Annotated in this window: 53 protein-coding genes (1 of these 53 cut by a window edge); 21 read left to right on the top strand and 32 right to left on the bottom strand. The window is 71.5% G+C overall.

What is annotated here, in order from left to right:
* The 3 genes in view from rsmH to mraZ are tightly spaced (at most 47 nt apart) and all read right to left on the bottom strand, a layout consistent with a single transcriptional unit that may run on beyond the window.
* Nucleotides 1–711, bottom strand: the 5' portion of a protein-coding gene (gene rsmH, locus U8525_RS13520; protein ID WP_374265529.1) for a 16S rRNA (cytosine(1402)-N(4))-methyltransferase RsmH. The gene continues 258 nt to the left of window position 1, outside the view; the window shows 711 of its 969 coding nt (coding positions 1–711); its start codon is at nt 709–711; its stop codon lies beyond the left edge, outside the window.
* Nucleotides 668–1,051 (bottom strand): STAS domain-containing protein, encoded by a 384-nt coding sequence (locus tag U8525_RS13515; protein WP_374265527.1) that lies wholly within the window; start codon nt 1,049–1,051, stop codon nt 668–670. The genes rsmH and U8525_RS13515 overlap by 44 nt, the downstream gene beginning before the upstream one ends.
* Nucleotides 1,052–1,098: 47 nt before the next feature.
* Nucleotides 1,099–1,551, bottom strand: coding sequence for a division/cell wall cluster transcriptional repressor MraZ (gene mraZ, locus U8525_RS13510; protein ID WP_374265525.1), 453 nt, complete (start codon nt 1,549–1,551; stop codon nt 1,099–1,101).
* Between the two features lie 239 nt (nt 1,552–1,790).
* On the opposite strand from mraZ, the gene U8525_RS13505 reads away from it, so the two are divergent.
* Complete coding sequence (locus U8525_RS13505) at nt 1,791–2,501, top strand: PilZ domain-containing protein (protein ID WP_374265523.1); 711 nt, start codon at nt 1,791–1,793, stop codon at nt 2,499–2,501.
* A gap of 35 nt (nt 2,502–2,536) precedes the next feature.
* On the opposite strand, the gene U8525_RS13500 is transcribed toward U8525_RS13505, so the two are convergent.
* Both U8525_RS13500 and U8525_RS13495 read right to left on the bottom strand, forming a co-directional pair.
* A complete protein-coding gene (locus U8525_RS13500; RefSeq protein WP_374265521.1) occupies nt 2,537–4,345 on the bottom strand; it encodes an acyl-CoA dehydrogenase family protein in 1,809 nt (602 codons plus the stop codon).
* 179 nt (nt 4,346–4,524) lie between these two features.
* Nucleotides 4,525–5,235, bottom strand: a complete 711-nt coding sequence (locus U8525_RS13495; protein WP_374265519.1) for a hypothetical protein — start codon at nt 5,233–5,235, stop codon at nt 4,525–4,527.
* A 232-nt stretch (nt 5,236–5,467) separates the two neighbouring features.
* Between U8525_RS13495 and U8525_RS13490 the strand changes: the two genes are divergently transcribed.
* From U8525_RS13490 to U8525_RS13460, 7 genes are all read left to right on the top strand, one after another.
* A complete protein-coding gene (locus U8525_RS13490) occupies nt 5,468–7,687 on the top strand; it encodes a protein kinase (RefSeq protein WP_374265517.1) in 2,220 nt (739 codons plus the stop codon).
* A 109-nt stretch (nt 7,688–7,796) separates the two neighbouring features.
* Nucleotides 7,797–8,012, top strand: a complete 216-nt coding sequence (locus U8525_RS13485; RefSeq protein ID WP_374265515.1) for a hypothetical protein — start codon at nt 7,797–7,799, stop codon at nt 8,010–8,012.
* 78 nt (nt 8,013–8,090) lie between these two features.
* The gene (locus tag U8525_RS13480; RefSeq protein ID WP_374265513.1) at nt 8,091–9,047 is read left to right on the top strand and encodes a CarD family transcriptional regulator; all 957 of its coding nucleotides are present in this window, start codon (nt 8,091–8,093) and stop codon (nt 9,045–9,047) included.
* Nucleotides 9,048–9,138: 91 nt separating this feature from the next.
* Nucleotides 9,139–9,651 (top strand): hypothetical protein, encoded by a 513-nt coding sequence (locus tag U8525_RS13475; RefSeq protein WP_374265511.1) that lies wholly within the window; start codon nt 9,139–9,141, stop codon nt 9,649–9,651.
* Nucleotides 9,638–10,588, top strand: a complete 951-nt coding sequence (locus U8525_RS13470; RefSeq protein ID WP_374265509.1) for a hypothetical protein — start codon at nt 9,638–9,640, stop codon at nt 10,586–10,588. The genes U8525_RS13475 and U8525_RS13470 overlap by 14 nt, the downstream gene beginning before the upstream one ends.
* 8 nt (nt 10,589–10,596) lie before the next feature.
* Nucleotides 10,597–12,435, top strand: a complete 1,839-nt coding sequence (locus tag U8525_RS13465) for an ArnT family glycosyltransferase (RefSeq protein ID WP_374265787.1) — start codon at nt 10,597–10,599, stop codon at nt 12,433–12,435.
* A gap of 147 nt (nt 12,436–12,582) precedes the next feature.
* Nucleotides 12,583–13,149 carry a hypothetical protein gene (locus U8525_RS13460; RefSeq protein ID WP_374265507.1) on the top strand — a complete coding sequence of 189 codons (567 nt, stop codon included), beginning with the start codon at nt 12,583–12,585 and terminating at the stop codon, nt 13,147–13,149.
* A 79-nt stretch (nt 13,150–13,228) separates the two neighbouring features.
* Here the strand turns inward: U8525_RS13460 and U8525_RS13455 are convergent, their stop codons facing one another.
* The gene (locus U8525_RS13455) at nt 13,229–13,591 is read right to left on the bottom strand and encodes an ATP-dependent DNA helicase (protein ID WP_374265505.1); all 363 of its coding nucleotides are present in this window, start codon (nt 13,589–13,591) and stop codon (nt 13,229–13,231) included.
* Nucleotides 13,592–13,897: 306 nt separating this feature from the next.
* Between U8525_RS13455 and U8525_RS13450 the strand changes: the two genes are divergently transcribed.
* Nucleotides 13,898–14,443, top strand: coding sequence for a hypothetical protein (locus U8525_RS13450; RefSeq protein ID WP_374265503.1), 546 nt, complete (start codon nt 13,898–13,900; stop codon nt 14,441–14,443).
* A gap of 80 nt (nt 14,444–14,523) precedes the next feature.
* Here the strand turns inward: U8525_RS13450 and U8525_RS13445 are convergent, their stop codons facing one another.
* The 4 genes from U8525_RS13445 to U8525_RS13430 form a co-directional block, all read right to left on the bottom strand.
* The gene (locus U8525_RS13445) at nt 14,524–14,940 is read right to left on the bottom strand and encodes an ATP-dependent DNA helicase (RefSeq protein ID WP_374265501.1); all 417 of its coding nucleotides are present in this window, start codon (nt 14,938–14,940) and stop codon (nt 14,524–14,526) included.
* Between the two features lie 160 nt (nt 14,941–15,100).
* Nucleotides 15,101–16,285, bottom strand: coding sequence for an iron-containing alcohol dehydrogenase (locus U8525_RS13440; protein WP_374265499.1), 1,185 nt, complete (start codon nt 16,283–16,285; stop codon nt 15,101–15,103).
* Between the two features lie 13 nt (nt 16,286–16,298).
* Nucleotides 16,299–17,762, bottom strand: a complete 1,464-nt coding sequence (locus U8525_RS13435) for a glutamine synthetase family protein (RefSeq protein WP_374265497.1) — start codon at nt 17,760–17,762, stop codon at nt 16,299–16,301.
* Nucleotides 17,763–17,829: 67 nt separating this feature from the next.
* Nucleotides 17,830–19,317 carry an aldehyde dehydrogenase family protein gene (locus U8525_RS13430; protein WP_374265495.1) on the bottom strand — a complete coding sequence of 496 codons (1,488 nt, stop codon included), beginning with the start codon at nt 19,315–19,317 and terminating at the stop codon, nt 17,830–17,832.
* Nucleotides 19,318–19,405: 88 nt separating this feature from the next.
* Here U8525_RS13430 and U8525_RS13425 point away from each other — a divergent pair, with 88 nt between their 5' ends.
* The 5 genes from U8525_RS13425 to U8525_RS13405 all read left to right on the top strand — a co-directional run bounded on the left by U8525_RS13425 (nt 19,406) and on the right by U8525_RS13405 (nt 25,678).
* Nucleotides 19,406–20,164: a glutamine amidotransferase gene (locus U8525_RS13425; protein ID WP_374265494.1), complete on the top strand. Its 759-nt coding sequence runs from the start codon at nt 19,406–19,408 to the stop codon at nt 20,162–20,164.
* A gap of 149 nt (nt 20,165–20,313) precedes the next feature.
* Nucleotides 20,314–21,147, top strand: coding sequence for an esterase/lipase family protein (locus tag U8525_RS13420; protein ID WP_374265492.1), 834 nt, complete (start codon nt 20,314–20,316; stop codon nt 21,145–21,147).
* A 3-nt stretch (nt 21,148–21,150) separates the two neighbouring features.
* Complete coding sequence (locus U8525_RS13415) at nt 21,151–21,612, top strand: hypothetical protein (protein WP_374265491.1); 462 nt, start codon at nt 21,151–21,153, stop codon at nt 21,610–21,612.
* A gap of 140 nt (nt 21,613–21,752) precedes the next feature.
* The gene (locus tag U8525_RS13410) at nt 21,753–22,970 is read left to right on the top strand and encodes an AI-2E family transporter (RefSeq protein WP_374265489.1); all 1,218 of its coding nucleotides are present in this window, start codon (nt 21,753–21,755) and stop codon (nt 22,968–22,970) included.
* A 143-nt stretch (nt 22,971–23,113) separates the two neighbouring features.
* On the top strand, nt 23,114–25,678 hold the full coding sequence (locus U8525_RS13405) for an ATP-binding protein (RefSeq protein WP_374265487.1): 2,565 nt from the start codon (nt 23,114–23,116) through the stop codon (nt 25,676–25,678).
* Nucleotides 25,679–25,699: 21 nt separating this feature from the next.
* On the opposite strand, the gene U8525_RS13400 is transcribed toward U8525_RS13405, so the two are convergent.
* On the bottom strand, nt 25,700–26,020 hold the full coding sequence (locus tag U8525_RS13400) for a hypothetical protein (RefSeq protein ID WP_374265485.1): 321 nt from the start codon (nt 26,018–26,020) through the stop codon (nt 25,700–25,702).
* Nucleotides 26,021–26,047: 27 nt separating this feature from the next.
* Nucleotides 26,048–27,661, bottom strand: a complete 1,614-nt coding sequence (rho, locus tag U8525_RS13395; RefSeq protein WP_374265483.1) for a transcription termination factor Rho — start codon at nt 27,659–27,661, stop codon at nt 26,048–26,050.
* A gap of 494 nt (nt 27,662–28,155) precedes the next feature.
* Between rho and ligA the strand changes: the two genes are divergently transcribed.
* The 6 genes from ligA to U8525_RS13365 all read left to right on the top strand — a co-directional run bounded on the left by ligA (nt 28,156) and on the right by U8525_RS13365 (nt 37,149).
* Nucleotides 28,156–30,180, top strand: coding sequence for an NAD-dependent DNA ligase LigA (gene ligA, locus U8525_RS13390; RefSeq protein ID WP_374265481.1), 2,025 nt, complete (start codon nt 28,156–28,158; stop codon nt 30,178–30,180).
* Nucleotides 30,181–30,190: 10 nt separating this feature from the next.
* Entirely contained in the window at nt 30,191–30,478 is a 288-nt protein-coding gene (locus U8525_RS13385) for an acylphosphatase (RefSeq protein WP_374265479.1), read from the top strand.
* The gene (locus tag U8525_RS13380) at nt 30,475–30,918 is read left to right on the top strand and encodes a DUF3052 domain-containing protein (protein WP_374265476.1); all 444 of its coding nucleotides are present in this window, start codon (nt 30,475–30,477) and stop codon (nt 30,916–30,918) included. Before U8525_RS13385 ends, U8525_RS13380 begins: the two co-directional genes overlap by 4 nt.
* 574 nt (nt 30,919–31,492) lie before the next feature.
* Complete coding sequence (locus U8525_RS13375; RefSeq protein WP_374265474.1) at nt 31,493–34,201, top strand: Rne/Rng family ribonuclease; 2,709 nt, start codon at nt 31,493–31,495, stop codon at nt 34,199–34,201.
* 1,071 nt (nt 34,202–35,272) lie between these two features.
* Complete coding sequence (locus tag U8525_RS13370) at nt 35,273–36,673, top strand: YhjD/YihY/BrkB family envelope integrity protein (protein WP_374265472.1); 1,401 nt, start codon at nt 35,273–35,275, stop codon at nt 36,671–36,673.
* Nucleotides 36,674–36,798: 125 nt separating this feature from the next.
* The gene (locus tag U8525_RS13365; RefSeq protein ID WP_043321998.1) at nt 36,799–37,149 is read left to right on the top strand and encodes an HU family DNA-binding protein; all 351 of its coding nucleotides are present in this window, start codon (nt 36,799–36,801) and stop codon (nt 37,147–37,149) included.
* Between the two features lie 3 nt (nt 37,150–37,152).
* On the opposite strand, the gene U8525_RS13360 is transcribed toward U8525_RS13365, so the two are convergent.
* The 11 genes from U8525_RS13360 to U8525_RS13310 form a co-directional block, all read right to left on the bottom strand.
* Nucleotides 37,153–39,228: a flagellar biosynthesis protein FlhA gene (locus tag U8525_RS13360; RefSeq protein ID WP_374265785.1), complete on the bottom strand. Its 2,076-nt coding sequence runs from the start codon at nt 39,226–39,228 to the stop codon at nt 37,153–37,155.
* Nucleotides 39,228–40,274, bottom strand: a complete 1,047-nt coding sequence (locus U8525_RS13355) for an EscU/YscU/HrcU family type III secretion system export apparatus switch protein (RefSeq protein WP_374265469.1) — start codon at nt 40,272–40,274, stop codon at nt 39,228–39,230. The genes U8525_RS13360 and U8525_RS13355 overlap by 1 nt, the downstream gene beginning before the upstream one ends.
* Complete coding sequence (locus U8525_RS13350; protein ID WP_374265467.1) at nt 40,271–41,065, bottom strand: EscT/YscT/HrcT family type III secretion system export apparatus protein; 795 nt, start codon at nt 41,063–41,065, stop codon at nt 40,271–40,273. The genes U8525_RS13355 and U8525_RS13350 overlap by 4 nt, the downstream gene beginning before the upstream one ends.
* Nucleotides 41,062–41,331 carry a flagellar biosynthetic protein FliQ gene (locus U8525_RS13345; RefSeq protein WP_374265464.1) on the bottom strand — a complete coding sequence of 90 codons (270 nt, stop codon included), beginning with the start codon at nt 41,329–41,331 and terminating at the stop codon, nt 41,062–41,064. The genes U8525_RS13350 and U8525_RS13345 overlap by 4 nt, the downstream gene beginning before the upstream one ends.
* A gap of 4 nt (nt 41,332–41,335) precedes the next feature.
* Nucleotides 41,336–42,034 carry a type III secretion system export apparatus subunit SctR gene (sctR, locus tag U8525_RS13340; RefSeq protein WP_374265462.1) on the bottom strand — a complete coding sequence of 233 codons (699 nt, stop codon included), beginning with the start codon at nt 42,032–42,034 and terminating at the stop codon, nt 41,336–41,338.
* A 23-nt stretch (nt 42,035–42,057) separates the two neighbouring features.
* The gene (locus U8525_RS13335) at nt 42,058–42,432 is read right to left on the bottom strand and encodes a flagellar biosynthetic protein FliO (protein ID WP_374265460.1); all 375 of its coding nucleotides are present in this window, start codon (nt 42,430–42,432) and stop codon (nt 42,058–42,060) included.
* 113 nt (nt 42,433–42,545) lie between these two features.
* Nucleotides 42,546–43,697: a FliM/FliN family flagellar motor switch protein gene (locus tag U8525_RS13330; RefSeq protein WP_374265458.1), complete on the bottom strand. Its 1,152-nt coding sequence runs from the start codon at nt 43,695–43,697 to the stop codon at nt 42,546–42,548.
* A 151-nt stretch (nt 43,698–43,848) separates the two neighbouring features.
* Nucleotides 43,849–44,328 (bottom strand): hypothetical protein, encoded by a 480-nt coding sequence (locus tag U8525_RS13325; protein WP_374265456.1) that lies wholly within the window; start codon nt 44,326–44,328, stop codon nt 43,849–43,851.
* A 7-nt stretch (nt 44,329–44,335) separates the two neighbouring features.
* Complete coding sequence (locus U8525_RS13320; RefSeq protein WP_374265454.1) at nt 44,336–45,151, bottom strand: flagellar M-ring protein FliF; 816 nt, start codon at nt 45,149–45,151, stop codon at nt 44,336–44,338.
* 15 nt (nt 45,152–45,166) lie between these two features.
* Nucleotides 45,167–45,655: an ATP-dependent helicase HrpB gene (locus U8525_RS13315; protein WP_374265452.1), complete on the bottom strand. Its 489-nt coding sequence runs from the start codon at nt 45,653–45,655 to the stop codon at nt 45,167–45,169.
* A gap of 12 nt (nt 45,656–45,667) precedes the next feature.
* Nucleotides 45,668–46,159: a hypothetical protein gene (locus U8525_RS13310; RefSeq protein ID WP_374265450.1), complete on the bottom strand. Its 492-nt coding sequence runs from the start codon at nt 46,157–46,159 to the stop codon at nt 45,668–45,670.
* A 227-nt stretch (nt 46,160–46,386) separates the two neighbouring features.
* On the opposite strand from U8525_RS13310, the gene U8525_RS13305 reads away from it, so the two are divergent.
* Complete coding sequence (locus U8525_RS13305; RefSeq protein WP_374265448.1) at nt 46,387–46,719, top strand: PilZ domain-containing protein; 333 nt, start codon at nt 46,387–46,389, stop codon at nt 46,717–46,719.
* A gap of 18 nt (nt 46,720–46,737) precedes the next feature.
* Here U8525_RS13305 and U8525_RS13300 read toward each other — a convergent pair whose 3' ends face one another.
* From U8525_RS13300 to U8525_RS13260, 9 genes are all read right to left on the bottom strand, one after another.
* Nucleotides 46,738–47,139: a response regulator gene (locus U8525_RS13300; RefSeq protein WP_374265446.1), complete on the bottom strand. Its 402-nt coding sequence runs from the start codon at nt 47,137–47,139 to the stop codon at nt 46,738–46,740.
* Between the two features lie 128 nt (nt 47,140–47,267).
* Entirely contained in the window at nt 47,268–47,993 is a 726-nt protein-coding gene (locus U8525_RS13295) for an SH3 domain-containing protein (protein WP_374265444.1), read from the bottom strand.
* Entirely contained in the window at nt 47,993–49,870 is a 1,878-nt protein-coding gene (locus U8525_RS13290; RefSeq protein WP_374265442.1) for a BatD family protein, read from the bottom strand. The genes U8525_RS13295 and U8525_RS13290 overlap by 1 nt, the downstream gene beginning before the upstream one ends.
* Nucleotides 49,854–50,891, bottom strand: coding sequence for a tetratricopeptide repeat protein (locus U8525_RS13285; protein WP_374265440.1), 1,038 nt, complete (start codon nt 50,889–50,891; stop codon nt 49,854–49,856). The genes U8525_RS13290 and U8525_RS13285 overlap by 17 nt, the downstream gene beginning before the upstream one ends.
* Nucleotides 50,888–51,943: a VWA domain-containing protein gene (locus tag U8525_RS13280; RefSeq protein ID WP_374265783.1), complete on the bottom strand. Its 1,056-nt coding sequence runs from the start codon at nt 51,941–51,943 to the stop codon at nt 50,888–50,890. Before U8525_RS13280 ends, U8525_RS13285 begins: the two co-directional genes overlap by 4 nt.
* Nucleotides 51,943–52,956 (bottom strand): VWA domain-containing protein, encoded by a 1,014-nt coding sequence (locus U8525_RS13275; protein WP_374265438.1) that lies wholly within the window; start codon nt 52,954–52,956, stop codon nt 51,943–51,945. The genes U8525_RS13280 and U8525_RS13275 overlap by 1 nt, the downstream gene beginning before the upstream one ends.
* Nucleotides 52,928–53,920: a hypothetical protein gene (locus U8525_RS13270; protein WP_374265436.1), complete on the bottom strand. Its 993-nt coding sequence runs from the start codon at nt 53,918–53,920 to the stop codon at nt 52,928–52,930. The genes U8525_RS13275 and U8525_RS13270 overlap by 29 nt, the downstream gene beginning before the upstream one ends.
* A complete protein-coding gene (locus tag U8525_RS13265; RefSeq protein WP_374265434.1) occupies nt 53,917–54,798 on the bottom strand; it encodes a DUF58 domain-containing protein in 882 nt (293 codons plus the stop codon). The genes U8525_RS13270 and U8525_RS13265 overlap by 4 nt, the downstream gene beginning before the upstream one ends.
* A gap of 24 nt (nt 54,799–54,822) precedes the next feature.
* Nucleotides 54,823–55,812: an AAA family ATPase gene (locus U8525_RS13260; protein ID WP_374265432.1), complete on the bottom strand. Its 990-nt coding sequence runs from the start codon at nt 55,810–55,812 to the stop codon at nt 54,823–54,825.
* Nucleotides 55,813–55,933 lie beyond the last annotated feature (121 nt).

Raw genomic sequence — 55,933 nt, 5'->3', positions numbered from 1 at the left:
CGCGGCGAGCAGCGCGTCCAGCGCCTCCAGCTCCCCGTTCACCGCCATGCGCAGCGCCTGGAAGGTGCGGGTGGCCACGTGGATGCGGTCCGGCCACGCCTTGCGCGGCACCGCCCGCTTCACCACCTCCGCCGCCTCCAGCGTGCGCTGGGGCAGCGCCTTCTTGAGCTCCCGCGCGATGGGCCTCGCGAAGGGCTCCTCCCCATAGTCCTTGAGCAGCCTCGCCAGGTCGCGCTCGTCCGTCTCGGCGATGAGCTCCGCGGCGGTGATGCCGCCGTCGCCCATGCGCATGTCCAGCGGGCCGTCCTTCATGAAGGAGAAGCCGCGCTCGGCCACGTCCAGTTGGGGCGAGGACACGCCCAGGTCCACCAGCACGCCGTCCACGGGGAGCAGGTCCCGCGCCACGGAGGGCAGCTCCGCGAAGTTGCCCTGCCGGGCCTGGAAGCGGGCGTTGCCGCCCATGCGGGCGGTGGCCGCCGCGAGCGCCACGGGGTCCCGGTCCACGCCCACCACCGTGGCGCCCCGGGCGAGCAGCGCCTCCGTGTGGCCTCCGCCGCCGAGCGTCCCGTCGAGGATGACCTTGCCCTCCGCGGGGTTCAGCAGCTCCACCGTCTCGTGGAGCAGGACGGTCTGGTGCTGGAAGTCCACGGAAGGCCCCGGTGCGGTGTCAGACGAAGGGAGCGCGCGCGAGCAGGAAGGCGGCCCGGGCATCGTTCATGTGTGGGTACAGCTCGAAGGCGTCATGGGCGCCGGCCGCGCGGAAGATGGCGGCCAGGTACGGCGACAGGCCGGACAGCTTCACGTCCCCGCCGGCGCGGCGGAACGCGTCCGCGCGGGCCATCAGCGGGCGCACGCCGCGGTAGTTCAGGTGCGACACGTCCGCGAAGTCGAGGACGACCTGGCGCGTGCCCCGGTGCAGCCGGTGCATCAGGTCCTCGCACAGCTTGAGCAGGTCCGCCTCCTCCAGCTCGCCCTCGAGCATGAGCATCTCCACGCGCTCGGACGCCAGCACCGCCCTGCTCCGACGAACCTCCTGCTGCACCTGGTCCATGCGCCTGCCACCCTTCCCTTGCGAACTCGAGGCTGTCGACTTCCTGGCTACGGCTGGCGCAACTCGCCCAGCACCCGCAACACGTCCAGGGAGGTGGCTTCCTGGCGCGCGTCCTCCTGCGCCTTCGCCCAGCCTTCCTGGCTCCAAAGCTCAATCACCTTCACCATCCCCGCCCACACCACGTCCTTCTCCAGCTTCGCGTACGCCCTGAGCGACGGCGGGATGAGCAGCCGGCCCAGCTTGTCCAGCGGGCACTCCTGCGCGCTGGCCACGTACAGCCGCATCAACGTCTTGACCCCCGGCTCCATGGGGTTGCGCCGGGCGAGCGCGGTCTCCAGCGCCTCCCACTCCCGCACCGGGTAGGCGTGGAGGCAGGGGTCCAGGGCCGTGGTGACGATGAGCCGCTCGTCGTAGGCGCCCACCAGCGTCTCCCGCAGCTTGGCCGGGAGGCTGGTGCGCCCCTTCGCGTCGATCTGGTGCTCATAGACGCCTCGGAACACGTGGGACGATCCACCTTTTCAGCCCGGCACGGGACGGACCACCACTCCTTCCCACTTCTTACCCCTCTAACGGCCGGCATACATACGCGCCCCCCCCAGGGGGGTCAAGAAACCGCGCAACAGGCTGGAACACGGCGCGCCCGGCGGCGGACATCCCCCAGGGCACATGCCGGACGGCCTACCTCGGGGGGTGGGGTAAACTTGAGTTCTCCCGCGCCCAGGCCGAGACTCGGGGGTGCGTGAGCACGAACGTTCGACTGAAGGTGGCCTACAAGACGCCGCAGTCGCTGGTCGGTGAGTACACCCGCAGCGTGGGTCAGGGCGGCGTCACCCTGGAGACGCGCAGGGCCCTGCCGCTGGGCACCCGGTTCACCTTCGAGCTGCACGCGAGCGGCATGCCGCGTCCGGTGGAGGTGCTGGGCGAGGTCGTCAAGGTGGAGCCGCGCCCCGGCGAGCGCTACCTGCTCACCGTGCGCTACGACGGCGCGGAGGATCGCAGCGCGCTGGACACGGTGCTCCAGTTCATCTTCGCCCAGGAGGAGCAGAACGGCCTGCGCCGCTTCCCGCGCCTGCCGCTGCACCTGCGCGCGCGGGAGAGCAATCCCCGGGCGCCGTTCTTCTACGTCCGCGACATCTCCCGCGGCGGGGTGGGCCTGGAGGTGGATGCCCCCGCCCTGCCCCGCGAGGTGCTGGTGGGCACGCCCTTCTTCATGGAGATGGACATGAAGGAGGGGCCGCTGCTGCTCCACGGCGAGGTGGCGTGGACGTCGACGGTGCCGCGCAAGGGCGTGGCGCAGGCGGTGACGCCGGGCTTCGGCGCGACGTTCGGCCGGCTGCGGCCGGACATGGTCCAGCGGCTGGAGGACCTGATGGCGCTGGAGCACCTGCCGCCCGCGCCCTGGCGGGCCCGGGTCAGCTTCGGCATGGATGCCGTGTCGCGGATGCCCTGACGCGCGGCCAGGGCACCCGCGGCGGCGGGGGCCGGTTACAGCGGGTTATACGGGTAGCCGCCGGCCTCCTCCAGGCCCGCGACGAGCGTCTCGCGCAGCTCCGCTGGATCATACGGGGTGAAGGCGTCCAGCGAGGACAGGCGCTTCAGCTCCAGCGTGAGCGCGTCGCCCTGGAGCGTGGCGCAGAGCGCCCGGCGGGTGCGCTCGAAGGCGCGCGCGGTGGACTCCATCGCATACAGCCGCACCAGCGCCACGCGCACCGGGTCCAGCACACCGCCAGTGGCCGCCTGACGGGTGCGCGTCACCATGGAGTCCAGCGCGTACGCGTCCATCACCACGTCCGCCAGCGCGGCCATGACCTCCTGGTGCTTGTCCAACTCCGCGCCAAAGGTCTCCGCGGCCAGGCGCATGCCGTGGATGGCCAGGTGCTTGGCGCACTCCGCGGCGATCTCCTCGTGGGCCAGCGCGTCCTCGCGGCCCGCGCGGGGGCGCTCGCCGCGGCCCAGGCCCTCCGCCACGGCGCGCGCCTGCGCGAACAGCGGCAGGTCGCCCTTCACGGCGCGCTTGAGGAGCATGCCGGTGATGAGCATCCGGTTGATCTCGTTGGTGCCTTCGAAGATGCGGTTGATGCGCGCGTCGCGGTAGGCGCGCTCCACCGGGTACTCCTCGATGTAGCCGGCACCGCCGTGCACCTGCACCGCGTCGTCCACCAGGAAGCCGATGGCCTCCGAGCCGAAGACCTTCATGATGGAGGCCTCGGTGGCGAACTCCTCCATCGCGGCGATGACGTGCGCGTCGTAGTCCGCGTCCGAGCGCCCCTTCGACGCGAGCCGCCCGTCCACCAGGCCCGCCGTGCGGTAGGTCATGCTCTCCACCGCGTAGACGAGCGTGGCCATGCGCGCGAGCTTCTCGCGGATGAGCGGGAACGTGGCGATGGGCGCCTTGAACTGCTTGCGCTCCTGCGCGAACTTGAGCGCGTTCTGGAGCTGGAGCTTCATGCTCCCGATGACGCCCGCGCCGAGCTTCAGGCGGCCGTAGTTGAGGATGTTGAAGGCGATGCGGTGGCCCTTGCCCAGCTCGCCCAGCAGGTTCTCCACCGGCACCTGCGCGTCCTCGAAGTAGAGCGGGCACGTGGACGAGCCGCGGATGCCCATCTTGTGCTCCTCCGGGCCCACGGTGAGGCCCGGGGTGTCCTTCTCCACGATGAAGCCGGTGAACTTGTCGCCGTCCACCTGCGCGAAGACGACGAACACGTCCGCGAAGGCCGCGTTGGTGATGTAGAGCTTGGAGCCGTTGAGCACGTAGTGCTTGCCGTCGGCGGACTTCACCGCCTTCGTCTTCGCCCCGCGCGCGTCGCTGCCGCTGCCCTGCTCCGTCAGCGCGTACGCGGCCACCCACTCGCCCGTGGCGAGCCTGGGCAGGTACTTCGCCTTCTGCGCCTCATTGCCGAACCACACGATGGGCAGCGACCCGATGCCCGTGTGCGCGCTGGACGTCACCGACCAGGAGCCCAGCAGGCTCATGGCCTCCGCGAGCAGCAGCGACGTCGTCTTGTCCAGGCCCGTGCCGCCATACACCTCCGCGATGTCCACGCTCAACAGGCCCAGCTCGCCCGCGCGGCGCAGCAGGTCGCGCAGGAGCGCGTTGTCCTTGCCCTCGATGCGCTCGGCCTGGGGCAGCACCTGCTCGCGGCAGAACTGGAGCGCCGTCTTGAAGAAGAGCCGCTGCTCCTCGGAGAAGCCCTCGGGCGTGAGGATGCGGGCGGAGCCCACCTCCTGGAAGAGGAAGGCGCCCCCGGAGAGGACATCCTGGGGACGGGCTGTGGGCTCGGTTGCGGCGACCATCGACGACCTCCGGGGAGGGACGGTTGCCCTCCGAAGCCTTCAGGGAAAAGGCGCGCGGCACATTAGGGCGCGCGGCCCGCTGGGGGTAGTAGCGACGCGGCGTCCACGCTTCCACGCGACGAAGGCTCCACGCGGAGTGCGTGCCCGGGCGCCAGGCGCGCGGGGCGCTCCGCGCCCGGCTACGGGAGCCCTGCGTCCGTCGCCGGCCGGGGCGTGGGGTACACGAGGCAGAGCGTGTCGAAGAGCCCCTCCTCCGGCGCGACATACGTGCCGCCGAGCGCCCGGACCGCCTGGACCACCTCCGTGCCGAACGAAGGGACGAGGCACAGGTCATCCGACGTGGTGAAGCGCGTCTTCAGCCGGGCCAGCTCCCGCCGCAGCGTCGCGAGGTCCTGGCGCCCGCCGCGCACCGGCACGGACGGGCCGTTGCGGTCCGGCCCCGGCAGCTTGCCCACGCTGGTCGTCAGCTCGAAGCCGTCCGCGCGCTGGATGATGCGCAGCTTGCCGGGCGCCACCTCCTCCAGCCATGCGCGAAAGCCCTGCTCGTCGCGCAGCACCACCCGGTAGGCCACCGGCGCGTCCGGGTGCTGGAGCCACACCTCCGCCGCCTGCGTGCGCAAGACCGCCAGCGCGTCGGACGCCTGCGCGAGGAACGTGTCCGCGTCCGCCACGGCGACGAGCACGTCCCGTCCCCGCACCCGCTCCGCGAGCCGGCCCGCGTCCTGTTCCCGGGCCGGGGTGAAGCGCTCCGCCCCCAGGCGCACCTGATCCCCCGACAGCTCCAGCCGGAGGACGTCGTCCGGAACGGGCTCGCCATAGACGGGCGCGGACACCGGCGCGAAGGTCGCGTCCGCCCAGGTGCCGGCGTCCCCGGGAGCGGGTGCTGGCACCCCGCCCTTCCCCCCAGGTGAGGCCGGGGAGGTCGCGCGCGCCGGTTCGGCGGGCGTGGACTCCCGACAGCCACCCCAGGTGAGGCCGCCCAACACGAGGAGGAAGAATGCAGAGTTAGAGGAACAGGCTGGCGAGCGTAGCGGAATATTCCACCCGGAGCGTCTGAATGGCCTCATGATAGCTTCTCGCGGTTTTCGCGAAGGACTCCCCTCGCCAGGAGCCGATTCGAACGTGCCGCAGCCTTCCGCCGGCCTCCAGTTCGGCAAGTACAAGCTGCTCGAGCGCATCGCGACGGGCGGCATGGCGGAGATCTACCGCGCCCGGATGACGGCGGTGGCGGGCGTCACGAAGCCGGTGGTCATCAAGAAGATCCTCCCCGGCTACGCGGACGACCGCGCGTTCGTGTCCATGTTCATCAACGAGGCGCGCATCGCGCTGGGGCTGTCACACGGCAACATCGCGCAGATCTTCGACTTCGGCGAGGTGGAGGGCGAGTACTTCCTCGCGATGGAGTGGGTGGACGGCCATCCGCTCTCGCACGTGCTGCGCCGGGCGAAGGAGAAGGGGCTGACCGCGCTGCCGCCGCCCCTGGCGGTGCTGGTGGCCATCGACATGCTGCGGGGGCTGGCGTACGCGCACACGCGGCTGGACGACAATGGCCGCCCGCTGCACATCGTCCACCGGGACGTGAGCCCCCAGAACGTGCTCCTCTCCTTCGAGGGGCAGGTGAAGCTGGTGGACTTCGGCATCGCGCGGGCGCGGCTCGCCGGGCGCGCCGACACGAAGGTGGACCCCGCGAAGGGCAAGTACGTCTACTTCGCGCCGGAGCAGGCGCGCGGCGAGGCGCTGGACTCGCGCACGGACGTGTTCGCCGCGGGCACGGTCCTCTACGAGATGCTCTGCGGGCGGCGCCCCTTCGAGGGCTCGCTCCAGGACGTGCTGAGGAAGATCTCGCAGGGCGACTTCCCCCGCCCGCGCGAGTGGCTGCCGGGCATCCCGGCCGCGCTGGAGCGCATCCTGCTCACCGCGATGGCCACGAGCCCGGAGCAGCGCTACCCCACCGCGCAGGCCTTCGCGGAGGCGCTGGCGCGGCAGCTCCACGTCACCGCGCCGGACGTGTCCGCCAGCGACCTGGGCCACTTCATGGGCTACCTCTTCGAGGCGGAGCTCGTGGAGGCCGGCCGGCCGGTGCAGCTGCCGCGCGAGTTCATCGCGCGGGTGGGCCGCTGGAGCGGCGTCGCGGAGCCGCCGCCCATCGCCACGCCGCCGGAGGTGCCCCACTCCGCCGCCGAAGCCTGGAACGAGCCTCGCGGCGAGCCCCGGGGCGACTTGACGACGCAGCCGCTGCCCCCGCAGGCGATGCCTCCCGAGCCGCAGCCCGCGTGGCACCGCACGCTGCGCGGCTGGGCGGTGCGCGGCGCGCCGGTGGCGGTGGCCGCGCTCGTGGCCACGTGGCTGGGCATGGTGATGGGGGGGGCCAACTCGTTCGCGGTGGAGCTCAGCTCCTCGCCCGCGGGCGCCACCATCCGCGTGGACGGCCGGGCGCTCGCGGAGACGACGCCCACGCTCATCACCCAGCTTCCGTCGGACCGCGAGCACGTGCTGGAGGTGCTGCTGCCGGGCAGGGTGCCCTTCAGCCAGCGCGTGCGCGCCGAGCGCGGCACCACGCTGGCGGTCCACGCGAGGCTCATGCCGAAGTCCGCGTCCGCGGCCGTGGCGCGCGCCCTGCCCCGCCTAGCCTCGGACGACGCGCCCCCCTTCGCGCGCTACTCCTCCGGCGGCCCGTTCGCGCTCAGCGCGGTCGCGCACGCCCTGCGCGTGCCCCCGTCCCAGGCGGCGCGCATGCGGTTGGATCCGTCCCGCACCTACGGCCTGCGCGTGGAGGGCCGCGTGTCGGTGGGCGGCCCGCTGCCGGTGTCCCAGGCCGTGTACTTCCTGGAGGGCGGCACGGCGCTCACCGCGCGCGACAGCTTCGGCATGGTGGGCACGGATGAGGTGCTGGTGCGCGACGCCTCCGTCCTCTACGTGTTCCTCTGGGACGACCGGCCCGACGACAACCGCGGCGCCCTCCAGGTGCACGTGCGCGAACAGGCGAGCGGCGCCATCACCACCCTGCTGCTGGACGCGCGCCGGCACGCCGTCTCGCTGTCCCCGCACGACGGCTTCACGCTGCGCGAGCTGGACCCGGCCACCACCTACCGCGTCGTCGTGCGCTCGGCAGGAGAGCCGGCGCGCACGCGGGGCTTCGGCGGCGGCGAGGTGGGCGGCGTGCTCGCGCTGCACGGCGCGGGCGCGTCCCCGCTCACGGCCCCGGGCACGCTGGAGGTGCTGGAGGTCAACCAGCCCACGGTGATGCGCGGCGCCGCCTGGCTGCGGCTCGCGTTCCCGGACGACGACGTCAACGACAACTCCGGCGGCCTCACGCTGGAGGTGACGCCGCTGCACCCGTAGCCGCCACCGCCGCCGCGCGACGGGCCGCTACAGGGCACCGCCAGCCTGTAGCCGAAAAATTGATCATCCGGGCGTCGCCCCTACCCTGGGCCGCCACGGAGGACGCTCAATGAAGAAGCTGCTGGCGGTGATGGCCCTGGGGATCGCGGTGCTGGCCACGGTGGGCCTTTCCACCCGGGTGGACGCGCGGCCCGGAGGCACGGCGGGCGAGGGGCCGACCGACGCCCAGATCGACGCCGTCCTGGACGCGCAGGCGCACGAGGTCATGGCCCGGCTGCTGGAGGCGCAGCGCAATGCCCACCGGATGACAATGCTTCCCCGGTAATCTCGTGGCATCCGGCGGGGCACGGTGCTACGACCGGCGCTCGCTTCGGTGCTCATCCCACCCGCCCACGAGGGGGCCATGCCAGAAGGGTCCGCTGCACTCCAGCTTCAGGTTGGAGACCGGGTCGTCTACCCCAACCAGGGGGTCTGCCGCGTCGCCTCCATCGACGTGAAGGAGGTGGCGGGCCAGAGCCTCACCTTCGTCACCATGCGCCGGGAGGAAGACGGCGCCGTCGTGATGGTGCCGCAGGGAAAGATCGTCTCCATCGGCGTCCGCAAGGTGGCCAGTCCCGCGGACGTGCAGGAGATCTACGCGTTCCTCCGCTCGGACAGTGACAAGGCGGACCTGGACTGGAAGCAGCGCGCGCGCACCAACCTGGACCGCATGACCCAGGGCGGCATCCTGGGGCTGGCGGAGGTCGTCAAGGGCCTCCAGGTCCTGAGCGAGCTGCGGCCGCTGCCCACCAAGGAGCGCGAGCTCTACGACAACGCCCGGCACCTCCTGGTCTCGGAGGTCGCCGCCGCGCTGGGCACCGCCGAGGCCAACGCCGAGGACTCCATCGACATCGTCCTCTTCCCGCCCGGGAAGGAGCGTCCCAAGCGCACCGCCGCGGAGTTCGCGCGGCCCGGTGGCGACGAGGACGACATGGACCTGGACGGCGACCTCATCGGGCTGGAGGGCGGCGAGCTGGACCTGCCCTCGGACGAGGAGCCGCAGGCGGAGTCCGATGAGGAGCCGTCCGAGGAGGGCGGCGACGAGGAGGGTGGCGAGGAGGCGGCCGCGGACGCCCCCAAGAAGCGCGGCCGTCCGCCCAAGGCCAAGCCGGCCGAAGGCGCGGAGCCCGCCGCCCCCAAGAAGCGCGGCCGCCCGCCCAAGCCGAAGCCCGAGGCGCTGGCGGGCGCCGAGCCCCCCGCGCCGAAGAAGCGCGGCCGTCCGCCCAAGGCCAAGCCGCCCGAGGGCGCCGCGCCCGCGGAGCCCGCCGCGCCGAAGAAGCGTGGCCGTCCCCCCAAGGCGAAGCCGCCCGAGGACGAGTGAACCGCAGGACTCCACGGCCCTCCCGGCCGCCCGCGTCGCGCCCGAGCGCGCGCCCGGCACCGCGAGGGCCCTCCCGCCGAGGTGACGCCCCGTGATTCGCGTCGTGACGCTGGACCCCTTCGACGACAAGCAGCTCGCCAAGTTCAACCGCACGCTCTACACGGCCTTCGGCGTGGGCAGCGAGCACAGCGGCTCCGCGGAGATCCCCGCGGGCATGTCCGAGCCCCTGGACGCGGAGAAGCTGCTCGACGAGGTGAAGGGCATCCGGGCCTACAAGGACGACAAGGTGCTGCTGCTCACCTCGCGCAAGCTGAAGGACCGCGACCTGCCCAGCGGCAAGGCGCCCACGTCGGGCTTCGCGAAGTTCGGCAAGGACCGGGCGATCCTCTCCATCGCGCCATTCAAGGACCTGGAGTCCGGCTACAAGGCCATCGCGCGGCACGCGCTGCACCAGCTGGGCACGCTCTGGGAGCTGCACCACTGCCTGGATCCGCGCTGCTCGATGTACCCGCCCTGGACGCCGTCCTTCAACCAGGGCGACCACATCTTCTGCACCTTCTGCCGCGAAAAGAGCGAGCAGAAGATCCGTCTTGCCAAGTCCTAAGGCCCTGCGCGCGTTGCCCCTGGTGGAGCTGGGGGCCCTGCTGCTCGTCGCCCTGCTGTGCATCGCCTTCCAGCTGCGGCTTCCGGGCCGGCTGCCCACGGACGCGGACGAGCGCGCCGTGGCGGACGTGCTGGCCCGCGACGCGCGCCCCGGGGACGCGGTGCTGCTGTTCCCCTGGTGGACGGAGCGCGCCCGCCTCTTCGTGCCGCCGTCGGTGCCCGTGTACGGGTGGCTGGAGTCGGACCGCGCGGACCTGAGCGCGCACCCGCGCATCTGGGTGCTGGGCCAGCCGGACCTGCCCCGCTCCGACCCCGCGGCGTTCGACGCGGCCTTCCTCCCCGACCGCAAGGCGCTGGGCCCCGAGGCGCGCCTGGGCACGCTGTCGCTGCGCCTCTACGAAAACGGCCGCTATCGCCCGCGCCACTGGGTAGCGAGCGAGTCCGCGAGCGCGGCGCGCGTGTACCTGGAGCAGCCGGACGGCTCGCGCCAGGACTGCCCCTTCGACGGACGCGTGCACCGCTGCCCCGGCCCGCCGCACCTGTACGTGGCGCCGGAGTGGCACGAGCTCTTCTACGAGCCCCGGCACTGCCTGTGGATGCACGCGCCCGGTGGCGCGCAGCGGCTGGTGGCGGAGTTCGCCAACGTGCCTTCTGGCCTGGGCCTGCGGCTGGAGGGCGGCATCATCTTCGAGTTCGCGCACCCCAAGGACCCGCGCCTCTCCACCTCCCACCTGGGCGTGGATGACGCCGCCACGGGCCAGCGGCTGCTGGACGTGACCATTCCCCCGGGACGCGAGGGCGTGCAGAAGGCGGAGGTGCTGCTGCCGCCCGGACCGCCCCGCACACTGAAGGTCTGGACGCAGGCGGACAACGCGGAGTCGCGGCAGATCTGCCTGGACGTGATGGCGCTGGAGCCCGCGGTGGGGGTGAGGCCGTGACGCTCCAGATGACCGGGCGCCCCGCGACGCGCGAGGAGAAGCTCACGGCGCTGGCGCTGTGGGTGCTGGCGTTCGTGGCGCTGTGGAGCACGGAAGCCGCGGTGGGCTTCACGCGCGACGAGAGCGTCTACTTCGCCGCGGCGGAGGGCTACTCGCAGTGGTTCCGGCTGCTCCTCCACTCGCCCGCGCAGGCGTTCACGGACAGCGCCATCGTGCGCGCGTGGGACTACAACCACGAGCACCCGGCGCTGATGAAGACGCTGTTCGGGTTGAGCCACCTGCTCTTCCACGACGCGCTGGGCGTCATGCGCGACGCGACGGCCTACCGGCTGCCCGCGTTCGCGATGGCGGCGCTGGTGCCCGCGCTGTGCTTCCTGCTGGGCAGCGCGCTGTATGGCCGCACCGCGGGGTGGTTCGCCGCCCTCTCCTTCCTGCTGGTGCCCCGCCAGTACTTCAACGCGGAGCTGGCGTGCTTCGACATGCCGGTGGCCGCGATGTGGCTGCTGGTCGTGTACTGCTTCTGGCGCGCGCTGGAGAGCACCCGCTGGGGCATCGCGTGCGGCGTGGCGTTCGGCCTGGCCATCGCCACGAAGCACAACGCCCTCTTCATGCCGTTCGTGCTGTCGCCGTTCGCGCTGTGGCGCGCGTGGCAGGCGAGCGAAGGCAACGCAGCGGCCCGCGTGCGGCTGGGCCGCTTCGTGGGCCTGTTCGCGGCGGTGGCCGTGCTGTACGGCCTGCTGGTGGTGTTCCTGGGCGGCGCCGCCGGGTTCCAGAAGAAGTTCCTGCTGTTGAGCCCGCACACGCTGTTCTTCCTGGGCCTGGCGGTGGGCAGCGAGCTGCTGCTGCGGGACCTGGAGCGGGTGAGCCTGCCGGTGACGCGGGCGCTGGTGCCGCTGGCGGCGATGGCGGTGCTGGGCCCCGTCATCTTCTACCTGCACTGGCCCTACCTCTGGCACGCGCCGGTGGACCGCACCGCGTGGTACCTGGCCTTCCACGCGACGCACAACCACTACGCCTGGTTCTACCTGGGCACGCTGATGCGCGGGCCGCCCTTCCCGCTCACCTACGTGGTGGTGAAGACGGCGCTGACGGTGCCCACCAGCCTCTTCGCGCCCATGGTGACGGGCTTCGTCGCGCTCGTGGGCCGCGCCCTGCTGAGCCTGAGCGCCCGCACGCGCGAGTGGGTGCGGATGCCCACCGCGTCGGAGGCGCTGGTGGGCGTGAACGCGGTGACGTCCATCCTCATCATCAGCCACCCGCAGGTGCCGCACTTCGGCGGCGTGAAGCACTGGTTCCCGTCCATGCCCTTCCTGGGCATCCTCGCGGGCGCCGCGGTGGCGCGCGGCTGCTTCGCGCTGTGGGAGGTGCTGAAGGCGCGGCGGCCCTCGCTGTCACCGCTGGCGGTGACGGTGCCGGTGTTCGCGCTGCTCCTGGTGCCCGCGCTGATGGCGCTGGTGCGGGTGTTCCCCTACGGCACGGCGGCGTACTCGGAGCTCGCGGGCGGGCTGCCGGGCGCGGCGACGTTGGGCATGCAGCGGCAGTTCTGGTCCAGCCACGTCACCGGCGTGCTGCCGTGGATCAACGAACACGCGAAGCCGGGCGCGCGCATCTACCTGCACGAGGTGAACGGCTTCTCGTTCCGCGACTACCAGCGCAACGGCATGCTGCGCGCGGACGTGCGGCCGGTGAACAGCCCGTTCGACGCGGACATCGTCGCGTACCAGTACCACCAGGAGTTCCGCGAGCACGAGTTCCTCACGTGGCAGGCCTTCGGCACGCGCACGCCCGCCACCGGGCTGTACCTGGACGAGACGCCGCAGATCATCGTCTACCAGCGCCCGGAGTAGCTCGGGCCGGATGACGCAGGAAGACATGTGCACGACCGTGCACTCGGTGGCCTGGCAGGCCACCACGACAAGCGGAGAAGACGGGGGGGCATGAGGCCGGGGTAGGCTTCCACTGTCGGCGATTCCACCTTCCCAGGAGAGAGACACATGACGCGCTGGAAGGGTTTGTTCACGGTGATGGCGGTGAGCGTGGGCCTCGCGGGCTGTCCCGATGCGAAGCCACCCGCGAAGGTGGTGCGCGCGCAGGTGAAGCGGACGGGCCCCGCGACCATGGAGATCATCCCCGCCGAGGGGCAGCTCCCCTACTGCATGCTCTTCACCATGTCGGAGAAGGGCGTCATCCGGCAGCTCACGCTGACGCGGGAGAACCGCTCCATCCGCTGCGACGCCAACCGGCCCGTCGCGAACACCAGCTTCCGCGTGCCGGTGCAGGAGGGGATGGTGCGCGTCTACGTCTTCTTCTCCGACGAGCGCGTGCCGGCGGGCTCCGTGGCGCAGCAGCTCTACGACCTGCGGGACCGCGAGCGCGTCACCGCCATGGACCTGCGGCTGCCAGGGCGCGTCTTCGTGGAGACGCTGGAGTTCACGCCGGAGGTGGGCGAGCCGGAACAGACAGGCGAGATCGTGGGCGCGGGCGGCGTGGTGACGTCCGATGGCGGCACCGCCCCGGATGCCGGCACCCGCACGCTGACCATGGAGCCCCTGGCCAACTGACCGCCAGACGCGAAGAGGCCCGAGGGTGGATGTCCGCCCCCGGGCCTCGCGCTGCTTCGAGCTGTGACGCCGTGGCCGCTCAGTTCACCCAGCCGCCGCTGTACCGCGAGTCGCGCCGCGCCAGCCGCTCGCGCTCCTGACGCTCGCGCTCCAGCCGGGCCTGCCGCTCACGCTCCTGCCGTTCCCGCTCCAGCCACACCTGACGCTCGCGCTCCTGACGCTCGCGCTCCAGCCGGGCCTGCCGCTCGCGCTCCTGACGCTCGCGTTCCTGCCGTTCCCGCTCCAGCCGCGCCTGCCGCTCACGCTCCTGACGCTCGCGCTCCATGCGGCCCTGGTCCTGGCGGCTCACGAGGGGGGTGGCGGCGTGGAAGTCGGCCGCCATCACCGGGGAGCTCGCCACGAGCGCCACAGCCACCACCATCTTCTTGAGCATCGCCTTCATGACCGCCTCCGTTGAGCCGCGTTGTCGCTGCGTTCTGAACCTTCTGACGGTGGTGGCCCCGGCTGATTCAACCCTTCCAGGCTACGCGCCCCCTCCTGTTTTCCTCGGGAGAGGTCCCCTGAAACACTCTGAAATCGAGCCCGGATGAAGCCACTTCGCACAGGCAGGGAGCCCGGGCGGTGTCGAGCCTCCCGGATGTCGACGGAACCGGGAAAGGGCTGAAGCGAGCCCTCCTCCAGTGCACGTCCCTCCTGTTGCGTCGAGTAGGCTCGCGCGCCGGTACTCCACCTTCCCTGGGAAGAACACGTGACGCGCTGGACGGGCTTGTTGACGGTGATGGCGCTGGGCGCTGGCGCCGTGGGCTGCCCTGATGCCACGCCGCCCGCGAAGGTGGCGCGCGCACAGGTGAAGCGGACGGGCCCCGCGACCATGGAGGTCATCCCCGCCGAGGGGCAGCTCCCCTACTGCATGCTCTTCACCATGTCGGAGAAGGGCGTCATGCGACAGCTCACGCTGACGCGAGAGAACCGCGCCATCCGCTGCTCCGCGAACCAGCCCGTCGCCAACACCCACTTCCGCGTGCCGGTGCAGGAGGGGAAGGTGCGCGTCTACGTCTTCTTCTCCGACGAGCGCGTGCTGGCGAACTCCGTGGCGCGGCAGCTCTACGACCTGCGGGACCGCGAGCGCGTCACCGCCATGGACCTGCGGCTGCCGGGCCGCATCTACATGGAGACGCTGGAGTTCACGCCGGAGACAGGCGAGCCAACGCGGACAGGAGGGGGCATGGACGCGGGCGACGCGGCACGGGATGCGGGCCCCCGCGCGGCGCCCGTGGAGTCCTCCGCCCACTGACCGCCAGACGCGAAGAGGCCCGAGGGTGGATGTCCGCCCCCGGGCCTCCGTACTGCTTCAGGCTGTGACGCCATGGCCGCTCAGTTCACCCAGCCACCGCTGTACCGCGAGTCGCGCCGCGCCAGCCGCTCGCGCTCCTGACGCTGGCGCTCCAGCCGCGCCAGCCGCTCGCGCTCCTGCCGTTCCCGCTCCAGCCGCGCCAGGCGCTCCCGTTCCAGCCGCGCCCGCTCCAGCTTCGCCAGCCGCTCGCGCTCCTTGCGCGCCCGCTCCTGACGCTCGCGCTCCAGCCGCGCCTGACGCTCACGCTCCTGACGCGCCCGTTCCATCCGCTCGCGCTCCAGCCGCGCCTGACGCTCACGCTCCTGACGCTCGCGCTCCATGCGGGCCTGGTCCTGACGGCTCACGAGGGGGCTGGCGGCGTGGAAGTCCGCCGCCATCACCGGGGTGCTCGCGACGAGCGCCACAGCCACCACCATCTTCTTGAGCATCGCCTTCATGACCTGCATCCGTTGAGCCGCGTTGTCGCTGCGTTCTGAACCTTCTGACGGGGGCGGCCCGGGTTGATTCAACCGCGCCAAAGGCGCGGGGCCCCTCCCGTTTCCCTCGGAAGAGGCCCCGCTGAAACACGCTGAAATCAAGTCGGCGTGAAGCCGCTTCTCAGTACGCCGCGCGGGCCATGGCCAGCAGGTCCGCCTCCGTCACGGAGCGGGGGTTCCCCTGGTGCGACGCGTCCTGGAAGGCCTTCTGCGCGATGTGCTCCAGGTCCTGCTCCTTCACGCCCGCCTCGCGCAGCCGCGCGGGAATCCCCACGGCCGCCGCCAGCTTGCGCACGCGGTCGATGGCGTTGGCGGCGAGCACCTCCTCGCGCGCGTTGGACGTGTCCCCCAGCGCCGTGGCGATGCGCGCCAGCCGCGCCGTGCAGGACGCGCGGTTGAACTCCATCACCGCGGGCAGGACGATGGCGTTGGCCAGGCCGTGCGGCACGTGGGAGATGGGCGTCAGCGCGTGCGCCAGCGCGTGGCTCGCGCCCAGGCCCTTCTGGAAGGCCATGGCGCCCTCCATCGCCGCCACCATCATGTCCGTGCGCGCCGCCAGGTCGCGGCCCTCCTTCACCGCCGTCACCAGCGAGCGCCCCACGCGCGCCACCCCGTCGATGGCCACCGCGTCCGCGAGCGGATGGAAGCCATTCGCGACATACGCCTCGATGCAGTGGGTGAGCGCGTCCATGCCCGTGGCCGCCGTGACGGACGGAGGCAGGCCCAGCGTCAGCTCCGGGTCGATGACGGCCACCTTCGGCAGCAGGTACGGGCTGAAGATGACCGTCTTGCGGCCCGTGTCCGCCAGCGTCACCACGCCGGAGCGCCCGACCTCCGAGCCCGTGCCCGCCGTCGTCGGGATGGCGATGAGCGGAGGCAGGTCGTCGCGCACGTACTGGTCGCCCCCCTTCGCGTCGTCGTAGCGGCTGAGCGGCGGCTCGTGCGTGGTGAGCAGTTGCACCAGCTTGCCCGCGTCCAGCGCGCTGCCGCCCCCCAGCGCGACGATGCCGTCCGCCTTGTGCGCGCGGTATGCCTCCAGGCCCGCGAACACGTCGCGCTCCGTGGGGTTGGGCTCCACGCGGTCGAACACCGCGCAGTCCATCCCCGCGCCCTTGAGCACCTCCATCACGCGCGTGGCGAGCCCCGCCTTCACCACGCCCGCGTCCGTCACCAGCAGCGGGCGCTTCATGTTCAGCCGCGCCGCGTGCGCGGGCAGCCGCTGGAGCGCGCCCGCGCCGAACACGATGCGCGTGGGCCACGACATCTCCGTGACGCGCGGCTCCGAGGGAATGTCGAAAGGCTTCATGGAAGGTCCTCCTTCAGATGAGCTCCAGGTAGCGCTCCAGCTCCCAGGAGGTGACCGCCCGCTCGTACTGGCGCACCTCCCACTCTCGGGTGCGCACGAAGTGGTCGACGAAGCCGTCACCCAGCAGCTCGCGGGCGCGCTCGCTGTGCTTCAAGAGGGCCACCGCGTCCTTCAGGTTGCGGGGCAGCGGCTTCGCGTGCTTCGCCTCGTAGGCGTTGGACAGCACGGGCGCGGGCGGCTCGACTTCGTTCTCGATGCCCCACAGGCCCGCGGCCAGGCTCACCGCCATGCCGATGTACGCGTTCATGTCCGCGCCCAGCTGGCGGTACTCGATGCGCATGGACTTGCCGCTGTCGCCGATGACGCGGATGGCGCAGGTGCGGTTCTCCAGGCCCCACGTCGCGGTGGTGGGCGCCCAGGTGTTCTCCACGCTGCGCTTGTAGCTGTTGATGGTGGGCCAGTAGAGCGCCGTGAGCTCCGGCATCAGCGCCACCTGCCCGCCGATGTAGTGCCGCATCAGCTTGCTCATGCCGTGCTTCTGCGACGGGTCGTGGAAGAGGTTCTCCTCGTCCTTCAGGTTCCACAGCGACTGGTGCACGTGGCCCGAGCAGCCGGGCAGCTTCGAGCTCACCTTGGCCATGAAGCACGCGGACACCCCGTGCTTCGCGCAGATCTCCTTCACCACCGTCTTGAACAGCGCCGCGCGGTCCGCGGCCAGCTCCAGCGTGTCGTAGCGGATGGCGGCCTCGAAGACGCCGGGGCCCGTCTCCGTGTGGAAGCCCTCGATGTTGAGCCCGAACGCGTTGCACCCGTCGATGAGCGCGTGCACCAGCGGCGCGTTCAGCGACGTGCGCAGCCACGAGTAGCCGAACATGCCCGGCGTCAGCGGCGTGAGGTTCTGGAAGCCCTTGTCATGCAGGCTCTGCGGCCCCTCCTTGAAGAGGAAGAACTCGTACTCCGCGCCGAACTTCGGCAGGAAGCCCAGCTTGCGCGCGCGCTGGCCCATCTTCTGGAGCAGCTGGCGGGGGCTCGCCTCGAAGGGCGTCCCGTCCGGGTTCGCGAAGTCCAGGAGGAACGCCGCGGTGTCCGGCTCCCACGGGATGATGCGCGCGGTGGACAGGTCCACCTTCGCGGGCGTGTCCGGGTAGCCCGTGTGCCAGCCCGTCACCTTCGTGTTGTCCAGCAGGTCGTCGCCCAGGTCCCAGCCGAAGACGACGTCGCAGAAGCCCAGGCCGCTCTTCGCGGCGCTGTAGAACTTCTCCAGCGAGATGTACTTGCCGCGCCAGACGCCATCCATGTCGATGGCGCCCACCTTCACCTTGCGGACGTTCTTCTCGTCCATCCACCGGCGCAGGGAGTCCAGGTCCCCCGCCTGTCCAGGCACCGCGCGAGGCCCGCCCTCGCTCCGCTCCTTCGCGCGGGCCCGGCGGGCCATCGCCGGATGGGTGAGCACCTTGGCCTTGGGACGCGATGCCATGCGGACCTTCCTTTTCTTCGTCATGCGGAAGAGGGAGCGAGAGAACCAGGCGCAGCGCACGGCGGCGTCAGGGGGACGGCAGCCTCGTCCACACGGCCTTCGTCTGGAGGTAGCCGTCCAGCGCGTGGTGGCCCAGGTCCTTGCCCCAGCCGGATTCCTTGTAGCCACCGAAGGGCGCCGCGTCGTCGAACTCGTTGAAGCAGTTGATCCACACCACGCCGCTCTTCACCTGCTTCGCCAGCGCGTGGGCCTTGGCCACGTCACCGGTCCAGATGGACGCGGCCAGGCCGTATTGCGTGCTGTTCGCCAGCGAGAGGGCCTCCGCGTCGTCGCGGAAGCGCAGGCAGCTGAGCACCGGGCCGAAGATCTCCTCCTGGGCGATCTTCATGTCCGGCTTCACGTCGCCGAAGATGGTGGGCTTCACGAAGCAGCCCTTCGCCTTGAAGCCCTCCGTGTCGCGGCCACCGCCCGCGAGCAGCTTCGCGCCCTGCTGCTTGCCGCTCTCGATGTAGCCCAGCACCACGTCCAGCTGCTTCTGGCTCACCAGCGCGCCCATCTCCGTGGCCGCGTCCAGCGGGTCGCCCACCTTCATCGTGCGCGCCTTCTCCGCGAGCTTCGCGACGAACGCGTCGTAGGCGTCCTGGTGCACCAGCACGCGGCTGCCCGCGTTGCACGTCTCGCCCTTGTTTCCGAAGATGCCCCAGAAGCACGCGTCCACCGCGCGGTCGAAGTCCGCGTCCGGGAAGATGAGCTGCGGGCTCTTGCCCCCCAGCTCCAGCGTCAGCTTCTTCAGGTTGCTCGCGGCGGACGCCTGCAACAGCCGGCGCGCGGTGCGGCCGGAGCCGGTGAACGAGATCTTGTCCACGTCCGGGTGCCGGGCGATCGCCTCGCCCGCGGGGTCGCCCAGGCCGGTGATGACGTTGATGACGCCAGGCGGGAAGCCCGCCTCCAGCGCCAGCGCGCCCAGCTTGAGGGCGGTGAGCGGCGTGTACTCGGAGGGCTTCACCACCACCGTGCAGCCGGCGGCCAGCGCGGGCCCCAGCTTCCAGCCCAGCATGCACGTGGGGTAGTTCCACGGCACGATGGCGCCCACCACGCCCACCGGCTCCTTGAGCGCGTAGGTGTGGAAGGGGCCGTCCACCGGCAGCACCTCGCCCGTGATGGTGCTGGCCATGTCCGCGAAGCTCGCGAGCGTCGCGGCGGCCGGCGCCACGTCCCCCCGGATGGCGTCCTTGAACGTCTTGCCGTTGTTCAGGGACTCGATGAGCGCGAACTCCTCGCGGCGCTCGTAGAGCAGGTCCGCCAGCTTGCGGATCAGCCTGCCGCGCTCGCGGCCGGTCATCTTCCCCCACGGCCCGGACTCGAAGGCGCGGCGCGCGGCCTTCACCGCGCGGTCCACGTCCGCGGCGGTGCCCGCGGGCACGTCCGCCAGCTTCTGGCCGGTGGCGGGGTTCACCACCGCGAAGGTGCCCCCTTCGACGGGGTCCACCTGCTGCCCGTCGATGAGCAGCTTGAGCACGGGGAGCTTGGGAGTGAGCGAACGAGCGTCGGTCATGGCGAGGCCTCGGGTGAGCACGGCGCGCGAGCGACCTGGAAGTGGCGGGCACCGGACACGGATGGCTGGACACGGTAGGACTGGGGCCATGACGCGGCAACCTGCCCCCATGAAGAACGTCCTGCTGCTGAAAGCCGGCGACGCGGCGACCCCGGTCCAGCGCTCCGTGGGCGACTACGAGCGGTGGTTTCTGCAAACCATCGGACTGTCCGGTCAGCGCTTCGACATCCTCCCCGTGCACAGGGGCGCGCCCCTGCCCCGGGACGCGAGGGGCTACGACGCGGTGATGATGACGGGCTCGCCCCTGTCGGTGACGCGGCGCGAGCCGTGGATGGAGCGCGCGGGCGCCTTCATGGCGGAGGCGGGCGAGCAGGGCATCCCCGTGCTCGGCGTGTGCTTTGGCCAACAGCTGCTCGCGGAGACCTACGGCGGCCAGGTGACGCGCAACCCCAACGGCCGCGAGACGGGCACCGTGGAGGTGACGCTCTCACCCGAGGGCCGCGCGGATCCGCTGTTCACCGGCCTGCCGGAGCGCTTCGCCGTCCAGGAGACCCACGAGGACATCGTCTCCCGCCTGCCAGCGGGAGCGACGGTGCTCGCGAGCAACGCCAACACCGCGACCCAGGCGCTCGCCTTCCGGCCCAACGTGCGCGGCGTGCAGTTCCACCCGGAGATGCCCACGGACGCCATGCGCGCGGTCATCCTCGCCCGCGAGGACGCGCTGGAGGCGGCCGCGCGCGAGGCCGGCCTCCCCGAGGGCGGGGCCGTCCACCGGCTCCTCGCCGGCATCACCCCGACGCCATCCGCGCACCGGGTGCTGATGAACTTCCTCGAACACTTCACCTGACCGGACCTTCCGGGTCCGGACCACCGGACGCGCGAAAGCGGACAGAGGCCGCGCGCGGATCCAGGCCGAGGGGTGACGCGCTCCCTAGCTTCTCCCCCGTGGTCCCGGACGGCGGTCCCTGCACCGTCCAGGAGGGACGGGGGCTGGGGATGAATCCGCTCGTGATGCAGTACCGGAAGCTGAAGTGCCAGCTGAAGTACCTGGCCAGCTACGTGGACCTGGATCCGCGCGGCAACCAGGTCGTGCGCCGCACGGACTTCAAGCGCTGCCAGAGGCCGGTGCTCCTGCTGCACGGCTTCTTCAGCACGCGCCGCGTCCTGGAGGTGCTGGAGCACCGCCTGCGCCGCGAGGGCTACTGCGTCTGGTCCATCCACCTGGGCGGCACGATGGACCGCTTCAACACGCACCGCATCGACGAGCTGGCGCGCAAGGTCCAGGGGAAGGTGGACCGGCTCTACGAGCGCCACCCGGGCATGGGGCCGCTCACCATCATCGGCCACTCCAAGGGCGGCCTCATCGGCACGTACTACGTGAAGCGGCTGGGCGGGGACACGCGCGTCAAGCGCCTCATCACCCTGGGCACGCCGCACCGGGGCACGCGCATGGCCTACCTGGGCTGCGCGACGCTGGGCTGGTTCAGCCGCAGCATGTGGCAGCTCACGCCGGTGTCGCCCTTCATCAAGCAGCTGGGCGTGGGCGCCTTCCCCCGCCACGTGCGGCTCGTGTCCATCTACTCGCGCGACGACGTCATCGCGCGCTTCCCCTCCTCCGTGCTGGACGTGGACGGCCAGCCCAACGTCTTCAATGTGGAGCTGTCCGGCGTGCCCCACGGCGAGCTGCTCACCCGCCGGTCCGTGTGGGAGGTCATCCGCCGCGAGCTGGCCCTGGGCTATGCTGAGGCCCCGGCGGCCGCGTCCGTCGCCGCCCTGGAACCCCCTCCCCTTCCCGTGGCCGCCCTGCTGCCCGCCACCGCCAGCCCCTGACACATGCCCTCGCGCTGGGACCACCTCTTCGACCTCAAGCCCGTCGCCCTCGTGGACCACCTCCTGGACGAGGTGGCGCGGCTGCTCGCCAAGGACCTGGCGTCCTGGCCCCCCCCCGTGCAGGACCTGGAGCCGGCCACCCTGGGCGAGTTCACCGCGCTCTTCCAGGAGGCCACGCGCCGCCCCGCCCCGGCCGTCTACGCGGAGGCCCTGCGGCTGGCGAAGTGGGACCTGGCCCGCGAGTTCGACGCCTTCGACGACTACGTCCGCAACAAGCGCTACCTGGAGCGGGGCCTGGCCCCCGACGACCGCGTCCCCCTGCTCTTCCTCACCCGCTGGCTCACGGAGCAGATGCTGGGCCTGGGCGAGGCCACCCAGGGCCGCATCAAGCGCCCCCTGATGCGCGAGTGCCTGGACCGGCTGGAGGCCCGGCTGGACGCCACGGCGCGCCTGCCCCAGGCCTGAACCGGGCGGGCCCCGGGCCGGCCGCCTGCCCTCGTCAGCGCGGCCTTCCCGGACGCTTGGGGCGCATCGGAGCCCGGGGGCGCCGGAAGCTTTCCGCCGGGAACTTGTCAGGAGGGAGGTTGCTGCCCTAAGCCCGAGGCATGTCGCAGCCCGTGGATGCCACCGCCCCCGACGAACGCCGCAAGCGCCTGCTCCTCCTCGCGGGGCTGTGGGTGGCCCTCGCGGTGACGCTCTTCGCCCTGCGCTCGGTGGTGATGCCCTTCGCGGGCGCGGCGCTCATCGCGTACCTGGTGCAGCCGCTGGTGGCGCGCATCACGCGGCTGCGCGTGGCCGGCCGCGGCGTGCCGCGCTGGGTGGCCATCCTGCTCATCTACGCGGGGTTCTTCCTCGCGGTGTACCTCTTCTTCGTCGCGCTGGTGCCGCAGCTCTACCGCGAGGTGGCGCGCATCAGCCGCGAGATGGCCAGCTTCGCCAGCGCGCTCACGCCGGAGCACGTGCAGTCGCTCGCGCAGCGCGCGGAGGAGTGGCTCAACGTGTACGGCATCCCCGTGGCCCTGTCGGACCGGGCCATGGAGGGCGCGGCGGGCGCCTCCGGCGGCTTCAACCTGGCGCTGGACCTGGAGCAGATGCTCACGGACGCGGTGGCGCGCGTGACGCTGCTCGTGAAGGAGAACCTGGCGGACATCGTCAACGTGTCGCGCCGCATCGTCACGGAGGTGCTGACCGGCGTCTTCATGCTGTTCTTCATCCTCATGGTCGCCGCGTTCTTCTCCATCGACGCGCAGGCCATCCGCCGCTACTTCGGCACGCTCATCCCCGCGGAGTTCCTGCCCGACGCGAAGACGCTGGTGGCCCGCATCGACAAGTCCCTGTCCGGCGTGGTGCGCGGCCAGGTGACCATCTGCCTGGTGAACGGCGGCCTCACGCTGGTGGGCCTGCTGCTGTTCGGCGTGAAGTTCGCCTTCCTGCTGGCCACCATCGCCACGCTCTTCAGCCTCATCCCCATCTTCGGCACCATCATCAGCTCGGTGCCCATCGTCCTCATCGCGCTGGCGGACGGCTTCCAGAAGGGCGTCGCGCTCCTGCTGTGGATCATCGGCATCCACGCGCTGGAGGCGTACTTCCTCAACCCGAAGATCATGGGCGAGGCCGCGCGCATCCACCCCGTGGTGGTGGCCTTCTCCCTCATCGCGGGCGAGAAGCTCTTCGGCCTCTGGGGCGCGCTGTTCGCGGTGCCGGTGGCCTCCATCGCCGTGGCCTGCTTCGACTATGCGCGCCTCAAGGCGCAGCCGCCCCCGCTGGTGGCCCCGACGCCCCAGCAGGCGGTCGCAGCCACGGACGCCGCCCCGGCGGCCTGAACTTCTCCAGCGTGGCGGGACACCCGCCTCCCGCGAAGCGTCCACCGGTGGAAAACCAGGGGCCGGGTCCCACTTCCCCCCTGGTCATCCCGGGGGGTGAGTGACTAATTCCACCCATTCCTCCGCATCCGAGGACATGCGTGATGCCCCCCTCCCCCTCACCGGCTCCGGACTACCGGAGCCTGTTCGAAGCCGCGCCCAACCCGTACCTCGTGCTGACGCCGGAGTTCGTCATCATCGCGGTGACGGACGCGTACCTGCGCGCCACGCGGACGCGGCGTGAGGACATCCTGGGCCGCAACATCTTCGACGTCTTCCCGGACAACCCGCAGGACCCGCACGCCAGCGGGGTGGCCAACCTGCGCGCGTCCCTGGAGCGCGCGGTGAGGACGCGCACCCCGGACGCGATGGCCGTCCAGCAGTACGACATCCCCCGCCCCAAGGAGGCCGGCGGCGGGTTCGAGCTGCGCTACTGGAGCCCGCTGAACACGCCCGTCTTCGGCGAGGACGGCGAGGTGCGCTACGTCATCCACCGCGTGGAGGACGTCACCGACTTCATCCGCCTGAAGCACCTGGACGAGGAGCAGCTCCGCCAGCACGCCGAGCTCCGGGCCCGCGCGGACGAGATGGAGGGCGAGATCTTCCGGCGCGCCCAGCAGATCCAGGAGGCGAACCAGCAGCTGCGCGTCGCGAACGAGCAGCTGGGGGAGCTGGACCGGCTCAAGTCGGAGTTCTTCGCCAACGTCAGCCACGAGTTCCGCACGCCGCTGACGCTGATGCTGGGCCCCACGGAGGACCTGCTCGCCGGGCGCGCGGGCCCGCTGTCGGACGAGGTCCGCAAGGAGATGGAGCGGGTGCACCGCAACGCCGGGCGCCTGCTCAAGCTGGTGAACGCCCTCCTGGACCTGTCCCGGCTGGAGGCGGGCCCCAAGGAGGAGCGCTTCGTGCCCGCGGACCTGGCCGCGCTGACGAAGGACGCCGCGTCCAGCTTCCGCTCCGCCATGGAGCGCGCGGGCCTCAAGCTCACGGTGGACTGTCCGCCCCTCTCCCAGCCCGTCTACGTGGCGCCGGACCTGTGGGAGCAGATCGTCCTCAACCTGATCTCCAACGCGTTCAAGTTCACGCTCCAGGGCGACGTCACGCTGCGCCTGCGCGAGCACGGGCAGCGGGTGGCGCTGGAGGTGGAGGACACCGGCTCGGGCATTCCCGCGCAGGAGCTGCCCCGCCTCTTCGAGCGCTTCCACCGCGTGTCGGGCTCGCCGTCGCGCACGGTGGAGGGCAGCGGCATCGGGCTGGCGCTGGTGCAGGAGTTCGCGCGGCTGCACGGCGGCACCGTGTCCGCGCGCAGCCAGGAGGGCGTGGGCAGCGTCTTCACGGTGGAGCTGCCCCTCGGCCATGCGCACCTGCCGCCGGAGCGCATCCGCACCACCGCCCGGCCGCGCTCCGCGGCGCGCGAGGCCACGTCCGCCTACGTCGAGGAGGCGCTGCTCTGGAGCACCGCGAAGCCCAAGGACCGCACCCAGTCCACGCACCGCGCCCCGCCCGCTCCGGACGGCCACGACGGGAGCCCCGCGCCCCGCGCGCGAATCCTGCTGGTGGACGACAACCGGGACATGCGCGACTACATCCAGCGCGTGCTGTCCGCCGAGTACGACGTCGAGGTGGCGACGGACGGCCAGAAGGGCCTGGAGGCCGCGCTGGCCCGGCCGCCGGACCTGGTGCTGTCGGACGTGATGATGCCGAAGCTGGACGGCATGGGCCTCCTGCGGGCCCTGCGCGCCGCGCCCACCACGCGCGAGCTGCCCATCCTGTTGTTGTCCGCGAAGGCCGGGGAGGAGGCCACGGTGCAGGGCCTGGCGTCCGGCGCGGATGACTACCTGGTGAAGCCCTTCTCCGCGGGGGAGCTGCTCGCGCGCATCGCGTCCAACCTGAAGCTCGCGAGGATGCGCGGGGAGATGGCCGACGAGCGCGCCCGCGCGGAGGGCCTGGCCGAGGCGCTGCGCGCCCGCGACGACTTCCTCTCCGTGGCGGCGCACGAGCTGCGCACGCCGCTGGCGGCCTTCCAGCTGCACCTGGAGCTGGTGGAGCGCGGCCTGAGCCGGGACGGGCCGTCCAAGGCGCTGGAGCGCCTGAAGCAGGCCCGGGCCTTCATCCGCCGGCTGGCCTCGCTCGTGGACGTGCTGATGGACGTGTCGCAGATCACCAGCGGCCGGCTGAAGCTCACCCGCACGGACGTGGACCTGGGCGACCTGCTGGTGGAGGTGACGCGCTTCGCGGCGGAGGAGGCGCGCAGGGACGGCACGCCGCTCACCGTGGACGTGAAGGGCCCGGTGACGGGCACCTTCGACCCGTCGCGCATCTCCCAGGTGGTGCACAACCTGGTCGCCAACGCGCTGAAGTTCGGCCGGGGCCGGCCCGTGGACGTGACGCTGCAGCCGGACGGCGAGGTCGTGCGCCTGTCCGTGGTGGACCACGGCATCGGCATCAAGCCGGAGGACCGCGAGCGCATCTTCGAGCGCTTCGAGCGCGCCGTGTCCACGCACCACTACGGCGGCCTGGGCCTGGGGCTCTGGGTGTCGCGCCAGGTGGTGGAGGCGCACCAGGGCCGCATCGACGTGGAGGACACGCCGGGCGGCGGCACCACCTTCCGCGTGACGCTGCCCTTGAGGGATCCGCCGGTGAACGTGGCCGGCGGGCTGGTCAGCTGAGCCGCGCGAAGCGGCCGCCCGCTACTGACAGGCGGCGGCGCAGCGCGCGTTGCGGCACGTGGGGATGCAGCGGCCGCAGTCCACGCTGTTGGGGGGGCACGTCCCGTCACACCGCACGCCGGAGCAGTCCGGCCCGACGTCGCGGTGGGTGATGGCGGTGCCCTCGCCGCAGCACGCGTTCGCCACGCAGTCCGAGTCGTCGTAGCAGACCTGGTCGGAGAGCACCGGCGGGGTGTCCCCGATGGGCAGGTCCTCCACCCCGAGGTCGCACCCGGCCCCGAGCCCCAGGGCGAGGCCCGCGGCGACGCGGGCGACCAGACGCGGGAGGCGGGCACGACGCATGGGGGGCTCCTTGGGCCGGAGAGGCGACTACCGGTTCATCGAGCCCAGGAACTCCGCGTTCGCCGCCGTCGGACGCATGTGCTTGAGCACGAACTCCATCGCGTCGATGGGGGTGAACGGGTGGAGCACCTGGCGCAACGCCGTAATGCGCACCAGGTCCGCCGGAGACAAGAGGAGCTCCTCCTTGCGGGTGCCGGATTTGTTGATGTCGAGCGTTGGGAAGATGCGCTTCTCCATCAACTTCCGGTCCAGGACGATTTCGGAGTTACCCGTGCCCTTGAACTCCTCGAAGATGACCTCGTCCATGCGGCTGCCGGTGTCGATGAGCGCCGTGCCGATGATGGTGAGGCTGCCGCCCTCCTCGATGTTGCGGGCCGCGCCGAAGAAGCGCTTGGGCTTGTGGAGCGCGTTGGCGTCCACGCCGCCGGACAGGATCTTCCCGGACGCGGGCACCACCGTGTTGTAGGCGCGCGCCAGGCGGGTGATGGAGTCCAGCAGGATGCAGACGTCGTACTTCTGCTCGACCAGGCGCTTGGCCTTGTCGATGACCATCTCCGCCACCTGCACGTGGCGCGTGGCGGGCTCGTCGAAGGTGGAGGACACCACCTCGCCGCGCACGCTGCGCTCCATGTCCGTCACCTCCTCCGGGCGCTCGTCCACGAGCAGCACGATGAGGTAGACGTCCGGGTGGTTGCGGCTGATGGCGTGCGCGATGTTCTGCAGGAGCACCGTCTTGCCGGCCTTCGGAGGCGCCACGATGAGACAGCGCTGGCCCAGGCCGATGGGACAGAACATGTCGATGATGCGCGTGGTCATCTCCGACGACTCGTGCTCCAGCTTGAGCTTGCGCGTCGGGTAGAGCGGCGTGAGGTTGTCGAACAGGATGCGCTCGCGCGCCGCGTCCGACATGGGGTCCGCGAAGTTGACCTTGTCCACCTTCTGGAGCGCGAAGAAGCGCTCGCCCTCGCGGGGCTGGCGGATGGGGCCCGTCACCGTGTCGCCGGGCCGCAGGTTGAAGCGGCGCACCTGCGACGGGGACACGTAGATGTCGTCCGGGGACGGCTGGTAGTCGCTGTCCGCGCTGCGCAGGAAGCCGAAGCCGTCGCTCAGGAGCTCCAGCACGCCCTCCGCGTGGACCTCGAAGCGCTTGTCCGCGATGCCGCCCAGCAGCGCGAAGATGAGGTCCTGCTTCTTCAGCCCCTGGTAGCCCTCGATGCCCGTGTCGTGGGCCATCTTCGCCAGGTCGGTGATCTTCATCCGCTTCAGGTCATTGAGCTTGATGACCTGCATCGGGGTGCCGTCGCGCTCCACCTCGGTGATGGCGGGGCCCTCCGCGGACTCCAGCGGGGCGGACGGGGAGGCCTCCTCGGCGCCCTCCTCGTCCGGCGTGCCGCCCATCTCCTGGAGCTCGTCGTCGCGCACGGGACGGGAGATGGGCGTGAGCACCGGGCGGGGCGCCTCCGCGGCGACCTCGGGGGCCTCGGCCTCCTCGGCGGGAGCCTCTTCACGACGAGCGGGCGCACGGCGCGACCGGGACGCGGGCTTCTCCGCCTCCTTCGCCGCCGCGCGCTTGCGACGGGGCTTCTCGTCGGTGAACTCGGGCTCGACTACCTTCTCTCGGGGGGAACGGGCTTTGGCCATGACGGTCTGCGGACGGAATAGGGGGGAATCGCCCGAAGGCTCGGGCAGGCTGTACGCGGGACGGCGATCCGTCCGCGCGGCGCTCGGAAGCACCTTCCAGGGGGGCAGCACCACCCAAGTCCTGGGAACGGACCGGAGGGCGCGTGGGCCTGTGGTTGGGAAGAGTCGGCGCCGGGGGAACCCCTGCGCCAGGAATCGCGTTGGAAACTATTGACCGTCTCCAGAGCTGTCAAGGCATCCGTGCCTGGCTCTGTCCCGTTTTTCAGGGGGTTGCACTGGAGGGCGGGGGTATTGCCAACAGGAAATCCGCTATGTAGCTGAAATTCGGGCCTAATGGGGCGGCGGCTGCGCCTCCCTGCTGGAACACGCGCCCCCGGGTCCCCCTTCCCGAGCCGGGGAGCAGGCCCGTCAGGTGGTGCCGGTAGAGTGCTCCTCCTCCAACGCGGGGCGTGCGCGACTGGCCGCGCCCCTGAATTGGGGTAAGGACACACCCCGTGGACACCTTCCCGAAAGCCGAAGCCCGCGCCCGAGCGCTCCGTCAGGAGCTGGCCCACCACAACCACCGCTACTACGTGCTGGACGCGCCGGAAATCAGCGACGCCCAGTACGACACGTTGATGCGCGAGCTCCAGGCGCTGGAGGAGCGCTACCCCCAGCTCGTGACGCCGGACTCGCCCACCCAGCGCGTGGGCGGCGCGGCGGTGGAGGCGTTCGGGCAGGTGGTGCACACCACGCAGATGCTGTCCCTGGCGAACATCTTCGATGACGCCGGGCTGACGGAGTTCGACGAGCGCATCCGCAAGCAGACGGGCCTCTCCCAGGTGGGCTACGTGTGCGAGCCCAAGCTGGACGGCCTGGCCATCTCCCTGCGCTTCGAGGACGGCCGCTTCGCGCAGGGCGCCACGCGCGGCGACGGCACCACCGGCGAGGACGTCACGGGCAACCTGCGCACCATCAAGAGCCTGCCCCTGGAGCTCTTCCCCCACGACGGCGTGAAGGTGCCCAGGCGGCTGGAGGTGCGCGGCGAGGTCTTCATCCGCAAGGAGGACTTCCGCAAGCTCAACGAGAAGCGCGAGGAGCAGGGCGAGTCCCTCTTCGCCAACCCGCGCAACGCCGCCGCGGGCAGCCTGCGCCAGCTGGACCCCCGGGAGACGGCCACCCGGCCCCTGTCCGTCTACCTCTATGAGTGCGTGCCCGGCGACGGCGTGCCCGCCTTCAAGACGCACACCGAGAAGCTGGAGTACCTGAAGACGCTGGGCCTGCCCATCAACCGCTACCAGCACGCGGACGGGGCGGACGGGGTCCGCCAGCGCTACGAGGAGTCCCTGAAGGGCCGCCACTCCCTGCCCTTCGAGGTCGACGGCATGGTGGTGAAGGTGGACGACGAGGACCTGCGCCGCCGCCTGGGCCAGGTGTCCAAGAGCCCGCGCTGGGCGGTGGCCTACAAGTTCCCGCCGGAGGAGGAGTCCACCACGGTGGAGGACATCGGCATCCAGGTGGGCCGCACGGGCGCGCTCACGCCGGTGGCGCACCTGAAGCCGGTGAAGGTGGGCGGCGTGACGGTGGCGCGCGCCACGCTGCACAACGAGGACGAGCTGCGCCGCAAGGACGTGCGCAAGGGCGACACCGTCTTCGTGCGCCGCGCGGGCGACGTGATTCCGGAGATCGTCTCCGTGGTGCCGTCCAAGCGCCCGGAGGGCTCCCAGCCCTTCACCTTCCCCACCCACTGCCCGGTGTGCGGCGCGGTGGCGGCCAAGGACGAGGACGGCGCCATCATCCGCTGCACGGGCGCGTCCTGCCCCGCGCAGCTGGTGGAGAAGGTGCGCCACTTCGCCAGCCGCCTCGCCATGGACATCGAGGGCCTGGGGGACAAGCTGGCCACGCAGCTCGTCACCCATGGGCAGGTGAAGACGTTCGCGGACCTGTACGCGCTCAGCCGGGACTCGCTGCTCAAGCTGGAGCGCATGGGGGAGAAGAGCGCGGACAACCTGCTGGCCTCCATCGCGGGCAGCAAGAACACCACCCAGCGGCGCTTCCTGTACGCGCTGGGCATCCGCCACGTGGGCGACTCCACGGCGCGCGCCCTGGCGGAGTCCTTCCCGGACGTGAAGGCGCTCTTCACGGCCAGCCTGGAGGACATCAGCCGGGTGAAGGACGTGGGCCCGGTGATGGCGCAGGTCATCCACACCTTCTTCCAGGAGCCGCAGAACCAGGCCACCATCCAGGCCCTCCTGGACGCCGGGGTGCACCCGGCCCCTCCGGCGGTCGCCACGGGCGGCCCCTTCGTGGGCAAGACGGTGGTGCTCACCGGCACCATGGAGCGGCTGGCGCGCGAGCAGGCCAAGGAGGAAATCGAACGGCGCGGGGGCAAGGTCTCTGGAAGTGTCTCGCGCAAGACCGATTTCGTCGTCGCCGGCGAGGACGCGGGCAGCAAGCTGAAGAAGGCGCAGGAATTGGGGGTAAGAATCCTGGATGAGCAGGCGTTCCTGAAGCTGCTAGAAGGGGACGCCAGAGCATGAGGCCAGAGGCATGAGCACGCAGCGCCGGGTGACCCTGCGCATCCAGGGCGCGGTCCAGGGCGTCTCCTACCGGGAGAGCGCCCGGCAGGAGGCGCTGCGCCTCGGCCTGTCAGGTTGGGTGCGCAACCGGAGCGACGGCTCCGTGGAGGCCACGGTGGAAGGCGAACCGGGCGCGCTGGAAGAGTTCATCCGCTGGTCTCACCGGGGTCCGCGCATGGCGAGCGTCACGGACGTGGCGCGCACCGACGGGCAGGCCACTGGCGAGTTTCGCACCTTCACCGTGGAGCGCACACCATGACGCCCTACGCCCTGGCGTCCCTGGCGTCCATGCTGGGCATCCGGTCCGGCACCAAGGTCTCCGTCATCAACCCGCCGCGGGGCTTCGTGCAGAAGCTCAACCCGCTGCCGGACGGGGTGGAGTTCCTCGTCACGGCCCAGACCGGGCTGGACGTCATCCTCTTCTTCACCTCCGACGCCACGGAGCTGGTGCAGCGGCTGCCCGCGCTGTCGCGCGCCACCACCCTCAACGGCGGCATCTGGGTCTGCTGGCCCGCCGGCGAGGGCGTGAAGACGCGCCTGTCCGAGGACTTCGTGCGCCAGGCGGCGCTCGACATCGGGCTGGTGGACAACAAGATCTGCATCATCGACGAGACCTGGACGGGCCTCCGGCTGGTGCGCCGGCCGCGCGGCAAGCTGGACAAGCCGGAGGGGCGCAAGCAGGCCCCCGCGCAGGCCTGAACGTCCGTTTCCGAGCGCCCGGACGCCCGCCGGGCGGGCCCGTCTTCCATCTGCCCGACAGTGGATGAACGGGCGCATCGGGCCTTTACACACCTGGAGGGGCGTGGAAAACTCTCCGTGTTTCTGGGCGGTTGTGTGACGCCCCGCGTTGGCGGGGCATCACGCCCAGGCAGGAATTTCGACGGGTTGCGCTTCCGGTTCCCTCCGGATGCCCCTGCTGCTCCGGGGCCCCCAGACGCCCCCCCAAGGTGACCCACGCATGGGCACCGACCGGGTGTGGAAGAGGGGGCGGACAGCACGGGCGTGGTGGGCGCCTCGAGCGCGTGAAGAGAAGCAGCCCCGCCCGGCACGGTGCCGGTCGCAATGCGGGGCAACATGAACTCGGAGGAGCAGGCGGCGATGTCCTCGGCCCCCACCCAGGTGATGCGTTCTCCCTCCGGGTCCTCCGGAAGGCGTCCGCACGCCGGAGGGCCGCTGGCCGCCTCTCCCCTCGCGGCGTGCTCGGAGGTGTGGCGTCTCGCCGCCTCCCGTCCGGTGAGGTCCCCCCTACCGCGCGCGCTACCAGGATTCATCCATGAGCAGTGTGCTCGTCATCAATGCCGCGGGTCGGGAGACCCGGGTGGCGCTCGTCGAGGGCGGCCATATCGCGGAGTTCTACCTCGAGCGTAAGAAGGACAAGGGCGTCGTCGGGAACATCTACAAGGGTCGCGTCGTCCGGGTGCTCCCGGGCATGCAGGCGGCCTTCGTGGACATCGGGTTGGAGAAGGCCGCCTTCCTGTACGTCAGCGACGTCGTCTACGACCCGGACTTCGCCCGCGCGCAGTTCGAGCTGACCGAGGGCGAGCACGAGGACGCCCCGGACGTCCCCACCGAATCCGAAGCCGACACCATCGAGGCCGCCGCCGCGGCCCCGGACGCCACGCACGCCCTGCCCGCCGGCACCGAAGTCCCCGCGGGTGCCCCGGAGCCGGTGCTGGCGCACGACGGCGCGCTGGCGCTGGACGTCCAGGCCCAGGCTGCCGCGCCGGTGGAGTCCCCGGAGGCGGAGCCGGAGGCCGTGAAGCCTGAGCCGGAGGCCGTCCCGGCGCCGCTGGAGGCCCAGGCCGCGCCCGAGCCCGTCGAGCCGGCGGCGTCCGTGTCTGTCGTCGCGGAGACCCCAGCTGAAGGGGCCACGCGGGAGGCCCCGGTCGAGGTGTCCACCGCCGCCGTGGCGGTGCCGCTGCCGGAGAGCGGCTCGCAGGCGGTGGAGGCCCCCGCCACGGTGGTGCAGGAGACGCCCGCGGAGAGCGTCACCGCCGCCGCCCTCGCCGAGTCCGGCGTGGCGCCCGCGACGGAGGGCAGCGCCGCCGAGCCGCCGCCGCACGCGGCCGTCCTGGGCGAGCTCATCCCCTCCCCCGCCGCCGAGCCCGCCCGTCCCGCCGAGGTCTCCGGCGAGCGCCGCACGCCGCGCGAGGCGCGGGAGGCCCGCGAGCCGCGCAACCGGGAGGGCCGCGAGAAGGACAAGGACAAGCGCCGCCAGGAGCAGCCCCGCCGCGAGAAGCGCGACGAGGAGAAGGAGAAGCCCAAGCAGCGCAAGACGGACAAGATTGAAGACCTGCTGAAGGTGGGCCAGGAGGTCGTGGTCCAGATCTCGAAGGACCCCATCGGCACGAAGGGCGCGCGGCTCACCTCGCACATCTCCATCCCCGGCCGTCACCTGGTGTTCATGCCCACGGTGGACCACGTGGGCATCAGCCGCCGCATCTCCAACGAGAAGGAGCGCCGCCGGCTGCGTGAAATCGTGGACCGGCTGCGTCCGCCCGGCACGGGCTTCATCGTGCGCACGGTGGCGGAGAACGTTCCCCAGGAGAAGCTGGAGAGCGACATCCGGTTCCTCATCGAGGTGTGGAACCAGGTGGTGCGCCGCAACGAGAAGCGCGGCGGACCGGGCCTGCTGCACCCGGACCTGGACCTCATCCTGCGCGCCACGCGCGACCTGTTCGCCCACGACGTGGAGAAGCTCGTCGTGGACGACGCGGAGGAGTACGAGCGCATCCAGGGCTTCGTCACCGCGCAGGACCCGGCGCTGCGCGACCGCGTGGTGCTGCACGAGACGGACGAGCCCGTCTTCGACGCCTACGGGATTGAGCAGGAGCTGCAGCGCGCCACCCAGCGCAAGGTGTGGCTGAAGAGCGGCGGCTACCTGATCATCGATCAGGCGGAGGCGCTCACCGCCATCGACGTCAACTCGGGACGCTACGTCGGCAAGAAGAGCCTCGAGGAGACCATCACCAAGATCAACGTCGAGGCGGCCAAGGAGATCGTCTACCAGCTCCGGCTGCGCAACATCGGCGGCATCATCATCTGCGACTTCATCGACATGGAGAAGGCGCAGAACCGCGACAAGGTCTTCAAGTCGCTGCAGGAGGCGCTGGGCCGGGACAAGGCCAAGACGAACGTGCTGCGCATCTCCGAGCTGGGCCTGGTGGAGATGACGCGCAAGCGCGTGCGCGAGTCCATCGGGCGCGTGCTGCACGAGGACTGCCCGTACTGCGACGGCAAGGGCTTCGTGAAGACGGCCACCACGGTGGCGTACGAGATCTTCCGGGAGATCCGCCGGGAGGCGCCGGGCTACAAGGACTCCACGCTCGTCATCAACTGCAACGCGGAGGTCGCGAGGCTCCTGCAGGGTGAGGAGCGCAACGAGCTGCGGCACCTGATGGACCGCTACAACAAGTCCATCCAGGTGAAGGCGCAGCAGAACTACCACCGCGAGCAGTACGACATCTACGGCCGGTCGGCCACGGGCCCCGAGCACAAGGTGGCCTCGTCGCCGGGCTCCGGTGACGGCGAGCTGGCGATGCAGCAGCGCCGCCCGGAGAACAACTACGGCGGCCGTCAGGACCAGGGCCGTCGTGGTGGCGGCCGGGACCGCGACCGGGGTGAGCGCGGCGGCGGTGAGAACCGCGGCGGAGGCGAGGGTCGAGGCGGCGAGCGCGGCGAAGGCCGGGGCGGCGAGCGCGCCGGTGGAGACCGTCGAGAGGGTCGGCGCCCCGAGCGCGGCGAGCGCGGGGGTGACCGCAACCGGGGCGGCGACCGCGAGCGTCGCGGCGGCGAGGGCCGGGGTGGTGAGCGCGGCGAAGGCCGGGGTGGCGAGAACCGTGGCGGCGAGCGCGGTGAGCGGCCCGAGCGCGGTGAGCGCCATGGCGGTTCCGGCGGTGGCAGCAACGGTGGCGGCGGCACGCCTCCTGCGGCGTCCGGTGGGGGCTCATCGGAGCCGTCCAGCGGTGGCGGCGAAGGCTGAGGCCGTGCGCGACCCCGGGCCCCATGAGCCCGGTCCGTGAGTGACAGCGAAGGCCCGGTGGGTACACCCGCCGGGCCTTCTGCATTGGAGCCCGTGTTCAGCGGCCTGATGTCAGCAGGCCTCGCGGACACGCTGCCTGACGGTCCCCTCACCCTTGCGCCAAGCCGCGAGCGGCAGCCGATGTCCACGGTCCTCGCGGGCATGCCGCCTGAGGCTTCCCCTTGCCACCCGCCAAGCCGCGAGCGGCAGCCGATGTCTACCTTCCCCGCGGACACAGCCCGACGGCTCCCCTCGCCCTCGCGTCGAATTGCGAGCAGCAGCCGAACCCACCTTCCTCGCGGACACACGGCCTGATGCCCCCCTTTCCCCGTGCCAAGCCGCGAGCGGCAGTCGATGCCCACTGTCCTCGCGGGCACACCGCCTGACGCCTCCCCTTTCCCCCGCGCCGAATTGCGAGCAGCAGCCGATATCCACCTTCACATGGCCTGACGCCTCCGCTTGAACCAAGGCACGAGCCGTCCGGCGGCCTCCGTCTGATGACCGCGAGTCCAGCGGGCACGCTGCCTTGGAGTTCCACCTGAAAACGCAGCACGAGCGACCTTGCGGGAGGCGGCCCTGGCGCCGCCGCTTGAACCAAAGTGCGAGCCGTCAGACGGCAGGACGGTGTCGGATTGACTTCAACGAGGTCCAACCACGAGCGCACCGCTCACCTTGAACGGAGCACGCATCGCATGGCGGCGGGCGTCGGCGGCCGGTTCGCGAGGGAGCACGAAGGCACCTCGGGCCATGGCCTTCTGTGGCTTCGCCCAGCCCGCCCTCCCGCATGGTGACCAGCCGGGCGGACGAGGACCGTGCATGTGCGGACAACGTCCGCTCCGGCGGGAGGGGAGGGCTGGTTCCCAGGGGCAGGGTTTGGCTACGGTGGCACTTCCACACCGGGGGGCGTCGTTCACCTTCTGGCCCGTTTGAATCGCCTGGGATGAACCGCTCGCCTCCGCGCCTTCGCACGCTCCTGGACTCCCGCGACCTGGCCGCGCCGGGCGGGAAGCACACCGGGAGGAGGCCGTGACCATGGCCCGGAAGGTGTCCTGGCGCGTCCGGCGGCCCCTGGTGCGGGTGCGAGCCTGGGCGCTCCAGACGGCGGCCCGTGTGTGGGCGCCCATCGGGGCCACGTCAGGCGGTCGCTTCGCGGCGGACATCTTCTTCGCGGCGCGCACCGTGGCGCGCGGCTTCATGGGCGAGAACCTGCGCCTGCGCGCCGCCGCGCTCACGTACATCAGCATGTTCTCGCTGGTGCCGCTGCTGACCGTGGGCATCGTGCTCCTGCGCACGCTCCACCAGGAGCAGTTCCAGCGGAAGCTGCGCTTCGTCATCTCCGAGGTGCTGGCCCCCGGGGTCAGCGAGGAGTCCGCCGCCCTGCTCGACCGGTTCCTGCACCCGGGCGACTCCATCGCGGTGGGCAGCGTGGGCTTCCTCGCGGTGCTGCTGTCAGCGGGCTCACTGCTGCGCCACATCGACGGCGCGGTGAACGAGCTGTGGGGCATCCGGCGCCAGCGCCCGTGGCTCACGCGGCTGGCCATCTACGCCGGGCTGCTGCTGCTGGGCCCCATCTTCATGGCCATCTCCTTCTCGGGTACGGGCCGGGTCCGCGTGTTCCTGCAGACCTACGCGCCCTCCGCGCCCCTGTTCATCGCCGTGGGCACCACGCTCATCGCCATGGGCAGCCTGACGCTGCTCTACCTCTGGACGCCCTACGCCCACGTGCGCGTGCGCTCGGCGCTGGCGGGCGGCCTGGTGGCCGGCCTGGGGTGGATGCTGGCGAAGCAGGTGTACGCGGAGTTCGCCGCGCGCAGCTTCCTCTACAACCCGCTCTACGCGTCGCTGGGCGCCCTGCCCCTGTTCCTCGCCTGGGTGTACGTGAGCTGGCTGGTGATGCTGTTCGGCGCCCGGCTGTCCTACGCCGTGGAGCACGTCTCCTTCCGCGACTCCCTCTTCGCCTTCGGCAGCCACCCGCGCGCCCACGAGCTGGTGGCCGCGCGCGTCGCCCAGGACGTCACCCTGTGCTGGGTGGATGGCCGCACCCCGCCCCTGCCCCGGGAGCTGGCCACGCGGCTGCGCGTGCCGGAGTCGCTGGTGCACGAGGTGGTGGACCGGATGGTGGAAGCCCGCCTGCTGGAGCGGGCGCGGCGGGGCGGCCTGCGTCCGGCGAAAGACCCCGCCGACATCACCCTCGCAGACACCACGCTCGCCGTGCACGGGGTGATGATCACCGGCGGCCCCGACACCTGGACGGGCCCCAAGGCCCCCGGCTTCGAACAATTCGAGCCCTTGTTCCAGGCGGCCGACTGTGCCGGGGTCGACCTGCTTCGCCGCACCCGGTGGCTGGACCTGGTGACGCCCCTGCGCCCGGGGCTGCTCGCCCCGCCCGCCCCCGAGGCCCCCAAGGCAGCGGCCAGCGACGGAAATCCGTAACGTTTTTAGAGGGTTGGGAGACCACCCGGCTTGCAAGGAGGAGGTGTTCTGTTATGTATTCGGATCTCGACCACGGGCCAGAGAGCCCTGTCACCAAGGGGTCACGGGGTTTGCGGGAGCGTCCGATGCTCAAGTCCGATCTGATCAACATCCTCGTCGCCAAACGAGGCGTGACCCAGAAGCAGGCGGAGGCGACCATCGAGACGATCTTCGAGTCGATGAAGGACGCCCTCTGCCGCGGGGAGAACATCGAGATTCGCGGGCTTGGCGCCTTCCACGTGAAGAACTACCAGGGCTACCAGGGCCGCAACCCGAAGACAGGCCAGGTCATCCCGGTGAAGCCCAAGCGCGGCCTGCTCTTCCGCACCGGCAAGGAGCTGCGCGACCGGGTCAACCGCCCCGCCCCGCTGCAGGCCCAGTCGGACCTGCCGCCCTCCTCCGAGTTCAAGGGCAGCAGCGGCACCGGCACCCTCTAGGCCTCACCGCCCCACGGCGACCGGCGAGAGCCGCCCGATGGGGCGAATCTGCAGGTCCCCATCCAGCTCTCCGTAGGTGAGCACCGCCACGTCCGGGAACGGGCCCTCGCACAGCTTGCGCAACGGACGGCGGATGTCCGGAGCCGCGAGCAGCACCGCCCGACCTCCCGTGGCGATCTGCCGCACCCCTTCCAGTATCTCCATGAGGCGCTCCGGCTCTGGCGCGAGCCCCCGGGGGCCGCTGGCGCGCAGCACCTCCTCCACCTCGGGGTCCACGAGGTACGCGTACAGCGGGCCCGTGGGCGCGAACTGGTGGCTCAGGTAGCGGTGCAGGGCCTGACGGCAGCGCTCGGCCAGGGCCGCCGCGTCGCCTTCGGTGGTGGGCGCCACGAGCGCCTCCAGGATGGCGCGCAGGTCGCGGATGCTCACCTGCTCCTGCACGAGCCGCCGCAGCACGTCCACCAGCAGCGGCAGCGGCACCTTCTGCAGCGCTTCCTTCACCAGCACGGGACACTGGGCCTCCAGCCCCTCCAGCAGCCCCTGCACCTCCTGGAGTCCCAGCAGCGCGGAGGCGCGCAGGCGCAGCACCGCCCGCAGGTGGTCCGCGATGAGCTCCGACGGCTTGCGCAGCGGCACCTGGGCCAGCTCCAGCCGGGAGCGGGCTCCCTCCCCCACGCGGCTGATGGGTCGCCCGCTAGCGGGCTCGACCGACGCCTCCGCCTGGACCTCCAGGAAGGCCAGCTCGGCCGGGGGAACGAGCGCGTACAGGGCGCCGGGCTGCACCACGCCGCCACCGGCGGGCACTTCGTCCAGGAGGATGCGGTACTCCCCCGGGCCCAGGTAGGCGGCGTGGGTCCGTACCCGGATGCCGGGGATGCGCACGCCCAGTTCAAAGAACAGCTCGTCGCGCACGGCGTTCAGCACCGTGTGGACGAAGGCGCCTCCGTCCGCCTCCGCCAGCGGCGTCAGCTGCGCGGACAGGTCCAGCGTGAGCGGCGTCACCCCGACCGGCGCCTTCGCGCTCTCCGGAGGCTTGCCCGCGGCCCCAGGCTGCGTTTCGGCTCCCGGGGAGGCCTCCGCTTTCACCTGGAGCGTCTCCGACGCCTGGCCCTTGCGCCGCAGCGCATACCCGAGCCCTCCGAGCCCCGCGGCCAGGACGAGGAAGGTCACGTGCGGCATGCCCGGCATCAAGGCCAGCGCGACACACAGGCCCGCGACGGTGGCCAGCGTGCGGAAGTCACCGAAGAACTGGGAGCCGATCTCCGACCCGAGCGAGTCCTCCTCCTTCTCCGCCGCCACCCGCGTGACGACGAGGCCCGCGGCCACCGCGATGCACAGCGAGGGCACCTGGGACACGAGCCCGTCGCCGATGGCGATGAGGGCGAAGGTGGCGGCGGCCTCGGAGAAGGACTGACCGTTCTGCAACACGCCAATGAGGGTGCCGCCCAGCAGGTTCACCGCGACGATGACGAGGCCCGCGACAACGTCGCCCTTCACGAACTTCATCGCGCCGTCCATGGCGCCGAACATCTGGGACTCGCGCTCCAGGTCGCGCCGTCGCCGCCGGGCCATCGTCTGGTCGATGGCGCCCGCGCGCAGGTCCGCGTCGATGGACATCTGCTTGCCGGGCATCGCGTCCAGCGTGAAGCGGGCGGACACCTCCGCGACCCGCTCCGCGCCCTTGGTCACCACCAGCAACTGCACGAGCGTGAGGATGGCGAACACCACCGCGCCCACCACGTAGTCGCCTCGCACCACGAATTCACCGAAGGCCTGGATGACCTCGCCCGCATGCCCCTCGGAGAGGGCCAGGCGCGTGGACGACACGTTGAGCGACAGCCGGAACAGCGTGGTGAAGAGCAGCAGGGTGGGGAACGACGTCACCCGCAGCGCGTCCCTCGCGTTCAGCGCCGCGACCAGCAGCGCCACCGCCGCGGCCAGGTTCACCGCGAGCCCCACGTCGAGCAGCCACGCCGGCAACGGGATGATGAGCGCCCCCAGCACGGCGGCCATCGCCACGGCGAGGACGACATCGGAGGACTGGCGGGCCTTCAGCAAGACCTTCAGGAAGGGGGGCATCATGTCTGTCTCCGTGGACGGTCGTCCGGCGCGCGAAGCTCCATCGCGGTCCGCAACACGACGGCCGCCGCCTGGTACAGCTCCTCGGGGATGGACTCGCCGACGTCGAAGTGGATGAGGCTGCGGGCCAGCGGCACGTCCCGGACCACGGGGATGCCCTGGCGGCGCGCCTCCTCCTTGAGCGCGAGCGCGTCCTGCTCCCGGCCCTTGGCCACGAGGTAGGGCGCGTCGCATTCGCCCGCGTCGTAGCGGAGCGCGACCGCGATGTGCGTGGGGTTGACGATCACTGCGGTGGCCTTCTGCACTCCACGTGCCGGTCCCCCCTGCGCCAGTTGGCGATGCAGGGCCCTTCGTTGTCCCTTGTGACGCGGGTCGCCCTCGCTCTCCTTGTGCTCTCGTTTGACCTCTTCGCGGGTCATCATCAGCTCGCGCCGGTGCCTGCGCCGGGCGAGCGCGCAGTCCACCGCGCCGCACCCCAGCACCACCCACGCCAGTCGCGTCACCAGCGCCGCCAGCCTGCCGACGAGGAACTCCCATCCCCGGCTTCCCTCGAGCCACGCGGCCCGCAGGGCATCGGGGCCGACCTCCTCCACCTCGTTCCAGACGATGAGGGCCAGCAGGGCCGCCACGAGCAGCGCCTTGCCCAGCTCGACCAGCGGCCGAGCGCTGAAGAGGCGCTTGAGGCCCGCGATGGGATTGATGCGCTCGAAATCCGGCGCAGCATGGCGTGCATCCAGGTCGAAGCCCACCGTAGCCACGGAGACCACCAGCGACGCGATAAAGGCTCCTCCCAAGGCAGGGCCGCACAGCCGGGCAGCGACCCACGCGCCCTCCTCCCATGCGCCCGCGAGGGTCTGTTCCAGCATCAACTTCGCGGCCCAGTCCTTCAGCCGGGCGAAGCCCTCGGGTGCGCATGCGATGAAGCCGAGCAGCCCTCCCAATGTCGTCGCGCCGGAGGACACCATCCGGCTTCGAGGAAGCTGCCCCTTGCGCCTGGCCTCGCGCAGCCGTTTCGCGGTGGGCTGCTCCGTCTTCTCGCCACTCATCGCGAGACCTCGCCCAGCAGCGCCAGCGCCCCCTCCGCCGAAGCCACGCCCGCGAGCAGCCGCTCACACAGCAGCCCCACGCCCAGCCACAGCAGCGCGCCACCTCCGAGGATTCGCAGCGGAGCCCCCGACTCCTGGAGGTTCACCTGCGCCGCGGCCCTCGATGCCATGCCCAGGAAGCCATCCACCGCGAGCGATGCGGCCGCCACCGGAGCGCCCACCGCGAACCCCGTGGCCATGGCGCCCCCCACCATCACCACGACCTGTAGTGCCGAGGCCTCCGTGGGCACGAAGGCCCCCAGCCGCACCACTCCGAAGCCGCGCAGCAGGGCGGAGAGCACCACGGGAAAGAGCGCGCCGGACACCACCCTCGCCACCAGCAGGTGGTACAGCGCATCGCCCGCAGCGGACTCGCGACTTCCCGCCAGCGGAAGGCTCGCCTCCGCGGAGGTTCCTCGAAAGAGGTCGATGAAGCGGCCCCCCATCCTCGCCGCGTCGAAGGGCAGCGCGGACACGAGGCCCACGGAGACGCCATAGGCCAGCTCACGAACCACGAGCGCCGCCATCACCACCGGCGTCTCCACCGTGCCGCTGAACTCCACGCCCGCCTCGAGGTGCAGGAAGAGCGACAGCGCGAGCACCAGGCCCAGCCGGACCGTCGTCGGCGCGGCCTGTCCCCCCAGCAATGGGCAGAGGAACGCGATGGGCACGAGCCGGGCCGCGCACAGCGACACCGCGACCACGTGCGGCCCCAGGGAGCGGAGCTGTTCACCCCAGACCTCCGGGTTCACAGCGCCACCTCCGCGATGAGCATGAGCAGGTGCTGGGTGAAGCGCGTGAGCTGCCCGGCGATCCACGGCCCCGCGAGCACCAGGGACAGCACCGCCGCGCACAGCTTGGGCACCACCGACAGCGTGCTCTCCTGCAGCTGGGTCGTCGCCTGGAAGAGGCTCATCAGGAAACCCACCAGAAGGCTCGCGCCGATGGGCGGCAGCGAGGCGAGCACCATCAACAGCAGGGCCTCGCGCCCCAGGGTGAGCAGGACGTCCTGGGTCATGGCGTCACCGGTAGCCGAGGATGAGGCCCCGCGCGAGCAGTGCCCAGCCATCCACGGCGACGAAGAGGAGGATCTTGAAGGGCAGGCTCACCTGGCTCGGCGACAGCGTCTGCATGCCCAACGCGAGCAGCACGTTGGCGATGACCATGTCGAGCACCAGGAACGGGAGGAAGACGATGAAGCCAATCTGAAAGGCCTCCTGCAGTTCGGTGATGACGAAGGCCGGGATGACGACGAACAGGTCCGTCTCCTGCACCTGTTCGGACTCCTCCGGAGGTCGCAGCTCGCGGGCCAGGTCCACGAAGCGGGCCCGCTCCTCCGGACTGCCATGCTTCATGAGGAAGGCACGCAGGGGCTCCGTCACCTGCTTCGCGGCGGAGAGGACCTGCGCACCGGAGTGCACCTCGTCGTAGGCCGCCTGACCCGCGTCGTACATGCGCTCCATCACCGGCGCCATGATGTGCCCCGTCAGGACCACCGCGAGCCCCGTGAGCACCAACGTCGGCGGAGCCTGCTGCGTGCCCATCGCCGAGCGGGCCAGGGAGAGCACCACGGCGATCTTCGAGAAGCTCGTCAGCATCAACACCGCGAACGGCAGGAGCGACAGGAGCGCGAGCATCACCATCATCGCCAGCGGACTGCCGGCATAGGAGGCCTGCGACAAGGATGGCTCCGCGGCGAACGCCAGCGCCGGCAGGAACATGCCGCATCCCAATCCGAGCGCCTTCATCCCCCACCCCGCTTCCGGGATGCACCGCACGCCATCTGGATCCGTCGCGTGCGAGGGAAGAGCACCGTCGGCTCCAGGTCCAGGTCCGGTCGCGGCTTCCCCGCCGGCCCCGACAGGGGACTCGTTAGAACCGCCACGGCCCGGGTCTCACGGAGCTCCGCGAAGGTATCGCCATAGGCCACGAGGTACCGCCGCCCATCCGCCTCCACGAGCGCGAGACCGCAGCGCTGCGAAAGCCCTGTCCGCGCGACGATGCGCAGGGGCTCCAGAGTCGCAGCATCGCCACTCCCGGACGAGCCGCCCTTGCGCAGCAACCCCCAGCCCAACCCCGCCAGCGCCATGGACCCAACCAGCAGGCGGGAGGTGCTCACCAGCGACAGTCCTCCCAAGGGCGCGAGTGTCGCAAGTCCCAGCAACAGGGCCGACGCGAGCAGCAGCCTGCCGCGTGGAGAGAACGATGAGAGCCACGTGTTCACGGGTGCGCTCACGGCAGCAACGCCAGGATGCGGGCGCCGACTTCGCCTTCGATCTCCACCAACTCCGCACGCGCGACCGCGCGGTCACCCACGCGCAGCAGCACGGGGCTGCTCGCGTTCACGTGCAGGGGGAGCAACGTGCCCGGCTTCAGGGCCGCCAGCTCCGACAGGGGCAACTGCAACCGCGTCAGCTCGATCTCCACATCCACCGGGAGCGGCGGCATCGCCTCGCTCCGCTTGTTCGTCGCCACCATGTCCGACTCCTGTCGGGCCGCGTGCGAATGCACGCTCCCCGTCGAAAAACCTTCCGCGAGAAACTCACCGCGGAGCGCGAAGCCCCGGGTGATCAGGTGCCCCTGTCCCTCCACCCGGCCAGCCCGGAGACGCACGCCCTCGAAGAGCACGACGTCACCCGCCGACAGCGCATCCACCGCCGCGGCCTGCAATGGACTGCGCCCCATGAGGCAGCGCGCGGGAATCGATGCAGCCAGCACCTGGGACGCGATGGCGCCTCCAGACTCCACGGGCAATTCCTGGAACGCGGTCTGCACGGCACGAGCAGGCAGGAGCACCCGGCCTCCCACGGTCGCTCCCTCCACCGCTGCCGTCAGCAGCACCGCCACATAGGGCTGTCTCGGGTCGACTCGCGTCAGCACGTCACCGCGCCGCATCGACACCGCGGAGAGACGAGGTCCCAGCCTTCGCACCCACTCGCCTTGCCCGCGCATCGCGGCCAGGGCGGACAGCAGCAGGTACACCAGCGTGGACTCTTCCAACCGGGTCAGCTCCGCCACGGGAGCCGGCCGCGGCCCCGTCCCCGCCAGCCTCGCCAGCGCCGCGAAGACCAGCGGCACCTCCAGCTCCACGATGGCGGTGCCCCCCACCGCCGACAGCTCCACCAGCGCGAACACCATTCCCACCGCCAGCTCGCGCTCCGGCTGGACCGCCGCCTGCACCAGGTGCCCCTCCACCTCGACCGCCGCGCCCAGGTCCCGTGACAGCGCCGCGCCCACGTCGCGCAGGAGCTCCGCGCCCCAACGCCCCACCTGGGGTCGCTGCCCCAACACCAGATGGGCGCGCGTCAGCCGGCGCGCTCCCGGGCGGAACGGACGCGTGGGCTTCCTCGCGGCGCTGGGGGACCTGACTGGATTCGTTTGCATCCGGAGCTCCGGGACGGCGATGGGACACACGTCCCCTGTGCACGGCCGTGGCCTGGGGACCAGCTCGTGGAATCAGGGTGTTGGCAGGAGTGGAGGTCCGTCTTCGGGATGCGGCGTTCCCGGTTCGGGATGGCCCTCCCCCCAGCGCTGCTCAGCGCAGGGCCTCGCGGATGCGCCGCTCCGCCAGGGCGGTCAGGGCCGGCCCGGCCTCCGCTCTCGGTGCGGTCCCCTCCCACTGGGGAAACCGGCTGCGGTGGTACGGCGGAAGCCCGCGCAAGGCCTCCTGGCGCAGGGCTTCGGGAGCTGTCTCCAGGAAGAGGGCCAGCCGGTTCGCGCCGTCCGGCCGCTCGCCGAACTCCACCGCCACCTTGGCCTGCCGCTGGGCGGAGGGCATGGCGGCGAAGCGCTCCAGGTGGCGCAGCGCCCTGCCTGCCTCGGCATCCAACAAGCCGCCCAGCAGCTCCGCGGCGCGCTCCCGCGCCAGGACACAGACGACCAGCGCGATGCGTTCCAGGGGCAGTGACAACGCGGGCAGCGTGACCTCCGCCGCCGTGGCCCGCGGTGGTTCCTTCCTCGCGGGCAGGAGCTTCCGGGCCTTTCGTAGCACCCGTCCCACGCGTGTGACGTCCATGGCGTGCTCAGGCCAGCTTGCGCGTGGAGCCTGGGGTCACCACCGGCCGCGCGGGCGTGGGCGGGACAGGCGGCGCCGCGGGGGGCTCCTGCGCCAGCCCCTGGAAGTGCCGCCAGCGCAGCGTCGTCCAGATGAGCGCCCCGGAGAGCCCCGTCACCAGCACGCCCAGCAGGGCGAGCACCACGCGCAGCCGCAGCGGGACGGGACCTCCCTTGGGCGACGGCGCCTCCACGTGCGTCGTCACCTCGTCCACCAGCAGCGACACCGCCTCCGGCGACAGCCCCTCCACGCCTCCCGCGATGAGCTCGCGCAACGTGTCCGCCGACTTGCGCACGCGCGCCGCGCCGCCGGGGGCCGTGCGCAGCATCGCCGAGGCCTTCGACGGCGTGGGAGCCTGCCCCGGCCTCGGCGGAGGTGGAACGACCAGGTGCACGCGCGCCAGCAGCACGCCGTCCACCGTCTGGAGCGTCTTCTCCAGCTCCCGCTCCATGCCCCGGACGCGGCAGACCTGCTCCTCCAGCGGCGAGCGCACGAGCCCGCTTCCTCCAAACACGTCGCAGCCCGTCTCGGCGGCGAGCCGAGGCAGCCCCAGCTCCGCCAGGATGCGCACCGCGTCCGAAGACTGCGCGTCGGCCACCTCGATGGCCCAGGTGGGTTTCTTGCCCGACTCTGGCACCTTGCGCGCGTCGAGCCCCCGCTCGACGAGCACCGTTTGCAGCTCGTTGGCCTGACGCTCGTCGAGGCCATGCTGGATGCGCTCCCGGCACGCGGCAGCGCCCAGGAGCAGGAGGAGACAGAGACAACGAAGGGGAGCGGAACGCATGGAACGAAGGACTCCTCACACCTGGGTCTGGAGGACCTGCTTGACGCCGCCGGTGGCCTTCTCGACGACCTTGCCGGCGAGATCGAGCTCCTGACTGGCGCGGTAGACGTGGGCCTGGAGCGCGATCAACTCCGAGGGGCTGAAGGTGCGGCCGGACTCGGCGAGCTTCAGGATGTGATCCAACCGCTGCTGCGCCTGCCCCACCCGGTCCAGCACCTCCACCGCCTGCTGACTGCGCGCTGACTGCACGGAATCCACGCGCGTGCCCGGCTTCACCTCCGCGCAGCCCGCCTTCGCCCGCTCCACGCCGTCCGCCCGCGACGTGCCGGCGGTGGCCTCGGTGGGCGCGCGCACCGGCTTCGGCGGTCCCTCCGTCGCCACGGGCACCGGGCGCGACGCGGGCGGACGCGCGCCGTCCAGCACCTCGCCGAAGCGCTGCCTGCCGGACTCCACCGCGGGCGAAGGCCCCGCGCCGTCCACGGCTCCCAACTTGTCGATGGCCATCGCGAGCGCGCCTCAGCGGATGTTGTTGATGGCGGCCTTCGCCGAGTCGTGGCGGACCTTCATGATGTTGGAGATGGCGTTGTGCTCGCGGCTCTCCTTCTGCATCGCGTTCTGGAGCGACAGGTAGGCCACGTTGAACTTCTGGCCGTCCTCGGCCATCAGCCGCTGCGCCTCCAGCAGGTCCCACGCGTCCCCCGTCCCCGTCGCCCCGGTCGAAGCCGTGGTCCCCGCCGTGCTCGCGCGCGCGGACGGCGCGGAGGCCCCACCCGCCGCTGGCACCGACGACACCGCTTCGACCGGCACCGCCGCGGACACCGTGCCGCTCAGCGTGGACACCACCGCGCTGGAGATGGGGCCCGACGGCAACATGCCGCCCACGAGCCCCGCGCCCGTGCGCACCACCTCGCGCGCCGCTCGCGCCAGCGTGGGGCCGAACTCCGTCTTTGGCGTCTGACGCGCGATGGACGGGGCGATGCTCAACGACGGGATGCGACGGTCTTCCAAGAGGTGCCTCCGGCAGGGATTCGCCGGGGCTGCCTTCCATTGTCCATGCCAGGGGCCAACCCCCTGAAACGACAGGGACGCGGTCCTTCGCCCCTGCGACAGGCGTCTCCCATGCGCGGGTGACTGGTCCACGGCGCGGGACGGCGGACGAAAACCCGAAAACTTGCCACCGCTCCAACCTGATTCAGAGTTGTCGCGTCCTGTCGCACTTGAAGGTGAGTCCCCCGATGATGAACCCCTCCAACGACCCCCGTCCGAACGAGCGCGAGCGCTACCACCCGCGCGTCGAAGCCCGGCTCCAGGTCAAGGTGCTCCTGTCGGGCCGCACCGTGACGGCGCAGGCGCGCGATATCTCCATGAACGGCCTGTTCCTCCAGGCCCACCCGGCGGATACGCAGCGCGCGCTCACCATCGCCCTGCCGCTGCCGGGCGACCGGGAGCTCGTCACCATGTGCACCATCCGCCGCCGCGAAGTGGACGGCGTCGCGCTGGAGTTCGGCGAGCTGGACTGGGACGACCTCATCGCCCTGGCCCGCTTCCTCCACCCCCACCTGCCGTAAGGGGCCTCTGGTGGAGCGTCAGTCCGCGGCCGTGTGGGCCGCGCGCAGCCGCTCCACCAGGTCCATCAGCTCCGCGCCGCGGAAGGGCTTGTGGATGTAGCCATCCGCGCCCGCCTGCGTCGCGCTCTCCACGTCCGCCTTCTTCGCCTTCGCGGTGAGCATGTAGAGCGGCACCTTCGCCGTGGCCGGGTCGCTCTTCAGGATGCGACACACGGAGACGCCGTCCAGCTGCGGCAGCACCACGTCCATCAGGATGAGGTGGAAGGTCCGGTCGCGGGCCAGCTTCAGGCCCTCGATGCCGTTGGCCGCGCAGACCACGTCCACCGCGCCGTCGCTCAGCATGGAGCGCACCAGTTCGCGGATGACGGGCTCGTCCTCGACGAGCAGGATGTGAAAGGGCGCCTGCGCGTTGCCAGCCATGGTTCCTCGGGGCCCCTCGTAGGCCATTGCCCTGGCGACGTCCAGCGAAGCGACATCTCCCGGCTGCCCCTCTGTACGAAAGCGGGCCGCTGCTGGATTCCCGCGGGCGGGGGTCACTCCGGCCCCGCCTAGATTTCGGAGACGCCGTCGCGCTCGGCCCAGCCCTCCAGGCCGTTGGGCAGGCGGATGCGCACGTACTTCCCCGTCTCCTCCAGGAGCTGCACCTTCAGCCCGGCGTGCACCTCGAAGAGGGAGCGCCCCTCCGAGCGCGGCAGCTCGCGCGCCACCAGCGTGGGCGACAGCACCACGGCCTCGTGCACGTTCTGGTGCACCCAGATGTGCGCCCCCAGCAGCAGCGCCGCCGGCACCGCCGCCGTGAGGCAGAGGCCCGCCACCACCGCCACCGCCGTGCGGCACATTGCGGGGAAGAGGCGCCGGAAGAGCAGCAGCGCGAAGCCCACCAGCCACGCGACGAAGAAGACCCAGGCCACGGCCTCGCCGTCCGTCGCCGCCGCCAGCCGGGGGAGGAAGGCCTCGTCCGCGGTGGCGCCCACGACCTTGTCCACCTGCCGCGCCCGCGCCAGGGCCAGGTTGGCCTCCAGGTCCGCGGCGCGGCCGCCCTGCTTGCGGGCCTGCTCCAGCGCCAGCACCGCGCGGCCCAGGTCGCCCCGGGCCAGGTGCGTGGTGCCCAGGTTGTAGAGCACGTCCGGCCCGCCGAAGCCGTGGGCCAGGAGCTTCTCGTAGTGCGACTGCGCGGTGGCGTAGTCCTCGCGCCCGTACGCGTCGTTGGCCTGCTGGAAGACGGCCTCCGCTTCCTCGGCGGTGTAGTAGCCCTGCGTCGCCGCGTCGCTCATCACGCCCAGCCCTCCATCACCGCCGCCGCGGTCGCCAGCACCTTGCGCCGCTCCCCCGGCTCCACCCCGCCGCCGTAGCGGCCCAGGTCGCACGCCTCCAGCACGAAGAGCACGCGCGCGCGCCGCTCCGCGTCCACGCCCGCCGCCGTCAGCCTCTCGCCCAGCGCCTCGCGCGTCAGCCCGCCGACGGGGAAGCCCAGCTGCGCCTCCAGGAAGCCCGTCATCGCGCGCTCCACCTCCACGTAGAACGCGCCCGCGTCCGAGCCCGCCTTGAGCTTCTCCGCCTCCGCCAGCCGCTTGCGCGCGGCCTTCGCCTGCTGACGGCCCCGGCCCGCCTCCGAGCGGGTGGCCAGCCGGCCGCGCATGCCGCCCACGAACGCCACGCCCGCCAGCAGGCCCAGCGGCGCCAGCACGCCCGCGACGAAGAAGGGCTGCGTCCACGCGGGCTGCGACGGCCCCACGAAGTGCGCCTGCGCGCGCACCGGACGCAGGCCTCCGGCGGTGAGCACGTTCTTCTGCTCGTTGGCCGCGTCCGCCACCTGCGAGGGCGTCATCGTCGAGGGCAGCGACGACACGCCGCCCGCGCCCGCCTCCACGGTGACCGTCACCGCGTCCGTGCGCGCCACTTCATACTGGCGCCGCACGGGGTCGAAGTAGGGGAAGCGCAGCTCCGGCAGCGTGAAGGTGCCCGTGCGCTGCGGCATCACCAGGTACTCCACCACGCGGCGGCCCTGGATGCGGTTGCGGTTGGGGGTGAGCCGGTCCGTCGTCGTCGGCTCGTAGATCTTCAGCGCGGCCGGGCCGGTGAGCTTGGGCGGGGTGACGTTCTTCACGTTGCCCTGGCCCTCCAGGATGACCTTCACCGTGATGGGCTGGCCCAGCTCCACGCGCGTCTGCGACACGTCCAGCGACATGCGCCACGAGCCCACGTTCGCGTTGGACATGTTCGGCGGCGCGCCGTTCGGCAGGGGCCGCACCTTCACCTTCAGGCCGTTGGAGACGCGGTGCACGCGGTGGCCCGCGAAGAGGAAGCCCGTGGTGATGTCCGCCTCCGCCGGGGTGATGAGCAGCGTGCCGGACTTCACCGGGAACAGCGCGCGGCGGCGCAGCAGGTAGGCGCGGTACGGGATGCCGTCCACCACCTTCTGCTCGCCCGAGAGCTGCGTGGGGCTCTCCACCTCCTCCGTCCAGAAGCCCTCCAGCTTGGGCATCGTCACCGCGTCCACGCTGGACAGGTCCACGCGCGAGTAGATGTAGAGCGACAGCGTGGCCTGCTCGCCCACGTAGAGGTCGTCGCGGTCCAGGCTCGCGCGCAGGAACAGGTCCGAGTCCCCGCGCGGAATCACCGGCTCATCGCCCATCAGGTCGGAGTCGTCGTCCCCGAACGGATCCGGCATGTTGCGGAAGTTGCGGAACGGGTCCGGCAGCTGCGACCGGCCGCCCTGCTGCGCCTGGGGGGCGTTGCCCACGCGGCCCTCGCGCACGGTCAGCGGCACGGGGTCCGTGCGGTACGTGCGGCCCCCGGCGCTGAGCGTCGCGGGCGGGATGGTGAGCTTGCCCGCGCGCAGCGGGCGCATCAGCAGCTCGTGGCGGGTGATGTCCTGGATGACGGCGGGGCCGCCGCCGGACAGCGAGATGGAGCGCTGGCTGCCGCGCGACGAGGAGAGCACCTCGAAGTCGTTGGACTCGGGCAGGCGCACCTGGGCGTTGGACGGCGCGTCCACCACCACCACGGTGAGCCGGAAGGTGTCGTCGGTGCCCACCTCGTTGCGGTCCACCGTCTGGTAGAACTCGATGTCCGCCGCCCACGCCGGCGCCGTGGCCAGGAGGGCGAGCACGGCGAGCAGCGCCGTGCGCCCGCTACCAGTCCTTCTCATTGGGCTTCCTCTGCTTCTTCTTCTGCTGGAAACGCCAGAGCTGGAGATTCTTCTCGTTCTGCTTCATCGCATCCAGCAGGCGCTCGGCCTCCTGCCGGTCGACGTCACCCGGCGAACTTCCGCCGTCGCGCGGGTTGGCCTCCGCCTCCTGCTCGGCCTCGCTGCCGCCGTCCGTGCCACCATCGCGCGAGTCACCCTCGCCCTCGCCCTGGCCACCGTCGGCGCCGCCATCCGCGCCGCCGTCAGCGGGCCCGGCGTCACCGCCGCCGTCGGCGCCGCCATCCGCGCCGCCGTCACCGGGGCCCCCATCACCGCCGCCGCCATCCGCGCCGCCGTCGGCACCGCCATCCTGCGCGCCGCCGTCCTGGCCTCCATCGGCGCCGCCGTCCGCGCCGCCGTCGGCACCGCCATCTGAACCGCCGTCCTGGCCCGCGTCCTGCGGCGTGCCGCCGTCGCCCTTCTGGCCGCCGTCCTCACCCGCGTCCGGGCGTCCGCCGTCGCTGCCGCCGTCCTGGCCTCCGTCGGTGCCGCCATCCGGGCCGTTCTGGGGCGGCGGCAGGTCGCGCAGCACCACCTCGTAGTTGTGCCGGGCCTGCGGATCCGTGGGGTCCAGCGTGAGCGCCTTGCGGTAGGACTTGAGCGCCTCCGCGCGGTCGCCCGCCGTGGCCGCGAGGTTGCCCAGGTTGTACCAGCTCTTCTGCGCCAGGTCGGGCTGGCGCGAGGACTCCGCCACCTGCTTGAACGCCTCGCGCGCCTCCGCCGCGCGGCCCAGCTTCGCCAGCGCGTCCGCGCGGTTGAACTCCACCGTCGGATCATTGGGCCGCTCCTTCTTCGCGGCCTCGAAGTCCTTCAGCGCGTCCTCGTAGCGTCCGGCCGCGTAGGCCTCGCGCCCGCGCTGCACCAGCGGGTGGTCCTTCTCCAGCGGCCCCACCGCCCACGCGGGGCCCGGCAGCGCCAGCAGGCTCGCCAGCCCCACCGCCATCGCGCGCGCCGCGCGCCGCCGCATCGGATGCGCGCTCATGCGGCCCTCCGGCGCGAGGGGATGAGCGCCATGCCCAGCACCAGCAGCACCAGGCCGGGGATGGCGAACCACTGGAAGCGCTCGTCGTAGCGGACCGTCACGCGGCTCTCCAGCTCGCTCTTCTGCAACTGGTCGATGCGCTCCACCACCTGCCCCATGGCCACGCCGTTGGGCTGGTAGAAGAAGGCGCCGCCCGTGGCGTCCGCGATGGCCGTGAGGCCCGCGCGGTCCAGGCGCGTGATGACCGTGTCGCCGTTGGAGTCCTTCTTGTAGTCCACGAACTCGCCGCGCCGGTCGTAGACGGGGATGGGCTCACCGGAGTCCGAGCCCACGCCCACCGCGAGCACCTGGACGTGCGCGTCCTTGAGCGCCTCGGTGGCCTCGCGCACCTCGCCCGTGAGGTCCTCGCCGTCCGACAGCAGCACCACCACGCGGTCCTTGGAGCCCCGGTCCGCGTTGTCCAGCACCTGCTTGGCCAGCCGCAGCGCCGCGCCCACGTTGGTGCCCCCCTGGGGCATCACGTCCGGGTCCACCGCGCGCAGGAACAGCTTCACCGCCGAGTAGTCCGACGTGAGCGGGGACTGCACGAACGCATCCCCCGCGAACACCACCAGGCCCGTCCGGTCGCCCTTCAGCTCGTCCAGCAGCGTGTTCAGCTCCAGCCTCGCGCGGTCCAGCCGGCTGGGCTGCACGTCCCGGGCGAGCATGGACTTGGACGCGTCCAGCGCCACCACCACGTCGATGCCCCGGCGCTTCGTCAGCTCGCTCTTCGTGCCGCACTGGGGCTGCGCGAGCGCGAGCCCGAACAGCATCAACCCCAGGCCATACAGGCCCCCCTGCGCCGCCGGCCGCCACACGGACACCCCCGGCGCGAGCGTCGCCGCGTGGCGCTCCGCGATGAGCGCCGACAGCCGCGTCCTGCGGCCCAGCGCCTTGAGCAGCGCGAGCAGCCCCAACAGCAGGCCCAGCAGGAACAGGCCCAGGAACACGGGCTGCGCCAGGCCCGTCTGATAGCCCAGGAGCGTGAAGCGCCAGGCCTCCAGCGTGGGCATCATGGGAACACCCGCAGGAAGGTGGCGCGCAGGAGCAGCTCCAGCGCGGCGAGCCCGAACGCCACCAGCAGGAACGGGTGGAAGTTCTCCTTGTACGTGGCGCTGGCGCCGCCCTCCATCAGCTTCGAGCGCTCCAGCGAGTCCAGCACCTTCTGCAGGCCCTGCTTGAGGCCCTCCGGGTCGGTGGCGCGGTAGTACTCGCCGCCGGTGCGGTCCGCGATGTCCTGCATCAGCTCCGGGTTGATGGGGATCTCCGTCTCGCGCCACACGGTGTTGCCGAACAGGTCCGTGCCCTGCGGGAAGGGCACCTTGCCGCCCTTGCCCACGAGGATGGTGTAGATGGGGATGTGGAGCGACGCGGCCATGTTCGCCGCGTCCAGCGGGGAGATCTTGCCGGCGTTGTTGTCGCCGTCGGTGATCAGCACCACCACGCGGCTCTTCGCGTCGGAGTCGCGCAGGCGGTTGAGCGACGTGGCGATGGCGTCCCCAATGGCCGTGCCGTCCTCCAGCACGCGGGTGCGCAGCTGCTTGAGCACCTCCTTCAACACGCCGTAGTCCAGCGTCAGCGGGGCCTGCGTGTACGCGGCGCCGGAGAACACCACCAGGCCCAGGCGGTCGTTCACGCGGCTGGAGATGAAGTCGGTCAGCACCTCCTTCGCCACGTTGAGGCGGTTCTGCGGCCGGAAGTCACCGGCCTCCATGGACGTGGACAGGTCCAGCGCCACCACGATGTCGATGCCCTCCACCGACAGGTCCCTCACGCGCGAGTCGCGCGACTGCGGCCGGGCGATGGCCACCACCGCCGCCACCACCGCCACCACGCGCAGGAGCGGGAGCAGCGGCAAGAGGTACGCGCGGAAGCCCCGGCCGCCCTTCGCGAAGACATGCGCGGCGGAGAAGCGGAGCGTGGCGCGGCGCTTGCGTTCCCAGAACGCGAGCGCCAGCAGCAGCGGCGCCAACAGCAGGGCCCAGAGCGCCTCCGGGTTATTGAACGCGAGGTCCGGGGGCAGCATCGGGCTTGGGGGGAGCGGGAGGGACGAACGTCTTCGCGAGCAGGTCGTAGCCGAAGGCCAGCGCCTGCTTGCAGGAGTCGGGGGAGGCGTCGGCGCGGGCGTACTTCACCATGTCCGACTCGGAGACGAAGCGCATCAGCGCGTCCTCCGGGAGCCCCGGCGTGTGCAACCTGCGCAGGGACGTCATCAGCTCGGACGAGGTGCACTCCAGGGCCTCGAAGCCGTAGCGCTCGCCCAGGTAGCCGCGCACGATTTCGGAGAGGCGGAAGTAGAACTCCTTCACGTGGCCGCGGGCGGGCAGGTCCTCGCGCTTGAGCGCGTCCAGGGACTGGCGCACGCGCACGTCCAGCGGCAGCACCGGGACGACCTTCTCGCGCTTCGGCCGGCGCTGCCACCAGCGCACCAGCGCCCAGGCGGCCACGCCCACCGCCAGCGCCACCGCGAGGGCGTAGAGCAGCGTCCAGGACCGGATGGGCACCTCCTGCGGGGGCTGGTAGTCGAACAGCTCCGCGCCCTGCCCCTGCGCGTCCGGCGGCAGCGTGGAGACCACGTCCACCGTCTTGCCCTTGAGCACGAACCGGCGCGGCCCCTCCGGCGTCGCCACGTCGAAGGTGAGGTCCGGCAGCGGCACGGCGCCCAGCTCGAAGGCGGAGAAGCGCAGGCCGAACGTCGTGGTCGCGTCGCTGGCGCTGTCCTGGCGCTGGCGCGTCTGCTGGAGCAGCTCCACCGGGCCCTCGCCGGTGGGCGCCACCAGCTCGTAGCGCTGGTCCTTCGGGTGCGTGAGCGTCACCTGGTAGGTGAACGGCTCGCCGATGCGCACCTCTTCCGGCTCCACCCGCGCGGACGCGCCCGTGGGCGCCACCAGCTCCAGGGCCACGGGGGCCCTGGGCGCGGCGGGCGCCTGGGCCCACGCGGACGGCGCGCTGACGAACAGGAGGGCCGCGAGGACGCGCGCGTGTCTCATGCCGCCATCCTCCGGGCCCGCGCGCGGAAGAAGTTCACCAGCGCCTTGCCGTGGTCGTCGCCCGCGCGCAGCTCCACGTGGTCCAGCTCCAGCTTCTTGAACAGCTTGCGGCGCTCGTCGCGCTGGGCCTGCATGGCGCGCATGAACCTGCCGCGCACGGCGGTGGAGCTGGTGTCCACCACGAAGCGCTCGCCCGTCTCCGGGTCCTCCATCTCCACCAGGCCGTGGCTGGGGAAGCGGTGCTCCAGCGGATCCTCGATGACCACCGGCACCAGGTCGTGGCGGCGGCCCACCAGGCGCAGGGGCTTCTCGTAGCCCGTCGCCATGAAGTCCGACACGAGGAACGTCACGGCCTTCCGCTTGGACACCTGCGTCAGGTACGTGAGGCCGGCGGACAGGTCCGTGCCGTGGCCCTTCGGCTTGAAGGTGAGGATGTCGCTCACCAGCCTGAGCACGTGCATGCGGCCCTTGCGCGGCGGGACGACCTTCTCCACCCGGTCCGAGAAGAGGATGAGCCCCACGCGGTCGTTGTTCGCGATGGCGCTGAACGCGATCTGCGCGGCCACCTCCGCGGCCACCTCCGCCTTGGTGCGGTCCCTGGAGCCGAACTCGTTGGAGGCGGACACGTCCACCAGCAGCATCACCGTGAGCTCGCGCTCCTCGGTGAAGACCTTGATGAAGGCCTCGTTCATGCGCGCGGTGACGTTCCAGTCGATGAAGCGGATCTCGTCGCCGGGCTGGTACTGGCGCACCTCGGAGAAGGCCATGCCGCGGCCCTTGAACACCGAGTGGTACTGGCCGGCCAGCATGTCGGAGACCACCTTGCGGGTGCGAATCTCCAGCTTGCGGATGCGGCGGATGAGGTCCTTGGGCAGCACGGGCGCGCTCTTACCGGAGGCCTTTCAGGGGACTTCCACGCGGTCGAAGACGCGCTGGATGATCTTCTCCTGGGTGAGCTCCTCGGCCTCCGCCTCGTAGGTCATCGCGATGCGGTGGCGCAGCACGTCGAAGGCGATGGCCTTCACGTCCTCCGGGGTGACGAAGCCGCGGTGGCGCAGGAACGCGTGCGCGCGGGCCGCCTGCGCCAGCGCGATGGTGGCGCGCGGCGAGGCGCCGAACTGGATGTAGTCCGCCAGGTCCTTGAGGCCGTAGCGCGCGGGCTCGCGCGTGGCGAACACCACGTTGAGGATGTAGTCCTTCACCTTCTCGTCCATGTAGATGTCGTGGACGAGCGAGCGCGCGCGCACCAGGTGCTCCAGCGCGATGACCCGCTGGGCCTTGGGCGACGAGCCCCCGGCCATGCGGTCCATGATGACCTTCTCCTCATCACGGGTCGGGTAGCCCACCTTCACCTTGAGCATGAAGCGGTCCACCTGGGCCTCGGGGAGGGGGTAGGTGCCCTCCTGCTCGATGGGGTTCTGGGTGGCCAGCACGAGGAAGGGGGACGGCAGGCCGAAGGTCTGGTCCCCGATGGTGACCTGGCGCTCGGCCATGGCCTCCAGGAGGGCGGACTGGACCTTGGCGGGGGCGCGGTTGATTTCGTCCGCGAGGACGATGTTCGCGAAGATGGGGCCCTTGCGGACGGTGAAGGCGGCCGTCTGCTGGTTGTAGATCATGGTGCCGACGAGGTCCGCCGGCAGCAGGTCGGGCGTGAACTGCACGCGCATGAAGGTGGCGCTGAGCGAGTCCGCCACGGTGCGCACGGTGAGCGTCTTGGCGAGTCCGGGCACGCCCTCCAGGAGGACGTGGCCGTTGCACAAGAGGCCGATGAGGATGCGTTCGAGCATGTACCGCTGCCCGACGATGACCTTGCCGGTCTCCTGGTTGAGGAGCTCGACGAAGCTGCTTTCCTGCTGCACGCGTTCGGTGAGCGCACGGATGTCGGTGTTCATGTCCCCTCTGTCGGCCTGGGCGGCGGGCAGCCTAGGGTTCCCGGGCGTCCGGCTCAACACCGCTGTGACCCGGACATTCCGTCAAGCCGCCCCGTGCCGTAAAGGGTCATCCCCCATGTCC

It is taken from the genome of Corallococcus sp. RDP092CA, from assembly GCF_041903675.1.
Taxonomy (GTDB): domain Bacteria; phylum Myxococcota; class Myxococcia; order Myxococcales; family Myxococcaceae; genus Corallococcus.
The sequence above is the reverse complement of the archived record's forward strand: the minus strand, read 5'-3'. Positions and strand labels throughout refer to the sequence as shown.

Excerpts from the sequence above, each read along its gene's own strand:
- U8525_RS13515 (WP_374265527.1), bottom strand. The coding sequence starts at position 1,051 with ATGGACCAGGTGCAGCAGGAGGTTCGTCGGAGCAGGGCGGTGCTGGCG.
- U8525_RS13500 (WP_374265521.1), bottom strand. The coding sequence starts at position 4,345 with ATGGTCGCCGCAACCGAGCCCACAGCCCGTCCCCAGGATGTCCTCTCC.
- U8525_RS13485 (WP_374265515.1), top strand. The coding sequence starts at position 7,797 with ATGAAGAAGCTGCTGGCGGTGATGGCCCTGGGGATCGCGGTGCTGGCC.
- U8525_RS13480 (WP_374265513.1), top strand. The coding sequence starts at position 8,091 with ATGCCAGAAGGGTCCGCTGCACTCCAGCTTCAGGTTGGAGACCGGGTC.
- U8525_RS13465 (WP_374265787.1), top strand. The coding sequence starts at position 10,597 with ATGACCGGGCGCCCCGCGACGCGCGAGGAGAAGCTCACGGCGCTGGCG.
- U8525_RS13460 (WP_374265507.1), top strand. The coding sequence starts at position 12,583 with ATGACGCGCTGGAAGGGTTTGTTCACGGTGATGGCGGTGAGCGTGGGC.
- U8525_RS13455 (WP_374265505.1), bottom strand. The coding sequence starts at position 13,591 with ATGAAGGCGATGCTCAAGAAGATGGTGGTGGCTGTGGCGCTCGTGGCG.
- U8525_RS13445 (WP_374265501.1), bottom strand. The coding sequence starts at position 14,940 with ATGAAGGCGATGCTCAAGAAGATGGTGGTGGCTGTGGCGCTCGTCGCG.
- U8525_RS13440 (WP_374265499.1), bottom strand. The coding sequence starts at position 16,285 with ATGAAGCCTTTCGACATTCCCTCGGAGCCGCGCGTCACGGAGATGTCG.
- U8525_RS13435 (WP_374265497.1), bottom strand. The coding sequence starts at position 17,762 with ATGGCATCGCGTCCCAAGGCCAAGGTGCTCACCCATCCGGCGATGGCC.
- U8525_RS13430 (WP_374265495.1), bottom strand. The coding sequence starts at position 19,317 with ATGACCGACGCTCGTTCGCTCACTCCCAAGCTCCCCGTGCTCAAGCTG.
- U8525_RS13425 (WP_374265494.1), top strand. The coding sequence starts at position 19,406 with ATGACGCGGCAACCTGCCCCCATGAAGAACGTCCTGCTGCTGAAAGCC.
- U8525_RS13420 (WP_374265492.1), top strand. The coding sequence starts at position 20,314 with ATGAATCCGCTCGTGATGCAGTACCGGAAGCTGAAGTGCCAGCTGAAG.
- U8525_RS13415 (WP_374265491.1), top strand. The coding sequence starts at position 21,151 with ATGCCCTCGCGCTGGGACCACCTCTTCGACCTCAAGCCCGTCGCCCTC.
- U8525_RS13410 (WP_374265489.1), top strand. The coding sequence starts at position 21,753 with ATGTCGCAGCCCGTGGATGCCACCGCCCCCGACGAACGCCGCAAGCGC.
- U8525_RS13405 (WP_374265487.1), top strand. The coding sequence starts at position 23,114 with ATGCCCCCCTCCCCCTCACCGGCTCCGGACTACCGGAGCCTGTTCGAA.
- U8525_RS13400 (WP_374265485.1), bottom strand. The coding sequence starts at position 26,020 with ATGCGTCGTGCCCGCCTCCCGCGTCTGGTCGCCCGCGTCGCCGCGGGC.
- rho (WP_374265483.1), bottom strand. The coding sequence starts at position 27,661 with ATGGCCAAAGCCCGTTCCCCCCGAGAGAAGGTAGTCGAGCCCGAGTTC.
- U8525_RS13385 (WP_374265479.1), top strand. The coding sequence starts at position 30,191 with ATGAGCACGCAGCGCCGGGTGACCCTGCGCATCCAGGGCGCGGTCCAG.
- U8525_RS13380 (WP_374265476.1), top strand. The coding sequence starts at position 30,475 with ATGACGCCCTACGCCCTGGCGTCCCTGGCGTCCATGCTGGGCATCCGG.
- U8525_RS13375 (WP_374265474.1), top strand. The coding sequence starts at position 31,493 with ATGAGCAGTGTGCTCGTCATCAATGCCGCGGGTCGGGAGACCCGGGTG.
- U8525_RS13370 (WP_374265472.1), top strand. The coding sequence starts at position 35,273 with ATGGCCCGGAAGGTGTCCTGGCGCGTCCGGCGGCCCCTGGTGCGGGTG.
- U8525_RS13365 (WP_043321998.1), top strand. The coding sequence starts at position 36,799 with ATGCTCAAGTCCGATCTGATCAACATCCTCGTCGCCAAACGAGGCGTG.
- U8525_RS13360 (WP_374265785.1), bottom strand. The coding sequence starts at position 39,228 with ATGCCCCCCTTCCTGAAGGTCTTGCTGAAGGCCCGCCAGTCCTCCGAT.
- U8525_RS13355 (WP_374265469.1), bottom strand. The coding sequence starts at position 40,274 with ATGAGTGGCGAGAAGACGGAGCAGCCCACCGCGAAACGGCTGCGCGAG.
- U8525_RS13345 (WP_374265464.1), bottom strand. The coding sequence starts at position 41,331 with ATGACCCAGGACGTCCTGCTCACCCTGGGGCGCGAGGCCCTGCTGTTG.
- sctR (WP_374265462.1), bottom strand. The coding sequence starts at position 42,034 with ATGTTCCTGCCGGCGCTGGCGTTCGCCGCGGAGCCATCCTTGTCGCAG.
- U8525_RS13330 (WP_374265458.1), bottom strand. The coding sequence starts at position 43,697 with ATGCAAACGAATCCAGTCAGGTCCCCCAGCGCCGCGAGGAAGCCCACG.
- U8525_RS13325 (WP_374265456.1), bottom strand. The coding sequence starts at position 44,328 with ATGGACGTCACACGCGTGGGACGGGTGCTACGAAAGGCCCGGAAGCTC.
- U8525_RS13320 (WP_374265454.1), bottom strand. The coding sequence starts at position 45,151 with ATGCGTTCCGCTCCCCTTCGTTGTCTCTGTCTCCTCCTGCTCCTGGGC.
- U8525_RS13315 (WP_374265452.1), bottom strand. The coding sequence starts at position 45,655 with ATGGCCATCGACAAGTTGGGAGCCGTGGACGGCGCGGGGCCTTCGCCC.
- U8525_RS13305 (WP_374265448.1), top strand. The coding sequence starts at position 46,387 with ATGATGAACCCCTCCAACGACCCCCGTCCGAACGAGCGCGAGCGCTAC.
- U8525_RS13300 (WP_374265446.1), bottom strand. The coding sequence starts at position 47,139 with ATGGCTGGCAACGCGCAGGCGCCCTTTCACATCCTGCTCGTCGAGGAC.
- U8525_RS13295 (WP_374265444.1), bottom strand. The coding sequence starts at position 47,993 with ATGAGCGACGCGGCGACGCAGGGCTACTACACCGCCGAGGAAGCGGAG.
- U8525_RS13290 (WP_374265442.1), bottom strand. The coding sequence starts at position 49,870 with ATGAGAAGGACTGGTAGCGGGCGCACGGCGCTGCTCGCCGTGCTCGCC.
- U8525_RS13285 (WP_374265440.1), bottom strand. The coding sequence starts at position 50,891 with ATGAGCGCGCATCCGATGCGGCGGCGCGCGGCGCGCGCGATGGCGGTG.
- U8525_RS13280 (WP_374265783.1), bottom strand. The coding sequence starts at position 51,943 with ATGCCCACGCTGGAGGCCTGGCGCTTCACGCTCCTGGGCTATCAGACG.
- U8525_RS13275 (WP_374265438.1), bottom strand. The coding sequence starts at position 52,956 with ATGCTGCCCCCGGACCTCGCGTTCAATAACCCGGAGGCGCTCTGGGCC.
- U8525_RS13270 (WP_374265436.1), bottom strand. The coding sequence starts at position 53,920 with ATGAGACACGCGCGCGTCCTCGCGGCCCTCCTGTTCGTCAGCGCGCCG.
- U8525_RS13260 (WP_374265432.1), bottom strand. The coding sequence starts at position 55,812 with ATGAACACCGACATCCGTGCGCTCACCGAACGCGTGCAGCAGGAAAGC.